General features: G+C 65.2%; 57 protein-coding genes (2 of these 57 running past the window's edge). 33 read left to right on the top strand and 24 right to left on the bottom strand.

Features of this window, described 5'->3' with window-relative positions:
• Positions 1–173: the final stretch of a BMP family ABC transporter substrate-binding protein gene (locus VGN93_RS06335; protein WP_327506789.1), read on the top strand. The gene continues 820 nt to the left of window position 1, outside the view; the window shows 173 of its 993 coding nt (coding positions 821–993); its start codon lies off the left edge, out of view; it ends in the stop codon at positions 171–173.
• Between the two features lie 60 nt (positions 174–233).
• Here the strand turns inward: VGN93_RS06335 and VGN93_RS06340 are convergent, their stop codons facing one another.
• Entirely contained in the window at positions 234–467 is a 234-nt protein-coding gene (locus VGN93_RS06340; protein WP_327506790.1) for a SlyX family protein, read from the bottom strand.
• A 154-nt stretch (positions 468–621) separates the two neighbouring features.
• Between VGN93_RS06340 and VGN93_RS06345 the strand changes: the two genes are divergently transcribed.
• Genes VGN93_RS06345 through deoA form a run of 7 tightly spaced genes read left to right on the top strand, consistent with a single transcriptional unit; the run spans position 622 to position 7,551 of the window.
• Positions 622–2,157 carry an ABC transporter ATP-binding protein gene (locus tag VGN93_RS06345; protein ID WP_327506791.1) on the top strand — a complete coding sequence of 512 codons (1,536 nt, stop codon included), beginning with the start codon at positions 622–624 and terminating at the stop codon, positions 2,155–2,157.
• On the top strand, positions 2,154–3,287 hold the full coding sequence (locus tag VGN93_RS06350) for an ABC transporter permease (protein ID WP_319321926.1): 1,134 nt from the start codon (positions 2,154–2,156) through the stop codon (positions 3,285–3,287). Before VGN93_RS06345 ends, VGN93_RS06350 begins: the two co-directional genes overlap by 4 nt.
• A gap of 5 nt (positions 3,288–3,292) precedes the next feature.
• Positions 3,293–4,264, top strand: coding sequence for an ABC transporter permease (locus VGN93_RS06355; RefSeq protein ID WP_256118299.1), 972 nt, complete (start codon positions 3,293–3,295; stop codon positions 4,262–4,264).
• A gap of 3 nt (positions 4,265–4,267) precedes the next feature.
• The gene (locus VGN93_RS06360; protein WP_319321918.1) at positions 4,268–4,660 is read left to right on the top strand and encodes a cytidine deaminase; all 393 of its coding nucleotides are present in this window, start codon (positions 4,268–4,270) and stop codon (positions 4,658–4,660) included.
• On the top strand, positions 4,657–5,469 hold the full coding sequence (locus tag VGN93_RS06365; protein WP_327506792.1) for a purine-nucleoside phosphorylase: 813 nt from the start codon (positions 4,657–4,659) through the stop codon (positions 5,467–5,469). The genes VGN93_RS06360 and VGN93_RS06365 overlap by 4 nt, the downstream gene beginning before the upstream one ends.
• Positions 5,462–6,235, top strand: a complete 774-nt coding sequence (gene deoC, locus VGN93_RS06370) for a deoxyribose-phosphate aldolase (protein WP_327506793.1) — start codon at positions 5,462–5,464, stop codon at positions 6,233–6,235. Before VGN93_RS06365 ends, deoC begins: the two co-directional genes overlap by 8 nt.
• Positions 6,236–6,237: 2 nt before the next feature.
• Positions 6,238–7,551: a thymidine phosphorylase gene (deoA, locus tag VGN93_RS06375; RefSeq protein ID WP_327506794.1), complete on the top strand. Its 1,314-nt coding sequence runs from the start codon at positions 6,238–6,240 to the stop codon at positions 7,549–7,551.
• Here deoA and VGN93_RS06380 read toward each other — a convergent pair.
• The 7 genes from VGN93_RS06380 to VGN93_RS06410 form a co-directional block, all read right to left on the bottom strand.
• On the bottom strand, positions 7,541–8,077 hold the full coding sequence (locus VGN93_RS06380) for a TIGR02281 family clan AA aspartic protease (RefSeq protein WP_319321910.1): 537 nt from the start codon (positions 8,075–8,077) through the stop codon (positions 7,541–7,543). The two genes, deoA and VGN93_RS06380, sit on opposite strands and share 11 nt — an antisense overlap.
• A gap of 218 nt (positions 8,078–8,295) precedes the next feature.
• A complete protein-coding gene (upp, locus tag VGN93_RS06385; protein ID WP_319322850.1) occupies positions 8,296–8,925 on the bottom strand; it encodes a uracil phosphoribosyltransferase in 630 nt (209 codons plus the stop codon).
• Between the two features lie 75 nt (positions 8,926–9,000).
• Positions 9,001–9,957: an adenosine deaminase gene (locus VGN93_RS06390; RefSeq protein WP_414714051.1), complete on the bottom strand. Its 957-nt coding sequence runs from the start codon at positions 9,955–9,957 to the stop codon at positions 9,001–9,003.
• Between the two features lie 8 nt (positions 9,958–9,965).
• On the bottom strand, positions 9,966–11,195 hold the full coding sequence (locus VGN93_RS06395; protein ID WP_327506796.1) for a phosphopentomutase: 1,230 nt from the start codon (positions 11,193–11,195) through the stop codon (positions 9,966–9,968).
• Between the two features lie 135 nt (positions 11,196–11,330).
• Positions 11,331–11,948, bottom strand: coding sequence for a TadE/TadG family type IV pilus assembly protein (locus tag VGN93_RS06400; RefSeq protein WP_327506797.1), 618 nt, complete (start codon positions 11,946–11,948; stop codon positions 11,331–11,333).
• Positions 11,945–12,553, bottom strand: coding sequence for a TadE/TadG family type IV pilus assembly protein (locus tag VGN93_RS06405; protein ID WP_327506798.1), 609 nt, complete (start codon positions 12,551–12,553; stop codon positions 11,945–11,947). The genes VGN93_RS06400 and VGN93_RS06405 overlap by 4 nt, the downstream gene beginning before the upstream one ends.
• 123 nt (positions 12,554–12,676) lie before the next feature.
• Positions 12,677–13,090, bottom strand: a complete 414-nt coding sequence (locus VGN93_RS06410; RefSeq protein ID WP_327506799.1) for a pilus assembly protein N-terminal domain-containing protein — start codon at positions 13,088–13,090, stop codon at positions 12,677–12,679.
• A gap of 322 nt (positions 13,091–13,412) precedes the next feature.
• On the opposite strand from VGN93_RS06410, the gene VGN93_RS06415 reads away from it, so the two are divergent.
• From VGN93_RS06415 to VGN93_RS06455, 9 genes are all read left to right on the top strand, one after another.
• Complete coding sequence (locus VGN93_RS06415) at positions 13,413–13,601, top strand: Flp family type IVb pilin (protein ID WP_319322862.1); 189 nt, start codon at positions 13,413–13,415, stop codon at positions 13,599–13,601.
• A 188-nt stretch (positions 13,602–13,789) separates the two neighbouring features.
• The gene (locus VGN93_RS06420) at positions 13,790–14,302 is read left to right on the top strand and encodes a prepilin peptidase (protein WP_319322864.1); all 513 of its coding nucleotides are present in this window, start codon (positions 13,790–13,792) and stop codon (positions 14,300–14,302) included.
• A 181-nt stretch (positions 14,303–14,483) separates the two neighbouring features.
• Entirely contained in the window at positions 14,484–15,290 is an 807-nt protein-coding gene (cpaB, locus tag VGN93_RS06425; RefSeq protein ID WP_319322866.1) for a Flp pilus assembly protein CpaB, read from the top strand.
• Positions 15,262–16,851: a type II and III secretion system protein family protein gene (locus VGN93_RS06430; RefSeq protein ID WP_414714036.1), complete on the top strand. Its 1,590-nt coding sequence runs from the start codon at positions 15,262–15,264 to the stop codon at positions 16,849–16,851. Before cpaB ends, VGN93_RS06430 begins: the two co-directional genes overlap by 29 nt.
• A gap of 59 nt (positions 16,852–16,910) precedes the next feature.
• Positions 16,911–17,579, top strand: coding sequence for a CpaD family pilus assembly protein (locus VGN93_RS06435; RefSeq protein WP_327506801.1), 669 nt, complete (start codon positions 16,911–16,913; stop codon positions 17,577–17,579).
• A gap of 72 nt (positions 17,580–17,651) precedes the next feature.
• Positions 17,652–18,935 carry a CpaE family protein gene (locus VGN93_RS06440; protein ID WP_319323128.1) on the top strand — a complete coding sequence of 428 codons (1,284 nt, stop codon included), beginning with the start codon at positions 17,652–17,654 and terminating at the stop codon, positions 18,933–18,935.
• Between the two features lie 47 nt (positions 18,936–18,982).
• A complete protein-coding gene (locus VGN93_RS06445; protein WP_319322872.1) occupies positions 18,983–20,458 on the top strand; it encodes a CpaF family protein in 1,476 nt (491 codons plus the stop codon).
• Between the two features lie 9 nt (positions 20,459–20,467).
• On the top strand, positions 20,468–21,478 hold the full coding sequence (locus VGN93_RS06450; protein ID WP_327506802.1) for a type II secretion system F family protein: 1,011 nt from the start codon (positions 20,468–20,470) through the stop codon (positions 21,476–21,478).
• 11 nt (positions 21,479–21,489) lie between these two features.
• Positions 21,490–22,473 (top strand): type II secretion system F family protein, encoded by a 984-nt coding sequence (locus tag VGN93_RS06455; RefSeq protein ID WP_327506803.1) that lies wholly within the window; start codon positions 21,490–21,492, stop codon positions 22,471–22,473.
• An 80-nt stretch (positions 22,474–22,553) separates the two neighbouring features.
• On the opposite strand, the gene VGN93_RS06460 is transcribed toward VGN93_RS06455, so the two are convergent.
• Positions 22,554–23,369, bottom strand: coding sequence for a tetratricopeptide repeat protein (locus VGN93_RS06460; protein WP_327506804.1), 816 nt, complete (start codon positions 23,367–23,369; stop codon positions 22,554–22,556).
• 136 nt (positions 23,370–23,505) lie between these two features.
• Between VGN93_RS06460 and VGN93_RS06465 the strand changes: the two genes are divergently transcribed.
• The 3 genes from VGN93_RS06465 to VGN93_RS06475 all read left to right on the top strand — a co-directional run bounded on the left by VGN93_RS06465 (position 23,506) and on the right by VGN93_RS06475 (position 26,234).
• Positions 23,506–24,897, top strand: coding sequence for a M17 family metallopeptidase (locus VGN93_RS06465; RefSeq protein WP_327506805.1), 1,392 nt, complete (start codon positions 23,506–23,508; stop codon positions 24,895–24,897).
• A gap of 124 nt (positions 24,898–25,021) precedes the next feature.
• Positions 25,022–25,372, top strand: a complete 351-nt coding sequence (locus VGN93_RS06470) for a MarR family winged helix-turn-helix transcriptional regulator (protein ID WP_319322882.1) — start codon at positions 25,022–25,024, stop codon at positions 25,370–25,372.
• 7 nt (positions 25,373–25,379) lie between these two features.
• Positions 25,380–26,234, top strand: a complete 855-nt coding sequence (locus VGN93_RS06475; protein ID WP_327506806.1) for an NlpC/P60 family protein — start codon at positions 25,380–25,382, stop codon at positions 26,232–26,234.
• 2 nt (positions 26,235–26,236) lie between these two features.
• Here the strand turns inward: VGN93_RS06475 and VGN93_RS06480 are convergent, their stop codons facing one another.
• The 5 genes from VGN93_RS06480 to VGN93_RS06500 all read right to left on the bottom strand — a co-directional run bounded on the left by VGN93_RS06480 (position 26,237) and on the right by VGN93_RS06500 (position 33,058).
• Positions 26,237–27,196 carry a glyoxylate/hydroxypyruvate reductase A gene (locus tag VGN93_RS06480; protein WP_327506852.1) on the bottom strand — a complete coding sequence of 320 codons (960 nt, stop codon included), beginning with the start codon at positions 27,194–27,196 and terminating at the stop codon, positions 26,237–26,239.
• 11 nt (positions 27,197–27,207) lie between these two features.
• Positions 27,208–28,842, bottom strand: coding sequence for an ABC transporter ATP-binding protein (locus VGN93_RS06485; RefSeq protein WP_327506807.1), 1,635 nt, complete (start codon positions 28,840–28,842; stop codon positions 27,208–27,210).
• The gene (locus VGN93_RS06490) at positions 28,839–29,978 is read right to left on the bottom strand and encodes an ABC transporter permease (RefSeq protein WP_327506808.1); all 1,140 of its coding nucleotides are present in this window, start codon (positions 29,976–29,978) and stop codon (positions 28,839–28,841) included. Before VGN93_RS06490 ends, VGN93_RS06485 begins: the two co-directional genes overlap by 4 nt.
• Positions 29,978–31,054: a microcin C ABC transporter permease YejB gene (locus VGN93_RS06495; RefSeq protein ID WP_327506809.1), complete on the bottom strand. Its 1,077-nt coding sequence runs from the start codon at positions 31,052–31,054 to the stop codon at positions 29,978–29,980. The genes VGN93_RS06490 and VGN93_RS06495 overlap by 1 nt, the downstream gene beginning before the upstream one ends.
• 153 nt (positions 31,055–31,207) lie before the next feature.
• Complete coding sequence (locus VGN93_RS06500; protein WP_414714038.1) at positions 31,208–33,058, bottom strand: extracellular solute-binding protein; 1,851 nt, start codon at positions 33,056–33,058, stop codon at positions 31,208–31,210.
• Positions 33,059–33,239: 181 nt separating this feature from the next.
• On the opposite strand from VGN93_RS06500, the gene mepA reads away from it, so the two are divergent.
• The 6 genes from mepA to VGN93_RS06530 all read left to right on the top strand — a co-directional run bounded on the left by mepA (position 33,240) and on the right by VGN93_RS06530 (position 39,275).
• Positions 33,240–34,307 carry a penicillin-insensitive murein endopeptidase gene (mepA, locus tag VGN93_RS06505; RefSeq protein ID WP_327506810.1) on the top strand — a complete coding sequence of 356 codons (1,068 nt, stop codon included), beginning with the start codon at positions 33,240–33,242 and terminating at the stop codon, positions 34,305–34,307.
• Between the two features lie 83 nt (positions 34,308–34,390).
• Positions 34,391–34,771 (top strand): methylglyoxal synthase, encoded by a 381-nt coding sequence (locus tag VGN93_RS06510; RefSeq protein WP_327506811.1) that lies wholly within the window; start codon positions 34,391–34,393, stop codon positions 34,769–34,771.
• Between the two features lie 66 nt (positions 34,772–34,837).
• A complete protein-coding gene (locus VGN93_RS06515) occupies positions 34,838–35,863 on the top strand; it encodes a glucokinase (protein WP_327506812.1) in 1,026 nt (341 codons plus the stop codon).
• A 118-nt stretch (positions 35,864–35,981) separates the two neighbouring features.
• Positions 35,982–37,799, top strand: coding sequence for an ABC transporter ATP-binding protein (locus tag VGN93_RS06520; RefSeq protein ID WP_327506813.1), 1,818 nt, complete (start codon positions 35,982–35,984; stop codon positions 37,797–37,799).
• The gene (gene dapB, locus VGN93_RS06525; RefSeq protein ID WP_327506814.1) at positions 37,796–38,614 is read left to right on the top strand and encodes a 4-hydroxy-tetrahydrodipicolinate reductase; all 819 of its coding nucleotides are present in this window, start codon (positions 37,796–37,798) and stop codon (positions 38,612–38,614) included. The genes VGN93_RS06520 and dapB overlap by 4 nt, the downstream gene beginning before the upstream one ends.
• 25 nt (positions 38,615–38,639) lie before the next feature.
• Entirely contained in the window at positions 38,640–39,275 is a 636-nt protein-coding gene (locus VGN93_RS06530; protein WP_327506815.1) for a 2,3-bisphosphoglycerate-dependent phosphoglycerate mutase, read from the top strand.
• A gap of 171 nt (positions 39,276–39,446) precedes the next feature.
• Here the strand turns inward: VGN93_RS06530 and VGN93_RS06535 are convergent, their stop codons facing one another.
• Together VGN93_RS06535 and VGN93_RS06540 are read right to left on the bottom strand one after the other, a co-directional pair.
• Complete coding sequence (locus VGN93_RS06535; RefSeq protein WP_256118331.1) at positions 39,447–40,319, bottom strand: bifunctional helix-turn-helix domain-containing protein/methylated-DNA--[protein]-cysteine S-methyltransferase; 873 nt, start codon at positions 40,317–40,319, stop codon at positions 39,447–39,449.
• 69 nt (positions 40,320–40,388) lie between these two features.
• Positions 40,389–40,889, bottom strand: a complete 501-nt coding sequence (locus VGN93_RS06540) for a DUF2244 domain-containing protein (RefSeq protein WP_327506816.1) — start codon at positions 40,887–40,889, stop codon at positions 40,389–40,391.
• Between VGN93_RS06540 and nth the strand changes: the two genes are divergently transcribed.
• Complete coding sequence (gene nth / locus VGN93_RS06545; RefSeq protein ID WP_414714040.1) at positions 40,888–41,676, top strand: endonuclease III; 789 nt, start codon at positions 40,888–40,890, stop codon at positions 41,674–41,676. The two genes, VGN93_RS06540 and nth, sit on opposite strands and share 2 nt — an antisense overlap.
• On the opposite strand, the gene VGN93_RS06550 is transcribed toward nth, so the two are convergent.
• Positions 41,666–42,241 carry a TetR/AcrR family transcriptional regulator gene (locus VGN93_RS06550; protein ID WP_327506818.1) on the bottom strand — a complete coding sequence of 192 codons (576 nt, stop codon included), beginning with the start codon at positions 42,239–42,241 and terminating at the stop codon, positions 41,666–41,668. The two genes, nth and VGN93_RS06550, sit on opposite strands and share 11 nt — an antisense overlap.
• 84 nt (positions 42,242–42,325) lie before the next feature.
• Between VGN93_RS06550 and VGN93_RS06555 the strand changes: the two genes are divergently transcribed.
• Positions 42,326–42,751: a VOC family protein gene (locus VGN93_RS06555; protein WP_327506819.1), complete on the top strand. Its 426-nt coding sequence runs from the start codon at positions 42,326–42,328 to the stop codon at positions 42,749–42,751.
• On the opposite strand, the gene VGN93_RS06560 is transcribed toward VGN93_RS06555, so the two are convergent.
• Positions 42,734–43,459 (bottom strand): sulfate transporter family protein, encoded by a 726-nt coding sequence (locus VGN93_RS06560; RefSeq protein ID WP_327506820.1) that lies wholly within the window; start codon positions 43,457–43,459, stop codon positions 42,734–42,736. The genes VGN93_RS06555 and VGN93_RS06560 overlap by 18 nt on opposite strands.
• A gap of 155 nt (positions 43,460–43,614) precedes the next feature.
• Here VGN93_RS06560 and VGN93_RS06565 point away from each other — a divergent pair, with 155 nt between their 5' ends.
• Positions 43,615–45,636 carry a HAMP domain-containing methyl-accepting chemotaxis protein gene (locus VGN93_RS06565; protein ID WP_327506821.1) on the top strand — a complete coding sequence of 674 codons (2,022 nt, stop codon included), beginning with the start codon at positions 43,615–43,617 and terminating at the stop codon, positions 45,634–45,636.
• Between the two features lie 162 nt (positions 45,637–45,798).
• On the opposite strand, the gene VGN93_RS06570 is transcribed toward VGN93_RS06565, so the two are convergent.
• Positions 45,799–46,860: a lysine-2,3-aminomutase-like protein gene (locus VGN93_RS06570; RefSeq protein ID WP_327506822.1), complete on the bottom strand. Its 1,062-nt coding sequence runs from the start codon at positions 46,858–46,860 to the stop codon at positions 45,799–45,801.
• Positions 46,857–47,921, bottom strand: a complete 1,065-nt coding sequence (gene epmA, locus VGN93_RS06575; RefSeq protein ID WP_327506823.1) for an EF-P lysine aminoacylase EpmA — start codon at positions 47,919–47,921, stop codon at positions 46,857–46,859. The genes VGN93_RS06570 and epmA overlap by 4 nt, the downstream gene beginning before the upstream one ends.
• A gap of 150 nt (positions 47,922–48,071) precedes the next feature.
• Here epmA and efp point away from each other — a divergent pair, with 150 nt between their 5' ends.
• Both efp and VGN93_RS06585 read left to right on the top strand, forming a co-directional pair.
• Positions 48,072–48,641 (top strand): elongation factor P, encoded by a 570-nt coding sequence (gene efp, locus VGN93_RS06580; RefSeq protein ID WP_319322921.1) that lies wholly within the window; start codon positions 48,072–48,074, stop codon positions 48,639–48,641.
• Between the two features lie 121 nt (positions 48,642–48,762).
• Positions 48,763–49,755: an adenosine kinase gene (locus tag VGN93_RS06585; protein WP_319322923.1), complete on the top strand. Its 993-nt coding sequence runs from the start codon at positions 48,763–48,765 to the stop codon at positions 49,753–49,755.
• Here the strand turns inward: VGN93_RS06585 and VGN93_RS06590 are convergent.
• Positions 49,748–50,287: an SH3 domain-containing protein gene (locus tag VGN93_RS06590; protein WP_256118341.1), complete on the bottom strand. Its 540-nt coding sequence runs from the start codon at positions 50,285–50,287 to the stop codon at positions 49,748–49,750. The two genes, VGN93_RS06585 and VGN93_RS06590, sit on opposite strands and share 8 nt — an antisense overlap.
• 181 nt (positions 50,288–50,468) lie before the next feature.
• Between VGN93_RS06590 and VGN93_RS06595 the strand changes: the two genes are divergently transcribed.
• Complete coding sequence (locus VGN93_RS06595; protein WP_327506824.1) at positions 50,469–51,473, top strand: D-glycerate dehydrogenase; 1,005 nt, start codon at positions 50,469–50,471, stop codon at positions 51,471–51,473.
• Between the two features lie 176 nt (positions 51,474–51,649).
• On the opposite strand, the gene moeB is transcribed toward VGN93_RS06595, so the two are convergent.
• Positions 51,650–52,411: a molybdopterin-synthase adenylyltransferase MoeB gene (gene moeB, locus VGN93_RS06600; protein WP_327506825.1), complete on the bottom strand. Its 762-nt coding sequence runs from the start codon at positions 52,409–52,411 to the stop codon at positions 51,650–51,652.
• On the bottom strand, positions 52,408–53,532 hold the full coding sequence (gene recF / locus VGN93_RS06605; RefSeq protein ID WP_327506826.1) for a DNA replication/repair protein RecF: 1,125 nt from the start codon (positions 53,530–53,532) through the stop codon (positions 52,408–52,410). Before recF ends, moeB begins: the two co-directional genes overlap by 4 nt.
• Positions 53,533–53,774: 242 nt before the next feature.
• On the opposite strand from recF, the gene VGN93_RS06610 reads away from it, so the two are divergent.
• A complete protein-coding gene (locus VGN93_RS06610) occupies positions 53,775–54,452 on the top strand; it encodes an HAD-IA family hydrolase (RefSeq protein ID WP_327506827.1) in 678 nt (225 codons plus the stop codon).
• Positions 54,453–54,459: 7 nt separating this feature from the next.
• On the opposite strand, the gene VGN93_RS06615 is transcribed toward VGN93_RS06610, so the two are convergent.
• A protein-coding gene (locus VGN93_RS06615) for a TetR/AcrR family transcriptional regulator (protein ID WP_327506828.1) crosses the window boundary here: on the bottom strand, positions 54,460–54,900 show its 3' portion. Its footprint extends 171 nt past the window's final position; 441 of the gene's 612 nt are visible here — the last part of the coding sequence; the start codon falls outside the window, past its right edge; it ends in the stop codon at positions 54,460–54,462.

Here is a 54,900-nt window from a genome sequence, read left to right on the forward strand (position 1 = left end):
GCGTCAACGTGCTCGGCCTCAAGGAAAACGGCGTCGACGTCGCGATGGACGACAACAACGCGCCGCTCATCACCCCGGAAATGAAGGCCGCCGTCGACAAGGCGCGCGCCGACATCATCGCCGGTACGGTGAAGGTGCACGACTACATGTCGGATGAAACCTGCCCCTACTAAGCGGCATTGACGGCCCGTTTGCGTGAAAGCAGACGGGCCGATTCCGTTTCCCCTTACGCCTTAATAATGCGGCGGGCGGGTGATGGCCGGGGCTTTCAGAGACCCCTCTTCCAGCGTGAGGAAACGTTCCGTCAACCGGTCGAGCTTCGAGCGGACCTGTTCGATCACGCGCCATTGTTCGGCGAGCTGGTCCGACATTTCCTCGATCGTTTTCGCCTGGTGGGCAATGTGCTCCTCCAGGCGGGCGATGCGGTCGTCTTCGGGAAGATCGGGCGTGGTCTTAGACGGTGTCATGGGCTGGTCCTCGTCGCTCGCTGCCGGCGGCCGAGCTATAGCGAGCGCGGCATCAACCCGCAATCAGGCTGGACAAGCACGGCGGAAGCAACAAGACTAAGACCGATCGGCCGGGAGGCCTGTCGGCCCTAAATCCCCGTAAGAGTGGATCGTCATGAGCGAATTGGCAATCGAACTGAAGGGCATCGACAAGAGCTTCGGCCTCGTCCACGCCAACCGGAACATCAACCTGAAGGTCCGCAAGGGCACCATTCACGGCATCATCGGCGAAAACGGCGCCGGCAAATCCACCCTCATGTCGATCCTCTACGGCTTCTACCAAGCCGACCACGGCGACATCGTGATCGACGGCAAGACGGTCAATATCCGCGACCCGAATGCCGCCATCGCCGCCGGCATCGGCATGGTGCACCAGCATTTCATGCTGGTCGAGAATTTCACCGTGCTGGAAAACATCATGCTCGGCGCGGAGGAGAGCCAGATCCTCAATGCCGGCATCACCAAGGCACGCGCCGAATTGAAGCGGCTCGAAAAGGAATATGCGCTGGAGGTCGATCCCGACGCGGTCATTGAGGAACTGCCGGTCGGCATCCAGCAGCGCGTGGAAATCCTGAAAGCGCTCTACCGCCGGGCCGATATCCTCATTCTCGACGAGCCGACGGGCGTGCTGACGCCGCCCGAGGCCGACCACCTGTTCCGCATCCTCGGCCAGTTGAAGGACGAGGGCAAAACGGTCCTGCTCATCACCCACAAGCTGCGCGAGATCATGGCGATCACCGACGAGGTCTCCGTCATGCGGCGCGGCGAGATGGTGGCGACGCGTACGACGAAGGAAACCTCGGTCGAGGAGCTGGCCGAGCTGATGGTCGGCCGCCGCGTGCTGCTGCGCGTGGAAAAGGGCGAGGCGAAACCGGCGGACGTCAAATTCTCCGTCAAGAATCTGACGGTGCGCGACAGCCGCGGCGTGACCATGGTCGACGACGTCTCCTTCGATATCCGTGCCGGCGAGATCGTCGGCATTGCGGGCGTTGCCGGCAACGGCCAGTCGGAGCTGCTGGAGGCGATCTCCGGCATCCGCCGCGCGAAATCCGGCACGGTGCTGCTCAACGGCAGCCCGATCGACGTCACCGGCCATGCCGACCCGGCGGCACTGCGCAAGCGCCGCCTCGCGCATGTGCCGGAGGACCGCCACCATGTCGGGCTCGTCCTGAAATTCGAGGAAAGCGAAAACGCCATCCTCGGTTATCACGACGATCCGAAATATCGCAAAGGCCTGCTGCTCGATGTCGATGCCATCCGCGCCGATGCGGAGGAGAAGATCGCCGCCTACGACATCCGCCCGCCGAACCCGCGGTTGAAAACCGCCAATTTCTCCGGCGGCAACCAGCAGAAGATCGTGCTGGCGCGCGAGATGGAGCGCAATCCCGACGTGCTGATCATCGGCCAGCCGACGCGCGGCGTGGATGTCGGTGCGATCGAATTCATTCACAAGCGCATCATCGAGATGCGCGACCAGGGCAAGGCGGTGCTGCTCGTCTCGGTGGAGCTGGACGAGATCCGCGCGCTTTCCGACCGTATCCTGGTGATGTTCGCCGGCCGGGTCGTCGGCGAGCGCCTGCCGGATGCCACCGAAGGAGAGCTCGGCCTGTTGATGGCCGGCGTGGAAGGCCGGAAGGAGGCTGCGGAATGAGTGTCCCCTACGCGAAACTGCCGGCCTGGGCCGAATATGGCCTGATCCCGCTCGTCAACCTCGCCGTCGCCTTCCTGATTTCCGGCCTTGTCGTGCTGATCGTCGGCGAGAGCCCGCTGGAAGCCGCCTATCACATGATCAACGGCGCCTTCGGGCGCGGCGAATATATCGGCTTCACGCTCTATTACACGACCACCTTCATCTTCACCGGCCTTGCCGTCGCGGTCGCCTTCCATTGCGGCCTGTTCAACATCGGCGGCGAAGGCCAGGCCTATATCGGCGGCATCGGCGTGGCGCTCGCCTGCCTCTCCTTCGACCGCGTGCTGCCCTGGTATCTCCTCTTCCCGATAGCCATTCTCGGCGCAGCGCTGTTCGGCGCACTCTGGGCGATGATCCCCGGCTGGCTGCAGGCCAAGCGCGGCAGCCATATCGTCATCACGACGATCATGTTCAACTTCATCGCCGCCAGCCTGATGAACTACCTGCTCAACCGCGTGTTCAAACCGCTCGGCTCCATGTCGCTCGAAACCCGCACCTTCGAGGCGGGCGGCCAGCTGCCGAAACTCGACTGGCTGATGTCGATCTTCGGCCTGTCCGTCGGCTCGGCGCCGTTCAACATTTCCTTCCTGCTGGCGCTGGTTGCCGCCTTCGGCGTCTGGGTGCTGATCTGGCGCACAAGGCTCGGCTACGAGATGCGCACTATGGGCCACAGCCCTGCGGCCGCGCGTTATGCCGGCATCAAGGAAGCCAGGATCATCGTCATCGCCATGATGATTTCCGGCGGGCTCGCCGGCATGATGGCGCTGAACCCGATCATGGGCGAGCAGTTCCGCATGCAGCTCGATTTCGTGCAGGGCGCCGGCTTCGTCGGCATCGCGGTGGCGCTGATGGGGCGCTCGCATCCGGCGGGCATCATTCCGGCAGCACTGCTCTTCGGCATGCTCTATCAGGGCGGGGCGGAAATCTCCTTCGAGATGCCCTCCATCTCGCGCGACATGATCGTCATCATCCAGGGTCTCGTCATCCTGTTTGCCGGCGCGCTGGAGCACATGTTCCGCCCGGCCATCACGCGGGCCGTGCTGGCGCTTTCGCCGAAAACCCGCGACGTCGCCGCCACCAAGGGAGCCTGAGCGCCATGGAATTCTTCCAGACCTTCATCGAGCTCGCCCAGTCGACGGTGCGCGTCTCGACGCCGCTGATCCTCGCCGCTCTTGCCGGCCTCTTCACCGAACGCGCCGGCGTCTTCGACATCGGCCTTGAGGGCAAGATGCTCGGCGCCGCCTTCGCCGCCGGCACCGTCGCCTATCTCACGCAATCCGTGACCATGGGCCTGCTTGCCGCCGTGCTCGTCTCCGTGCTGCTCTCGCTGGTGCACGGCTATGCCTCGATCACCCAGCGCGGCAGCCAGATCGTTTCCGGCGTCGCGATCAACTTCGTCGTCGCGGGCTCCACCGTCATCCTCGGCGAGGCCTGGTTCCGCCAGGGCGGACGCACGCCGGCGCTCACCGAAGACGGCCGCTTCGGGCGGATCACCCTGCCCTTCGCCGATGCCGTGCGCGAGGTGCCGATCCTCGGGCCGCTCTATTCCGGCCTGCTCTCCGGCCACTCGCCGCTGACCTATCTCGCCTTCCTGATGGTGCCGGCGAGCTGGTGGATTCTCTACCGCACGCGCTTCGGCCTGCGCCTGCGCGCCGTCGGCGAGAACCCCGGTGCGGTTGATACCGCCGGCATTTCGGTGATCTGGCTGCGCTACCGCGCCGTCATCTGCTGCGGCATCCTTTGCGGCATTGCGGGCGCCTATCTCTCGCTCTCGGCCAATGCCGGCTTCACAAAGGGCATGACGGCGGGCAAGGGCTATATCGCGCTCGCCGCGCTCATCTTCGCCAAGTGGCGGCCGAAGAACATCCTCTTCGCCTGCCTGCTCTTCGGCTTCCTCGATGCCTTCGCCATCCGCTACCAGGGTTACGCCTTCCCGCTGATCGGCAAGGTGCCGGTACAGTTCATGCAGGCGCTGCCCTATATCCTGACCGTGATCCTGCTTGCAGGCTTCATCGGCAAGGCCATTCCGCCGAAGGCCGGCGGCGTGCCCTATGTCAAGGAGCGATAAAACATGTCCCACGACCTCTTCGAGGCGGCGCGCGCTGCGATGGCCTTCGCGCATGCGCCCTATTCCAAATTCCCCGTGGGCGCGGCCATCCGCGCCGAGGACGGCAGGATCTATGCCGGCGCCAATATCGAAAACCTGTCGTTTCCGCAGGGCTGGTGCGCCGAGCCGACCGCGATCAGCCACATGATCATGGCCGGCAACAAGAAAATCGTCGAGATGGCGGTCATCGCGGAAAAACTGCCGCTTTGCCCGCCCTGCGGCGGCTGCCGCCAGAAGATCGCGGAATTCGCGACGGCCAAGACGCCGATCTATCTCTGCGACGAGACCGGCGTGAAGAAGACCATGACCATGGAAGAGCTCCTGCCGCATGGTTTTGCCACGGACGTGATCGGATGAGCGCGCACACGACAGAACTGCTGCGCGCCCGCCTCGGCGGCGTGCTGCCACGCTACGGCATCGTGCTCGGCTCGGGGCTCGGCTCGCTGGTGGAAGCCGTTCAGAACCCGCTGCATATTCCCTATTCCGACCTGCCGAGTTTTCCCGTCAGCTCCGTCTCGGGTCATGCCGGCGAGATGGTCATCGGCTATCTCGGCGAGGTCCCGGTCATCATGCTGTCCGGCCGCGTGCACTATTATGAGCGCGGCGATGCCAATGCCATGCGCACGCCCATCGAGGTTCTGAAGGGTTTGGGCGTCACCTCGCTGATCCTTACCAATTCGGCAGGGTCGCTCCGCGAAGACATGCCGCCCGGCTCGGTCATGCGAATTTCCGACCACATCAATTTTTCGGGCAGCAATCCGCTGATCGGCATCGAGAGCGACGACCGTTTCGTCGGCATGACCAATGCCTATGATGCCGGGCTTGCCGCCCGCATGGAGGCGGCGGCGCAGAAGCTCGGCATCCCGCTGTCGAGCGGCGTCTATATGTGGTTCTCCGGCCCGAATTTCGAAACGCCGGCGGAAATCCGCATGGCCCGGGTTTTCGGCGCCGATGCCGTCGGCATGTCGACCGTGCCGGAAGTGCTGATCGCGCGGCATCTCGGCCTCGATGTCGCCGCCGCCTCGGTCATCACCAATTTCGGCGCCGGCATGACGGGCGGCGAACTCAGCCATCACGAAACCAAGGACATGGCCCCGATCGGCGGAAAACGGCTTGCCGCGATTCTTACCGAGATAATCGCGGGCGGAGGCAATGAAAATGCATGAGGACGACACCAAGGCGATCGCGCGACAAGCGCTCTCCCTGCTCGACCTGACGGACCTCAACGACGACAGCAATGCCGCGGCCATCGAGAAACTCTGCGCCCAGGCGCAGACGCCCTTCGGCAACACGGCCGCCATCTGCATCTGGCCACGTTTCGTGGCTCAGGCGCGGGGCATTCTCGGCAAAGGCCATGCGGTGAAGATCGCGACCGTGGTCAACTTTCCTTCCGGGGATCTGACGGTTGCCAGGGTGATCGCCGAGACGAAACGGGCGATTGCCGACGGCGCCGACGAGATCGACATCGTCATCCCCTATCGCGACTTCATCATCGGCGACGAAGCGGCAGTGGTGGAGATGGTGGAAGCCGTGAAAGCGGCCTGCGCGCCGCCGATCCTTCTCAAGACCATTCTGGAAACCGGCGCGCTGAAGGACCCGGCGCTGATCCGCGAGGCTTCCGATCTCGCGATTGCCGCAGGCGCGGATTTCATCAAGACCTCGACCGGCAAGTTTGCCGTCAACGCCACCCTGCAAGCCGCCGAGATCATGCTGAATGCCATCAAGGCCAGCGGCAGGCCGGTCGGTTTCAAGCCGGCGGGCGGCGTGCGCACCGTCGCCGATGCCGGCGACTATCTGGCACTTGCTGCCACGATCCTCGGCGAAGGCTGGGCGACGCCCAAAACCTTCCGGTTCGGCGCGTCCGGCCTGCTCGGCGATATCCTGTCCACGCTCGGCGGTCAGCCCGCGCCCGCCGCGCCCGCGAGCTACTGAAGATGCTGCCGCAGGAGACGATCCGTCGCAAGCGCAACGGCGAGCCGCTCGCGCCGGAAGACATCGCCCGCTTCATCGCCGGCGTGACGGATGGCAGCGTCTCCGAGGGGCAGGTGGCGGCCTTCGCCATGGCGATCTGGTTCAACGGCATGACGCGCGAGGAGACCGTGGCGCTGACGCTCGCCATGCGCGATTCCGGCGACGTGCTCGACTGGTCGGACATAGACCGGCCGATCGCCGACAAACATTCGACCGGCGGCGTCGGCGACAATGTCTCGCTGATGCTGGCCCCGATCGCGGCCGCCTGCGGGCTTGCCGTGCCGATGATCTCCGGCCGCGGCCTCGGCCATACCGGCGGCACGCTCGACAAGCTGGAATCGATCCCCGGCTACACGATCATGCCCTCCGCCGATCTCTTCCGCCGCACGGTGAAGCACGTCGGCTGCGCGATCATCGGCCAGACCGCCGACCTCGCGCCCGCCGACAAGCGCATCTACGCGATCCGCGATGTGACGGCGACGGTCGATTCCGTGCCGCTGATCACCGCCTCCATCCTCTCGAAAAAGCTCGCGGCAGGCCTGCAATCGCTGGTGCTCGACGTGAAGGTCGGCAACGGCGCCTTCATGGCGGACGCCACTGAAGCCGAGACGCTCGCCCGCTCGCTGGTCGCGGTGGCGAATGGCGCGGGTGTCAAAACCTCCGCGCTCATCACCGACATGAACCAGCCGCTGGCGGACGCCGCCGGCAATGCCGTCGAGATCGCCAATTGCATCGCCTTCCTGAAGGGTGAGAAGGCGGGGACGCGGCTGAAGCGCATCGTGCTCGCTTTCGCCGCGGAAATGCTGGTGCTTTCCGGGGTGGAACGGGACCTGGCCGCGGCCGAAACGAAGGCCGCCCAGGCACTCGCCAGCGGCGCGGCCGCAGAGATTTTCGGGCGCATGGTGCATGCGCTCGGCGGCCCCACCGACCTGCTGGAGAAGCCCGCGGCTTACCTTTCGGCCGCACCGATTATCCGTCCGGTCCTGGCATCGGAAGCCGGCTATCTGGTTTCCTGCGATACGCGCGGCGTGGGGATGGCAGTCATCGAGCTTGGTGGCGGGCGCAGCCGGCCGGACGATACGATCGACCACCGCGTCGGCTTCGATCGCCTTGTGCCGCTCGGTACGAGGGTCGAAAAGGGCGACGAGATCGGCCGTGTGCACGCCGTAAACGAGACGGATGCCGCGCGCGGCGCCGAGCGGCTTGCCGGGCTTTACCGGATCGCACCGCAAGCGCCTGCGGCATCTCCCGACATCCTGACGCGCATCAGCGCGTGAGGTGCAGCCTGCCGTCTTCGACGCGGTAGGAGGACAGGCCCTTCAGGAAGCTCATGCCGATCAGCGTGCCGGAGAGCGCCTTGTCCTCCAGCACCATGGCGCCGATGTTTTCCATGCGCACCGGGCCGATCTCGATCCTGTCGAGGCGGATATAGGCGGCGCGCGCCTTGCCGTTCGCGGTATCGACGGCATAGCGGAAATCGAGGTCGGCCCTGTCGATGCCGATACGCTGGGCCGTCGAGACATTGATGGCGACCATGCTGGCGCCGGTATCGACCATGCCCTCTTCCTTGCGGCCATTGATGGCGAAGCGGCCGGTGAAATGGCCGTTCGGATCCGCATCGATCACCGCGCTGCGGTTGCCGGTATAACGCGCCGCGCCCTGCCCCGTCTGCACGGCCGCCGTCTCGACTTTGGCGGCCGGTTTGTCGCCGGTCGATTCGAGATAACGGGTCGCGACGTCGGGCACGAAGGCCGCGGTGACGATCACGGCGCCGGTGACAAAAGCGAGGCTGCGGACGGACATGGACGGGTCTCCGGAAGATCTGTCCCGAAATAACACGCATCCGGCTAACGGACGGCAAAAGGGACGCCCGACGGCGCCCCTCTCCACGATCTTCGTTCGGCTTGGTAAACGGTAGGTTAAATGCTTTTGCACCGCCCTCGCCACACCCGCTGCGTGGATGGTCGGGTCAAGCCCGACCATGACGGAGGAGAGGGTAGAGGCCCTGTTCGGTCAGTCGATCACTTCGTGCCGTACATGCGGTCGCCCGCATCACCGAGGCCCGGCACGATATAGCCCTTCTCATTCAGCTGGCGGTCGATCGAGGCGGTGTAGACCGGCACGTCCGGGTGGTGCGCGCGAAAACTCTTGATCCCTTCGGGGGCCGCCAGCAGGCAGAGGAAGCGGATGTTCGTTGCACCGCGGCTCTTCAGCGTGTCGATGGCGGCGATGGCCGAATTGCCGGTCGCCAGCATGGGATCGACGACGATGACGAGGCGTTCGTCGATGCTGTCCGGCGCCTTGAAGAAATACTCGACCGCTTCCAGCGTCTCATGGTCGCGATAGACGCCGATATGGGAGACGCGGGCGGACGGCACCAGTTCCAGCATGCCTTCCAGGAGGCCGTTGCCGGCGCGCAGGATGGAAGCGAAGACGAGCTTCTTGCCTTCCAGCACCGGCGCGTCGATGATCTCCAGCGGCGTCTCGATGCGCTGGGTGGTGAGTTCCAGGTCGCGCGTGACTTCGTAGCAGAGCAGCGTGGAGATCTCGCGCAGCAGGCGGCGGAAGCTGCCGGTCGAGGTTTCCTTCTTGCGCATGATGGTCAGCTTGTGCTGCACGAGCGGGTGATCGATGACTGTGACGCCGTCCATGGCCAACCTTCCCAAATTGAGTAAACGCCTCTTTTTCCACGGAACGGCGGAGGGCCGCAAGAGCCGGCTTGCGCCTCAAAGCAATGAAAGCAGCCTTTGCCGCGTCGGTTCGTCGACGAATGCGGCCTCGATGGCGGTGCGCGTCATGCCGAGGATTTCCGCGTCGGTGAAGCCCATGATCGTCGCGGCAACCTCGTATTCGCGGGAAAGCGATGTGTGGAAGAAGGGCGGATCGTCGGAATTGAGCGTGACGCGCACGCCGGCCTCATGAAGTGCCCGCAAAGGATGGCTCTCGAAATCGGGAAAAACCTCCAGCGCGACATTCGAGCCCGGGCAAACTTCCAGCACGACCCCCTCATCCGCCAGCCGCCTGACGAGATCCGCATCCTCGATGGCGCGCACGCCGTGGCTGATGCGGGCGGGGCGGACGTGATCGAGCGCATCGCGCACGCTGAAGGCGCCGGAGAGTTCACCGGCATGGATGGTGATGCCGAGACCGGCGTCGCGGGCGATGTCGAAGGCGCGGGTGAAATCGGCAACGCTGTGCATGCGCTCCTCGCCGGCCAGATTGAAGCCCGTGATCAACGGGTGCGGCCGGCGCGCGGCGTATTCGGCCGCCTTCGTCACTCGTTCCGGCCCGAAATGACGGATGCCGACGATGAGGAGGCGCGTCTCGATGCCGGTCTTCGCCTTGGCGCGTTCGGCGCCCTCGGCGAGGCCGCGCACATAGGCATCGGCACCGATGCCGACGGCGTCGCCCTGGTCGGGCGAGACGATCAGTTCGCTGTAGATGGCGCCCGCTTCGGCGATCTCGGTGAGGTAGGTTTCCGCAAGCAGCGCATAATCCTCCTCGTCACGGAACAGGTTGGCGGTCGCGTCATAGCTCTCGACGAAGCTGGTGAAATCCTGCCAGGCGTAGGCGCCGTCGCGGATGAAGGCGGAGGTGTCGATGCCGTAGCGTTCGGCCTGGGCAAGTGCCAGGGCCGGCGGGGTCGCACCTTCGATATGGCAGTGCAGCTCCGCCTTGGGCATGGATTTCGTCACAAAAAGCTCCTTCCGTGCGGACCCGGCGCAATGCCGAGGTGACGGGCAATGCTTTCGCCGATATCGGCGAAGGTCGTGCGGGTTTCAAGCAGGCGCGAGCGGATGCCCGGACCAAAGCTCATGATCGGCACGCGCTCACGCGTGTGATCCGTGCCGCGCCAGGTGGGGTCGCAGCCGTGATCGGCGGTGAGGATGACGATGTCGCCGGGTTTCAGCTTGCGGTCGACTTCCGGCAGGCGCCGATCGAAGGCTTCCAGCGCCGCCGCATAACCGGCGACGTCGCGGCGGTGGCCGTAGAGCATGTCGAAATCGACGAAATTGGTGAAGACGAGGTCGCCGTCCGCCGCCTCGTCCATCACGCCGAGCGTAGCATCGAGCAGCGCCATGTTGCCGTTCGCCTTGGTAAGCTTGCCGATACCCTGGTGGGCAAAGATGTCGCCGATCTTGCCGACGGCGTGCACGGTGCGGCCGGCCTCGCTCAGCCGGTCGAGCAGGGTCGGCTCCGGCGGCAGGACGGAATAGTCGCGGCGGTTGCCGGTGCGCTCGAAGGTCTCCGGCGTCTCGCCGACGAACGGCCGCGCGATGACCCGGCCGATGCGCCCGCCGGGTCGCTCGTCGAGGATTTTCCGCACGGTCTCGCAGAAGGCGAGCAGGCGATCGAGGCCGAAATAGCGCTCGTGGGCCGCGACCTGGAAGACGGAATCGGAGGACGTGTAGCAGATCGGCCGGCCGGTGCTGGCGTGCTCCCAGCCGTGGCGGGCGATGATATCCGTGCCCGAGGCGTGGCAGTTGCCGAGAATGCCCGGCACATCGCCTGCCGCGCAGATCGCTTTCACCAGTTCGGGCTCGAAGGCATCGCCTTCCGTCGGGAAATAAGCCCAGTCGAAGGTCACCGGCGTGCCGGCGATCTCCCAATGGCCCGACGGCGTGTCCTTGCCGTTCGAGACCTCGCTTGCCGCGCCATGGAAGCCGAAGACGCGCGGCGGCACGTCCATGCCCTGCGGAAAACGGCCGGTCGCGGCGCGGGCGGCATGCAGGAGGCCGAGTGCCGACATATTGGGAAGCTTCAGCGGCCCCTGCCGGAGCCCCGGACGGTCGGCGACGCCCGCCGCGCAGAATTCGGCGATATGGCCGAGCGTATCGGCGCCGAGATCGCCGAAGGCCGCCGCATCCGGGCCACCGCCGATGCCGAAGGAATCGAGAACGAAGAGGAAGGCTCGCGCCATGGGTTCACCTGTCGTCTGTCCGTGTCCGCCTTCTGAAGAGCGGATGAACCGCCTTCTAAAGAGCGGATGAACTGACTGACATGACACGGGCGTCATGGGGGGTTCAAGCGAAATCGGCAGGGCGGGCGGCCGCGCTCAGCAGTCGGGGCAGGCGATCGCGGAGCCCTGGCGCAGGCCGAAATAACTCGTCTTTGCGAGCGTGATATCGTTGAGCTTCGATGAGAGGTTCGGCGCCACGAGGAGGATCTTGTGCGGCACGGCCAGTTCGGTGCGCACGAAGAACAGGTTCTTGGCGCCTTCGATGCTGCTTGGCAACGCGACGGCGGTTCCCTTGGTATAGGGCTGCCCCTTGTCCTGGTCCCGCGACCAGGCAACCGTCGCCTTGCCATCCGCATCGATGGCGACGCCGGTGATCTTCAGCGTGAACCCTACGGGCTGCGGGAAAGGAGCGATGACGCTTTTCGTGACGTCCTTCATCGTGTCCAACACTGCGGCGTTGGTCGAGGCGTTCTGCGTCAACAGGTCGGAAACCGTGCTGGCCGCACGGCTGACCTTGCGTGACAAGGTGTAGCCGATGGTGAGCTCGAAGGCGCTGATATAGGCCATCATCAGCAAAGGGGCGACGATCGCGAATTCGATGGCACCGACGCCGCGCCGATCCTCGACGAAGCGACGCAGCCTGAGAAGAACGCCGCTCTTCACGCCCTGCCGGCCTTGCCCGGCATCGCTTGTCCCAGGGACGCCGCGCATCATGGAAAGTCCTCGTTCTGGACAACGGCCGTGGCGACCATCAGGTAGTTCTGGCGGGAGCCATCGGATGCCCGGATGTTGGAAACATAGGGGCGAACGACATCCGTCACGATATCCCAGCGATAATAGGCGCGTATGATATTGATCGACCGCTTGCCGCCGGGTGCGAACTTGAAGGCAGAAGTGTCGAGATCGGTGCCGATCATCGGAACGGCTTTCGGGATGTCCGCGTAGGTCGCGAAACTCCGTACGTCGAGATATAGCTTGTCCGGTTTTGCGAGCTCCGTCGTCGAGCAGGGCATCAGGATGGCGATTTCATCGCAGAAGGCCTTGCGGAACACCGCCTCTGCGTTCTTTTCTCCATCCTTCGTCGTCGAGCGGATATCGCCCATCCGGATCTTGCGGGCCATCGTGTCGGTGGCGTTGGCAAGCATCTGCTCGGCGGAAAAGGCGACGAAGGTCTCGAGCGAGGCGAAGACGATCATGAAAAAGGGCAGGCTGAGAAGGGCGAATTCCATTGCCGTCGCCCCGTCGCGACGGGCGAAGAGGCGGCCGAGCAGGCCCTTCATCGGCCTCCGGCGGGTAGGTGCATCATGATCGAGCGACATCGCGATCCGTTCCCAGAATGTGGACACGGCGAGAGTAGGCGACAGACCGTTTATATTTCGTGTGCGCTGAGCCGAAGAATTGAACGGTTTCCCGCATTCGGACGCCCGAAGCTGGACGCGCCATCAGCCGCCAGAGTTGTTCCTGGCGACATGTTCCTCGCAATTCGGCGTGCAGGAGAGCACGGACCGCTCGGTCTGGCGGAAGACGCGCACGGTATTGCCTTCGTCGATCGAGACGAGGATGCGCTCGTCGACGATGGCATTGCCATCCGCATCGAGCAGGACGAGGTTGGTGGTTCCGAAGTTGCGACCGGTGAGCACGATCGTCTGCGAATCTGCCACGGTCGCGTCGGCGACATCCGCATTGCCGATGATGACCTTGCTGACCGGGCGATCGAGCTTGAGCACGCGGGCATGATCCATGTAGACGCGCATCAGCGGCTCTTCGGCAAACGCGGAAGCGGCCGTCGATACGATGACAAAGGCGGCTGTCGCAAGCTTTGCGGCTGCTACGGCGAAAGTCCGGTCGCGTCCCATAAACAATCATCCCGGTAAGAAGTAAGGGACAGCATCGCCGTGAATGGTGAACGAAGGTTTAAGCCGGTCGCTAGGCTTGTCGATTTATGCGTTCGCCCCCTGCACCGCCTCATGCTTCCAAGCGACGGAACGGAGTAGGGAATCCGCGCGCGTAAGGGGACTAACCGATTTCTAACCCTATATCCTGCAGGCCCACGCTAATCTCCTGTTAACCCATTTCTTTAAGCCGATGGAAATGGCCGGCCTGTAGGTTGCAAGCATCCGAACAACGGAAACAGTTGGCGGACGTGCTGAACCAACATCGTGGAGCTAGGAGAATACCATGACCAAGATTTTCGCTCGCCTTATCAAGGACGAATCGGGCGCTACCGCCATCGAATACGGCCTCATCGCCGCCCTGATTTCCGTTGCACTCATCACGGGTGCCACCGCGCTGGGCAACTCGCTGAACACGACCTTCGCCGGCCTGGGCACCAAGCTGACGACCGCCGTCAACAAGACCGCACCGTAAGCCACACAGGCTGACCGGTACCGCCAGCATCCGGAAAGCCGCCTAGAAGGCGGCTTTTCTTTTTCCACATTAGCCTTTCCTCAACGGATCGTGCGCATCATGCGCCGGCGAGATACCAGCAAAATGCAAAGCGGTTTTGCGTCCGGAATTGCGCAAGCCGGAATTGCGCAAGAAAGAGGTGGAGCATCATGACCCAAGCCATCATCTTCGTGGTATTTCCGCTTTGCCTGGCGGTTGCGGCCTGTTCCGATTTCCTGACGATGCTGATTCCCAACAGGGTTTCAGCGATCCTGCTCGCCTCCTTTGTCATTGTAGCACCTTTGGCAGGCCTTGGCCTGACCGACATTGCGATGCATCTCGCCGCCGGCCTCATCGTCTTCTCCGTCTGCTTCGCGCTCTTCGCCCTCAATGTCATGGGCGGCGGCGATGCGAAGCTTCTGACCGCGAGTGCCGTCTGGTTCGGGCTGAACTTTTCGCTTGTCGAATTCCTGATCTACGTTTCCGTCTTCGGCGGCCTGCTGACCCTCGTAATCCTGTCGCTGCGGTCGAGCACGAACCTGATCCTCGCCACCGGCCTGCCCGTTCCCGACCATCTCCTGAAGGCGAAGAAGGTGCCCTATGGCATCGCGATCGGGATTGGCGCCTTTGCCGCCTACCCGACCTCCCCGCTCATGCTTGCCGCGCTCGGCAGCGCCGGCTGACAACGATCTTCCCACAAGGAACACGCGCCACCCCGGGTTGAAACGTCCGGGGCAAAGCCGTGCCGGCGAAAGGCAGCGTCAACCGCTCGTTAACCATAGCCGTAAGGCGACTATTAACCATAATTACACCATTGCCGGTCAATGTGGCGGATAGAACTGTCCGCAGCCCCAGGGAAACCACATGAGACCGGCGCGAATCATCATTCTGGCAGTGGCCGTCGTTTCGGCGGGCGTCGCAGGCCTTCTGGCCTTGCGGCTCGCCGGCGGCGACACGCCCGCCCTGCCCGAGACCGTCGTCGAGCGTGAGCCGACGATCAATGTGCTTGTGGCCAGGGAAAGCCTGCCGGTCGGCGCGCGCCTCAACCCGGAAACACTTGCCTGGATGGCCTGGCCGGAAGGCTCGGTCGTCGAAGGCTTCATCACCGACCAGAACCGGCCCGACGCGATGGAGACCCTCAACGGCGCGGTCGTACGCATGCCGGTCTTCAATGGCGAGCCGATCCGCCAGGAAAAGATCGCCGATTCGAGCAACCGCATCATGTCGTCGCTGCTGCCCTCCGGCAAACGGGCGGTCGCGACGGAAATCTCGGTGGCGACGGGCGCCGGCGGCTTCATCCTGCCGAACGACCGCGTCGACGTGATCATGGTGCGCAAGAGCCCCGAGGGCTCCTACATTACCGAGACCGTGCTGGCGAATGTGCGCGTGCTCGCCATCGACCAGCAGATCCAGGAAAACGAGGACGGCTCGAAGGCCGCCGTCGGCACCACCGCCACGCTCGAACTCACCCCCGACCAGACCAAGGTGATCGCCGTTGCCCAGCAGATGGCCGAGCGCCTGTCGCTGGCGTTGCGCAGCGTGGCGGATGCCCAGGAGCCCGATACGGGCGCGGCCGACTACCTGCTCAGCGGCGGCGACGGCATGCCGATCATCCAGGTGATCAAGACCGGTGAAATCGTCAATGGCGGCTCACCCGCAACACAGAAGTGACCAGGAGCTGACCGTGTTTGGAATCGCAAGGACTTTACGGGCTTCTGTCGCCGGCGGACTGAGTGTCTGCCTGGCGCTTTCCGGCCTGCCGGGCGTCGTGCTCGAGGGCGCGGCCGTCGCGACCGCGCAAGCGGCAACCGCTTCGGTCATCCGCATCAGCAATGCCGGCCCCGGCGCCCGCAAGGCGGTCAAGCTCGGCCTCAACAAGGCGATCGTCGTCGACCTGCCGACCGACGCGCATGACATCCTCGTCGCCGATCCGGGCAAGGCGGATGCCGTTACGCGCACCTCGCGCCGCATCTATCTCTTCGGCAAGGAAGTCGGCCAGACCAACATCTTCATCTTCGGGCCGGGCGGCGAAGAGATCGTCAGCATCGACCTGACCGTGGAGCGCGACATCGATGGCCTGCAGGCCAACCTGCGCCGCTTCATCCCCGATTCCGAAATCGAAGTCGAAATCATCTCCGACAATATCGTGCTGAACGGCACGGTGCGCACGCCGCAGGACGCCGCGCAGGCGACACGTCTCGCCGAAATCTTCCTGCGAGGCGGCGAGGCCACGACCCGCACGGTCGTCTCCCAGGGCAATAACGGCGATTCCGCCATCTTCGGTGAAACCCGTCAGCGCTCCCAGGTCGTCAACATGCTGAAGATCGATGGCGAGGACCAGGTCACGCTGAAGATCACCGTGGCCGAAGTCAGCCGCCAGGTGCTGAAGCAACTCGGCTTCAACGGGTCCGTCCAGGGATCGAACGGCGGCATCTCGTTCCGCAATCCGACCAATCTCGGCGGCGCGGCGGACTGGGTCTCCAATGGCGTTGCCACCGGCAGCATCGGCGGCCTGTCGCTTGCCAGCAGCATGAGCGCCATGGAACAGGCCGGCGTCATGCGCACGCTCGCCGAACCGAGCCTCACGGCCATTTCGGGCGAAGAAGCACGGTTCTATGTCGGCGGCGAATTCCGCCTGCCGACCGAACAATCGATTTCAGAAGGCGAAGAGGGGAGGCCCCCGACGATCGGTCGCACGATCAGCGCGGTCGAATACGGCATCCGCCTGAATTTCCGCCCGGTCGTTCTGTCCCCCGGCCGCATCAGCCTCAGGATCGAGACCGAAGTGTCGGAACCGACCTTCGAAGGGTCGGCGACGTCCATCGCCAACTCCAACATTCCCGGCCTGACCGTGCTCGGCATCCGCCGCCGCGAGGCCACAACCAGCGTCGAACTGCCGTCGGGCGGCTCCATCGTGATCGCCGGCCTCGTCAAGGACGATATCCGCCAGGCGGTGTCGGGCCTGCCGGGCCTCTCGAAGATCCCGATCTTCGGCACGCTGTTCCGCTCCAAGGATTTCGTGCGCAACGAGACGGAAATGGTCATCATCGCGACGCCCTATCTCGTGCGACCCGTCGCGCGCACCGCGCTCCAGCGTCCGGATGACAATTTCAACGCGACCAACGACGCCGCGAGCTTCTTCCTCGGCAAGGTGAACAAGATCTACGGCCGCAAGGAGGACGCGATGCCCTCGGGCAGTTACCACGGCTCCATCGGCTTCATCTACAAGTGACGGGACGGGACATGCGCGACACGAACACTCAGCCCCGCTTCCCTGCAAGGAACCGCACCATGCACACGCCCCTGCCGATGCGCGCTGCGCTAGCAGTGACCCTTATTCTCTCCGCAGCCGCACTTTCCAGCTGCGGCGCGCGGCCGGACCGGTCCACGACGGGGGCGGTCCCGGACGATTACCGCACGCGCCATCCGATCGTGCTCTCCGAGAGCGCGCAGACCATGGACATTCCGATCGCCACCGGCGACCGGGCGCTGACCGTTGCCATGCGTGACAATATCCGCGGTTTTGCCGCCGACCATGCCGCCAAGTCGCGCAGCGCCATCCAGATCATGCTGCCGGCCGGATCGGCCAATGCCGCAACGGCCGACCACATGCGCAAGGACATCCGCGCGACCCTGGTGGGCGCGGGGCTGAAACGCGACCAGCTGATCGAGACGCGCTACGATGCAAGCGGCTACGGCTCGTCCGCACCGATCCGCCTCGCCTTCTTCGCCATCACGGCCAAGGCGGGCCCCTGCGGTGAGTGGCCGGAAGACCTTGTCGTCAACACGATGGAAAACCGCAACTACCAGAATTTCGGCTGTGCCTCGCAAGCCAACCTTGCTGCCCAGATCGCGAACCCGATGGATCTTCTCCAGCCGCGCGGCATGACCCCGATCGACGCCGAGCAGCGCTACGTCGTCATCCAGGACTATCGCACCGGAGAAAGCAGCGCGGACTAACGACGGCGGAACGGCCGCCGACGAGAACCAATCATTCATCCGGTCAACCGGACACCAGGAACGGGCATGACGATGAACCCAGTCGATTACACCATTGAGCACGGCGCAGGCGCCGAGGCGGAAGAAACGGTCCGGCCCGCCGAACTCGAGGCCGTGCGGTCGCTGCCGCGCATCTCGGTGCACGCCTTCTGCGAAAGCGAGGCGATGCTGCGCACCATGGAGCGCTGCGCCCAGGACCGGCGCCTCTCCAAGGTGAGCCTCAGGATCTCCAGCGCCAGCATCGCGGCCGCCGCCAACATGTTCGGCTCCGCGCCGACGCCGAACCTGCTGATCCTCGAGACCTCGACCGAACCGCGCGGCATCATGGAAGAGCTCGCGCCGCTCGCCGAGGTCTGCGACCCGAGCACCAAGGTCATCATCGTCGGCAACTACAACGACATCCCGCTCTATCGCGACCTCATCCGCAACGGCATTTCCGAATATATGGTCGGCCCCGTCGGCATGGCCGATATCCTCAATGCCATGTCGGCGATCTTCGTCGATCCCGATTCCGAGCCGCTCGGCCGCACGATCGCCTTCATCGGCGCCAAGGGCGGCTCCGGCTCGTCGACGATCGCCCACAATTGCGCCTTCGACATTTCCAGCCTGTTCCAGACGGAAGTCATCCTCGCGGATCTCGATTTGCCCTATGGCACCGCCAATATCGACTTCGACCAGGATCCGCCGCAGGGCATTTCCGAGGCGATCTACGCGCCGGACCGGCTCGACGAGGTGTTCCTCGACCGCCTGCTGACGAAATGCTCCGAACGCCTGTCGCTGCTCGCGGCCCCCTCCATGCTCGACCGTGCCTACGATCTCGAGCGCACCTCCTTCCAGCCGATCGTCGAAGTGTTGCAGCGCAGCGCCCCGGTAACCGTTCTCGACGTGCCGCACGCCTGGTCGGAATGGACCCGCGCACTGCTGTCGGAGGTCGACGAGCTGGTCATCACCGCCGTTCCGGACCTTGCGAACCTGCGCAACGCGAAGAACATGCTCGACGCCCTGAAGAAGCTCCGGCCGAACGACAAGCCGCCCCACCTGATCCTCAACCAGGTCGGCCTGCCGAAACGTCCGGAAATCGCGCCAAGTGATTTTTGCGAGCCGCTCGACATGCAGCCGATCGCGATCATCCCCTTCGATGCGCAGCTCTTCGGCACGGCCTCCAACAGCGGCCGCATGATCGCCGAGATGGATCGCAAGTCGCCGACGGCGGAAACCTTCTCGCAGATCGCCCATATCGTGACGGGCCGCGCGACGGTCAAGAAACCCAAGAAGGCCGGCCTCGGCAAGATGCTGGGCCTGCTCGGCCGCAAGTGAGCCAAGGTCGGCCCCGAGGGGCGGCGCAACAGACTGGATGAAGTGGCATGTTCGGCAGACGCGGCAATGAAGGTACAGGCAAGAGCGGCACGGCGGGCCAGGCGACCCATGCCGTCCCGGCTTCCGCCACGACCATGACGGCGGAGCGTCCGGTCACGGCGGCAACCCAGCCCGTCTTCGAACCGGCCCCGCCGCCGGTCATGGCACCCGCGCAGGCCGCGGCGGGCCGCCGCCGCACGCCGCGCACGGAAGATTATTACGACACGAAAAGCCAGGTCTTCTCCGCGCTCATCGATACGATCGACCTGTCGCAGCTCGCCAAGCTCGATACCGAGAGCGCGCGCGAGGAAATCCGCGACATCGTCAACGACATCATCACGATCAAGAACTTCGCGATGTCGATCTCCGAGCAGGAGGAACTGCTCGACGACATCTGCAACGACGTTCTCGGCTACGGCCCGCTGGAACCGCTGCTGGCACGCGACGACATCGCCGACATCATGGTCAACGGCGCGGGCAAGACCTATATCGAAGTCGCCGGCAAGGTGCAGGAATCGGAAATCCGTTTCCGCGACAATGCCCAGCTTCTGTCGATCTGCCAGCGCATCGTCAGCCAGGTCGGCCGCCGCGTCGACGAATCGAGCCCGATCTGCGACGCGCGCCTGCCCGACGGCTCGCGCGTCAACGTCATCGCCCCGCCGCTCGCCATCGACGGCACCGCGCTCACCATCCGTAAGTTCAAGAAGGACAAGCTGACGCTCGACCAGCTGGTCAAGTTCGGCTCGATCACGCCCGAAGGCGCGGCCCTGCTCCAGATCATCGGCCGCGTGCGCTGCAACATCGTCATTTCCGGCGGCACCGGCTCGGGCAAGACGACGCTGCTCAACTGCCTGACGAACTATATCGACCGGGACGAGCGCGTCATCACCTGCGAGGATTCGGCCGAACTCCAGCTGCAGCAGCCGCATGTCGTGCGTCTCGAAACCCGCCCGCCGAACATCGAGGGCGAAGGCGAGATCACCATGCGCGATCTCATCAAGAACTGCCTGCGCATGCGTCCCGAACGCATCATCGTCGGCGAAGTGCGCGGACCTGAAGTCTTCGACCTGCTTCAGGCGATGAACACCGGTCACGACGGCTCGATGGGCACGATCCACGCCAACACGCCGCGCGAATGCCTGAGCCGCATGGAATCGATGATCGCCATGGGCGGCTTTACGCTGCCCGCCAAAACCGTGCGCGAAATCATCTCCGGCTCGATCGACGTCGTCATCCAGGCCTCGCGCCTGCGCGACGGTTCGCGCCGCATTACCCACATCACCGAAGTGGTCGGCATGGAAGGCGACGTCATCGTCACGCAGGACCTGATGCGCTTCGAGATGCAGGGTGAGGACGCCAACGGCCGCATCATCGGCAAACATACGGGCACCGGCATCGGCAAGCCGCATTTCTGGGACCGCGCCCGCTATTTCAACGAAGACAAGCGCCTTGCGGCAACGCTCGACGCGATGGAAAAGCCGTAAGGGGCGCCGATGTTCGGACTGGATATCACCATCGTGGCGATCTTCGCGCTGGCGGCGCTCTCCACCGCCGGCCTCGCCTATGGCCTGCTCTTCTCGCGCATCGAAACCGCGAAGAAGACGGAAAGCCGCGTGCGCCGGGTGCAGGCCGCCGAGACCGACCAGTCCCGCGCCAAGGCCTCGCGCGACCGCTTGCAGGAATTGTCCAAGCGCCGCAAATCGGTGCAGGATTCGTTGAAGGACCTGGAAAAGAAGCAGCAGGAACAGACCAAGCGCGTCGCGACCACGCTGAAGGCGAAGCTGGTCCAGGCCGGGCTTTCGATCACCATTTCGCAATTCTACATGATGAGCGCCGCCTTCGGCCTGTTCGTCTTCGTGCTGGTGCTGCTCGCCGGTTCCGGCCTCCTCGTCAGCTTCGGCGCCGCCTTCATCGCCGCAGCCGGCCTGCCGCGCTGGATCGTCGGTTTCCTCGTCAAGCGGCGCCTCAACAAGTTCCTCGAGGAGTTTCCGAACTCGCTCGACGTGATGACGCGCTCGATCAAATCCGGCCTGCCGCTGACGGATGCGCTACGCCTGATCGCCTCCGAGGGCCAGGAGCCGGTGCGCACCGAGTTCCGCCGCCTCGTCGAGGCCCAGCAGGTCGGCCTCAGCATTCCGGAAGCCTGCGCGCGCATGTTCACCAACATCCCGCTGCAGGAAGTCAACTTCTTCGCCATCGTCATCGCGATCCAGAGCCAGGCCGGCGGCAACCTCTCCGAAGCGCTCGGCAACCTGTCGCGCGTGCTGCGCGAGCGGCGCAAGATGAAGGCCAAGGTCAATGCCCTTTCGATGGAAGCGAAGGCGTCGGCAGCCATCATCGGCGCCCTGCCGTTCATCGTCGCCTTCCTCGTCTACCTGACCTCGCCCGACTACATCATGATCCTGTTCCAGGATTCGCGCGGCCACCTCATTCTCGGCATCTCCGGAGTGTGGATGTCGATCGGCATCCTCGTCATGCGCAACATGATCAACTTCGACATCTAGGAGCAGAGGTCATGTCCGGGCTCGTTTCCACTCTTACCGATCCTGCCATCCTGCTGCCGGCCTTCGTGATGATCGCGGTGCTTGCGACCTTCTACACGCTGGCTGCGCCCTATCTCGACCGCGGCGACCTCAACAAGCGCATGAAATCGGTGGCGGTGGAGCGCGAGCAGATGCGCGCACGCGAACGCGCCCGCATGAACGCGGACTCCACGCAGAACAAGGCATCGCTGCGCGCGCAGCACAATACCTCCGTGCGCAACGTCGTCGACCGGCTGAACCTTCGCGAGGCGCTGGTCGACGCCAACACGATGAACCGCCTGCGCCAGGCCGGCTATCGTTCGCAGAATGCGCTCAACATCTTCCTCTTCGCCCGCTTCGTGCTGCCGTTCGTCTTCGGCGCGCTCGGCATCTTCTACATTTTCTACCTCGGCTATCTCGGCGAGAAGCCGCTGCCGATGCGCATCCTGGCGACGATCGTCATTGCCTATATCGGCTTCTACATGCCGAACATCGTCATTTCCAACAAGGTGACGAAGCGGCAGAAATCGATCCGGCGCGCCTGGCCGGACGCGCTGGATCTCATGCTGATCTGCGTTGAATCCGGTATTTCCATCGAGGTCGCCTTCAAGCGCGTGGCCGACGAAATCGCCATGGCCTCGCCGGAACTCGCGGAAGAGCTGGTGCTGACCACGGCGGAACTCTCCTTCCTCCAGGAGCGCCGCGCGGCCTACGAAAACCTGGGCATGCGCACGGGCCTCGACACGGTGAAAGCCGTGACGCAGGCACTCATCCAGGCCGAGCGCTACGGCACGCCGCTTGCCCAGGCGCTGCGCGTGCTCGCCCAGGAATGCCGCGACCAGCGCATGAACGAGGCGGAGAAGAAGGCGGCCGCCCTTCCGCCGAAACTGACCGTGCCGATGATCCTGTTCTTCCTGCCGGTGCTGATCGCCGTCATCCTCGGCCCCGCCGGCATCCAGGTCGCCGACCGCTTCTAAGCACAAACCCGGACACGACAAAAAACGCCCCGGTCGAAAATTCGGCCGGGGCGGAGTCGTCCTTGGGAGGGAATTTTTATTTAATTCGTATTGCCGCTGTCGTCGGAGGCAAGCTTCTTCCAGGCATTCTGCTGGGTCAGCATCGAGCGCAGATAGGCGACGTTCGCCTCGGCCTGCTCGGAGGTCAGCTCGCGCCGCGCGATGTTTTCCGCCTCCTGGAAGCGGCCCTGGAGGCCGACGGCGAGCGCCAGATTCTGGCGCACGCTGCTGTCGGCGCCGGGCTGTGCGGCGGCGGAATGCAGATAGGTCTCGGCGGTCTTCAGGTCCTTTGCCAAGAGGTAGGACATGCCGAGATTGGACAGCACCGACGGCTCGTTCGGATTGAGATCGAGCGCCTCGCGGTAACGCTGGCGGGCATCGCCGGCGCGGCCGAGCTGATCGAGGATCGCGCCCTCCGCCGATTTCAGCTTCCAGTCCGGCCGGTCCGGTGTCTGGGCGCGCATGATGGTGTTCAGCGCCTGTTCGAGCTGGCCGGCCGCGGCCTGCGCCTTGCCGTAGGCAGCGAGCACTTCGCGATCGTTCGGATTGCTGATGGCGACCTGCTGCATGACGGCGAGCGCCTGGTCGTTGCGCCCGTTCATGCGCAGCACGTTGGCATAGTTCATGCCGACGGTGCGGTCCTTCGGGTTCTTCTCGTAGGCCCGGCCGTAGCTGTCGGCGGCGCCGCGCAGTTCCGACGTGTTCATCTCGGAAACCGGCTTCGACATTTTCGGAATGGAGCCGGTGGTGAGGTTGCTCTTGCCCGCGCAGCCGGCCACCGCGATGGCGATCGTCAGAAGTGCTGCACCCTTGAGAAGCCCCGAATGGAATGAAGAGCGCGTGAGGCAGGCGGCCATGATTAAGTCCCCGAAGCGATTTCCGCATGTCGCGGCGGTTAGGAATCACGCCGCAATCTTCGCTCCAGCAATAATCTGTTAACCCTAACAGAGTGTTAATTGCCCGATTCTCCCGGCTCTCTTCAAAGGTTCCGCCATGGCCCCCTTCCAGTTCATCGATCGGCCCTCTCCCTTCAACACGAAGAACGGAAAGACCCTGCCGATCTTTGCGATCACCCCGGCCCATATCGAGACCGGAACGATCGACCCGATCGCGCTCGACTGGGCGAAGAAGGCCGGTTTCAAGGCGGAAGCGGGCGCGCTGCTGATGGTGCCGACCGCCGACGGGCATCTGGGCGGCGCCCTGTTCGGCCTCGGCCGCAACCCTTCCGACGCGCCGTTCCTGACGGGCAAGCTCGCCCGCGCGCTGCCCGCCGGCGACTGGCATATCGAGACCGCGCCGCTGACGGCCAATCGCCTGGCGCTCGGCTACGGCCTCGGCAGCTACCGCTTCGAGCGCTACAAGGCCTCCGCCTCAGAGGCACCGACCCTGCTCATCCCCAGCGACGCCGACGCCACCGACATCAAGCGCCAACTCGCCGGCGTCTTCCTTGCCCGCGACCTCATCAACACCCCCACCAACGACATGGGGCCGGACGCGATGGAAGACGTCTTCCGGGCGCTCAGCGCGCATTACAAGGCGAAGGTCTCGGTCATCACGGGCGAGGACCTGCTGAAGGAAAACTTCCCGCTCATCCACACCGTCGGCCGCGCCTCCGCGCAGGCGCCGCGGCTCCTCGAACTGCGCTGGGGCAAGAAGGGCCACAAGCGCGTGACGCTCGTCGGCAAGGGCGTGTGCTTCGATACCGGCGGCCTCGACATCAAACCGGCCTCCTCGATGCTCCTGATGAAGAAGGACATGGGCGGTGCGGCCAATGTCATGGGCCTCGCGCTCATGATCATGGACGCCAAGCTGAAGGTGGATCTGCGCGTGCTGCTGCCGGTCGTGGAGAATTCGATCTCGGCCAATGCCTTCCGCCCCGGCGACATCTACAGGAGCCGCAAGGGCCTGACGGTGCAGATCGACAATACCGACGCCGAGGGCCGCCTCATCCTCGCCGACGCGCTTGCCTATGCGGACGAGGAGGAGGCCGACCTCGTCATCGACATGGCGACGCTGACGGGGGCCGCCCGCGTGGCGCTCGGACCGGACCTGCCGCCCTTCTTCACCGACGACGACGACCTCGCCGACGATCTCACGGAGGCGAGCCTGACGGTCGACGACCCGATGTGGCGCATGCCGCTCTACATGGGCTACGACAAGGACGTTTCCGCCCGCATCGCCGACCTCACCAATGCCCCTTCGGGCGGCATGGCGGGCGCGATCACCGCGGCGCTCTTCCTGAAGCGCTTCGTCACCCGCAACAAGTGCTGGGCGCATTTCGACATCTACGGCTGGGCGCAGGCCGAGCGGCCGCATTCGCCCATCGGCGGCGAGGCGCAGGCGATCCGCGCGCTCTACCACCACCTGCGCAAGGCGACCGCCTGACGCTAGATCATTTCCGCATTATCCGACGCCGAAGCGATGCCGCTTCGGCTGGAAATGCTCTAGGCTTTCCTTCGGGGGAACGATACGGTAGCGTAACGAAAATCCGCTCGCATCCGGAGGAGCCGTGCCGGTAGATCTGACCCCCACGCAGGCGCTCGGCCTCTGGCACGAGGTGACGCTGCAACAGGTGCATCAGGACGGGCGCGACCTGACGCTGCGCCAGCTGGCGATCCTCCTGGAGATCTACCTCGTGCCGCCGCCGCATACGGTGCGGGGGCTGGCGGCGAAACTCGGCGTGACCAAGCCGGTGATCACCCGCGCGCTCGACACGATGGGGGAACTCGGCCTCGTCACCCGCATGCGCGACGACCGCGACCGCCGCAACGTCGTCATCAAGCGCACCGTGGATGGCGCGCTCTATCTCGAACGCCTGGGTGACCTGATCATCGCCCGCGGCCGCGCGCAAACCCTGTGAGACGACCATGACCGCCCTTCCCGACCGCCGCGTGAATGCCTACCGTCCCGACCTCGCCGAGGAGGCGCTGCGCGGCATCGTCGCGGCGGAGCGTTACGTGGCGGGCACGCCGGCGCGCATCGCCGATCCGGTCGCCGCACTCCGTCCCCGGCCGGACCTCGCTGCCGGCATCGATACGCAGTTGCTGTTCGGCGAGGACGTTCGCGTGCTCGACCGGGCGGACGGCTGGGCCTGGGTGAAGTCTGATTTCGACGGTTATGTGGGCTATCTGACGGAAACAGCACTTGCCGAGGATGAACAGGCCGCCACCCATATCGTCGCCGTGCCACGCAGCTTCGCCTATTCCGGCCCCGACCTGAAGACGCCGGCCGCCTTTGCGCTGTCGATCGGAAGCCGGCTAACGGTCGTCGGTGAAAGCGAGACGCGGGGCACGCGCTACCTGACGCTCGCCGGCGGCCAGTCCGTCGTTGCCGGCCATTGCTTGGCCCTGGGCAAGACGGCGGGCGACGACTATGTGTCCATCGCCGCCCGCTTCCTCGAAACGCCCTATCTCTGGGGCGGCCGTTCCGGCTTCGGCCTCGACTGCTCGGCCCTCGTGCAGCTTGCGATGATGATGACCGGCCGCACGGCGCCGCGCGATTCCGACATGCAGGCCGCCGGCCTCGGCACGCCGATCGAACGCGGCGACCTTGCCCGCGGCGACCTTGTCTTCTGGAAGGGCCATGTGGCGATCATGGAAGACGACAAGACCGTCCTGCACGCCAACGGCCACACGATGACCGTGGCGCGCGAGGGGCTGGACGCGGCAATCGAGCGCATCGGCTGGCTCTACCAGCAGCCGACCGGCTACCGCCGACCCTAAGCTCAGTATCCCGCGCTACGATCGACGAGATGCTCCAGCGGCTTGCCGCTTTCGAGACGCTCGATCTGCCCGGCCACATGGCGGAAGAGGGCGGCGACGTCGGAGGCGGCTGCTGCGTGCGGCGTGATGACCACCTTGTCCATCGACCAGAGCGGGCTTTCGAGCGGCAGCGGCTCCGTCTCGAACACATCGAGCGAGGCGCCGCGCAGCGTGCCGTCATTGATGCTGGCGACGATGTCCGCCTCCACCTGGCTGCCGCCGCGGCCGGCATTGATGAAGACCGGCGCCCCGAGCGGCCCGTTGCGGTTGAGGCGCGTGAAGAGGCCGGTGTTGAAGATGCCCTTGGTGTCCGGTGTCAGCGGCAGCAGGCCGACGAGGATATCGGTCTTGGCGAGGAAGGCATTGAGGCCATCCGCATCGAAGGTCTCGAAACCATCCACCCGCTTGCGGCTGCGCGACCAGCCGATGACGTTGAAGCCGAGCGCCTTCAGCTTTGCCGCCGCATCCTGCCCGAGCACGCCAAAACCCATGATGCCGACGGTCAGTTCCTTGGCTTCCGGCTGGACGAGCTCGCGCCAGACGCGTTTCTGGCGCTGCGCCTCATAGGTCTGGTGCTGGCGCAGGTGCAGCAGGCACTGCAGCACCACCCATTCGCTCATGCGCGTCGTCAGCGTGTCGTCGACGAAGCGGACCAGCGGCACGTCCGGCAGGCCGGGCAAGGTCAGCACATGGTCGACGCCGGCGCCACCGGAGAAGACGACCTTGAGCTCCTTGGCGCGCGAAAAGAGATCGGCGCCCGGCTTCCAGACCACCGCATAATCGATGCCGGAAAGGTCGCGCTTACGGCTACCGGGATGGGAGAGGTTGACCACGTCGCGATCGGGAAAGGCGCCCTTGAGCGCGGCCGCAACCTGCTCCTGGTCGAATTTCAGATCGATGATGATCGGGCTTTTCATTGCAATTCTCTTCTTTGCTACTGGCGGATGCTGTCGGCGCGGATGGCTTCGAGGTTGAAGGCGGCGGCCATCAGCGCCTTGGTATAGGCCTCGCCCGGCCGTTCGATGATGTCCTTCGCCGGCCCTTTTTCCACCACGCGCCCGGCCCGCATGACGATGATGTCGTTGGCGAGCGCCCGCACGACCTTGAGATCGTGGCTGATGAAGAGGTAGGCCAGATTGTGCTTCACCTGAAGGTCACGCAGCAGTTCCACCACCTGCGCCTGCACGCTCATGTCGAGCGCCGACGTCGGCTCGTCGAGCATGACGAATTCCGGCTTCAGCACCATGGCGCGCGCAATCGCGATTCGCTGGCGCTGGCCGCCGGAGAATTCATGCGGATAGCGCCAGCGGGTCGTCGGGTCGAGGCCGGTCTCCTCGAGGGCGGCGGCGACACGATGGTCGCGCTCGGCTTCGGAGAGCGACGGCTCGTGGATCTTCAAGCCTTCCGCGACGATATCGGACACCGACATGCGCGGCGACAGCGAGCCGAAGGGGTCCTGGAAGACGATCTGCATGCGGCGGCGCAACGGCCGCATCTCGCCGAAGGAATGGCCGGCAATATCCTGCCCGACGAAGGCGATGCGGCCCTTCGAGGAGATCAGCCGCGTCAGCGCAAGCCCCAGCGTTGTCTTTCCCGAGCCGGATTCACCGACGACACCGAGTGTGTGGCCCGCGCGCAGTTTCAGGTCGATGCCATCGACCGCCTTCACATGATCGACGATCCGACGCAGGAAGCCGGCCTTGATCGGGAACCAGACCTTGACGTCCTCGGCTTCCATGACGATCGGCTGGGCGTCATCCGCCGGCCGCGGCTGGCCCTTCGGCTCGGAGGCGAGCAGATGGCGCGTATAGGCGTGCTGCGGGTTGGAGAAGATTTCCTCCACCGGCCCGGTCTCGACGATCTTGCCCTTGGTCATCACGCAGACCCGGTCGGCGAATTTCCTGACGATGCCTAGGTCGTGGGTGATGAAGAGCATGGACATGCCGTGCTCTTCCTTGAGGTTCTTCAGCAGTTCGAGGATCTGCGCCTGTACCGTCACGTCGAGCGCGGTCGTCGGCTCGTCGGCGATCAGGAGTTCCGGCCGATTGGCGAGCGCCATGGCGATCATGACACGCTGGCGCTGGCCGCCGGACAATTCGTGCGGATAGGCGGCGAGCCGTTTTTCAGGCTCGCGGATGCCGACCTGGTTCAGCAGTTCGAGGATTTTTGCGCGCGCGGGCGCGCCCTCGATACCCTGGTGCAGTTCCAGGATCTCGCCGATCTGCCGCTCGATCGAATGCAGCGGATTGAGCGAGGTCATCGGCTCCTGGAAGATCATGGTGATGTCGTTGCCGCGCACGTCGCGCAACGCGGCATCGGAGGCCTTCAGCAGGTCCTTGCCGTTGAAGAAAATCTCGCCGGAGGGATGGCTCGCCGCCGGATAGGGCAAGAGCCGAAGGATCGAATTCGCGGTCACTGACTTCCCGGAGCCGGATTCGCCGACCAGCGCCACGACCTCGCCGCGCTGGATATCGAACGAAACCCGGTCGACGGCAAGCGACGTGTTGCCGCCCTGGTGGAAGGCGACCGAGAGATCGCGGACGGACAGGATGGTTTCGGGAGTACTCACCGGAAAGTCTTCCTCGGATCGAAGGCATCGCGCGTCGCTTCGCCGACGAAGATCAGCAGCGACAGCATGATGGACATGACGGCGAAAGCGGTGAAGCCAAGCCACGGTGCCTGGAGATTGTTCTTGCCCTGCGCGATCAGCTCACCCAGCGACGGCGCGCCCGGCGGCATGCCGAGGCCCAGGAAGTCGAGCGAGGTGAGCGTGGTGATCGAACCGGAGAGGATGAAGGGCAGGAAGGTGAGGGTCGCGACCATCGCGTTCGGCAGCAGGTGCCGGTACATGATCGTCGCGTTGCCGACGCCGAGCGCGCGCGCGGCGCGCACATATTCGAAATTGCGGGCGCGCAGGAATTCCGCGCGCACGACTCCAACGAAGCCGGTCCAGGAAAACAGCAGCATGATGGCGAGCAGGATCCAGAAGCCGGGCGGCAGGATCGAGGCGATGATCAGCAGGATATAAAGCACGGGCATCGACGACCAGATTTCGATGATGCGCTGCATCAGAAGGTCGGTCCAGCCGCCGAAATAACCCTGGATGGCACCCGCCGTGACCCCGACGATGGCCGACGCGATGGTCAGCGCCAGGCCGAACAGCACGGAGATGCGGAACCCGTAGATGACGCGGGCGAGCACGTCGCGCGCCTGGTCGTCGGTGCCGAGCCAGTTGAGGTTGTTCCAGTTGCAGTTCGGATCGGCGGCACCGCCCGGATAACCGGCGCAGCGCTCCGCCTCCGACATCAGCCAGAACGGCTTGGTCGGCGCGGAATGCGGAATGTTCGAATTCGTCGTGTTGTAGGAATAGCGGATTGGCGGCCAGATCATCCAGCCATTGGCGTTGATCTCCTCCGCGATGAAGTCCGAGCGGTAGTCGGTCTCGGCGAGGAAGCCGCCGAATTTCTCCTCCGGATAGTCGATGACGACCGGGAAGAGGATCTCGCCCTTGTAGGAGGCGATGATCGGCCGGTCGTTGGCGATGCCCTCGGCAAGCAGGCTCAGGACGAAGATGACGAGGAAGATCCAGAGCGACCAGTAGCCGCGGCGGTTCGCCTTGAAATTCTCCCAGCGGCGCAGGTTGGTCGGGTTGAGCAGGCCCTTGCGCGGCGGCGCGATCGGTTTTGCCTCGGCGACGGCGCTCATCAGACGTCCCTCCGCTCGAAATCGATGCGCGGGTCGACCCAGGTATAGATGAGGTCGGAGATGAGGCTGACGACGAGGCCCATCAGCGAGAAGATGAAGAGCGTTGCAAAGACGATCGGATAGTCGCGCCGCACGATGGAATCGTAGCCGAGGCGGCCGAGGCCATCGAGCGAGAAGATATATTCGATGAGCAGCGAGCCGGTGAAGAAGGCGGAGATGAAGGCGCCCGGAAAGCCCGCGATGATGATGAGCATGGCATTGCGGAAGACGTGGCCGTAGAGCACCTGGCGCTCGGTGAGCCCCTTGGCGCGCGCCGTCGTGACATATTGTTTCTTGATCTCGTCGATGAACGAGTTTTTCGTCAGCAGCGTCGTCGTCGCAAAGGCCGAGAGCAGCAATGTGATCAGCGGCAGCGTCATGTGCCAGAGATAATCGAGCGGCTTCTGCCACCAGGCGAGCGTATCGAAATTATCGGACACGATGCCGCGCAGCGGGAACCAGTCGAGGAAGGAGCCGCCGGCGAAGAGCACGATCAGCAGGATGCCGAACAGGAAGCTCGGCACCGCGTAGCCGACGATGATGATGCCGGAGGTCCAGACGTCGAAGGCCGAGCCGTCCTTGATCGCCTTGTGGATGCCGAGCGGGATGGAGATCGCGTAGGAGAAGATGAGGATCCAGACGCCGAGCGACACCGAGACCGGCATCTTCTGGGCGATGAGGTCGACCACCGACGTGTTGCGGAAGAAGCTCTCGCCGAAATCGAAACGGATATAATCCCACATCATCGTGAAGAAGCGTTCGAGCGGCGGCTTGTCGAAGCCGAACTGCTTTTCGAGCTTGGCGATGAATTCCGGATCGAGGCCGCGCGCGCCGCGATAGGTGCTCTCCTGCGAGACCTCCTGCGACATGGCGCCGCCACCGGAAAGGCGGTCGCCGGAACTCTGGTTGGTGAGGTCCGAGATGACCTGCTCGATCGGGCCGCCCGGCGCGAACTGCACGATGGCGAAGGAGATCGCCATGATGCCGAAGATCGTCGGGATCATCAGCAGGATTCGGCGAAGGATATAGGCGCCCATCAGCGACTACCCGCCACAGCCTGTTGCCGGTCTTCTTGTTTTGCCGCAGTCCCGTCGGTCAAGCCCAACCCTTCCGTTCTGCCGCCGCTCGATGCGGCGGTGATTCGTCCTCGCTATATGGAGCCGAGGATGCCGCATGGCGCAAGCCCCGGCTCATTTCGCAGCATTTTTCGACCACCAGACATCCGGAAAGCCCAGGCCGTAATAGGGCAGCTCCGCCGGGCGTGCGAGATGGTTCCAGTAGGCGACGCGCTGGGCCTTGGAATAGAACAGCGGCACGACATAGTGATGGGCCAGAAGCACCCGGTCGAGCGCGCGCGTGGTCGCCACCAGCTCCTCACGGGTCGGCGCGAAGATGATCTTGCGGATCAGTTCGTCGATCGCCGGATCGGAAATGCCCGCATAGTTCTTCGAGCCCTGCTGCTCGACCGCGGCGGAGCCCCAATAGTCGCTCTGCTCGTTGCCGGGCACCAGCGTCTGCGCCCAGATGCCGTAGATCATGTCGTAGTCGAAGCTTCTGACGCGGTTGGTATATTGCGAGGCGTCGACGGTGCGCATGCGGGCGTCGATGCCGATCTTCTTCAGGCTCGCGACGAAGGGCGAGACCGTGCGCTCGAAGGACGGGCTGGACAGGAGGATCTCGAAGGCGAAGGGTTCGCCGGTCTTGGCGTTGACCAGCTTGTTGCTCTTCAGCTCGTAACCGGCCTCCCTGAAAAGGGCGACCGCCTTGCGCAGGTTGTCGCGAACCTTCTGCGGGTCACCGTTCACGGGGTTGGTGTAGGGCGTGGTGAAGACCGCGGCGGGAACCTTGTCCTTCAGCTCTTCCAATATCTCCTTCTCACGGCCTTCGGGCAGGCCGGAGGAGGCAAGCTCGGTGTTCCAGAAATAGCTGTCGACACGTTGGTAGGCGTTATAGGCGAGGGTTCGGTTCAGGTCCTCGAAATCGAAGGCGTAGTTCATCGCCTCACGCACTTTCTGGTCCTTGAATTTTTCGCGGCGCAGGTTCGGCACGAAGGCTTGCATGATGCCCACGGCGCGCAGCGGGTTCTCGATCTCCTCACGCACCACGCGGCCATCCTTCACCGCCGGAAAATCGTAGCGGGTCGCCCAACTGCTGGCGCTGCCGTCACGGAAGTAGTCGACATTGCCGCCGCGGAAGGCTTCGAACTCGACGCTGCTGTCGCCGAAGAACGTGTAGATGATTGTGCCGAAATTGTTCTGGCCGACATTGACGTTGATGTCCTTGCCCCAATAGTCGTCGCGCAGCTCAAAGCGGATCGAGCCGCCGGCCTGGAACGAGGCGATCTTGTAGGGCCCCGAGCCCATCACCGGTTCCAGTGTGCTCTTGCTGATATCGCGCTTGTTGCCCTTCGCGTCCTGGCCCTCCCACCAATGCTTCGGCACGATGGGGAACTGGCCGAGAATGTTCGGCAGTTCACGGTTGTTCTTCTCGTCGAAGCGGAAGGTGACGTCGCGCTCGCCGGTCTTTTCGGCCGAGATCACATGGCGGTAATAGTTGGAGAGAAGCGGGTTGTGCTCCTTCGACTTCTCGAAGGAGAAGATGACGTCTTCCGCCGTGACCGGCTGGCCGTCCGCCCATTTCGCTTCGGGACGCAGCCGGAACGTCGCGGAGGAATAGTCGTCGGGATAGGAGACGCCTTCGGCGAGCAGGCCGTAGGAGGCGGTGATCTCGTCCTCGGCGGATTTCAGGAGCGTGTCGAAGACGAGCGACGTGACGCCGGTCGCGGCCTCGCCCTTGGAAAGGATCGGGTTGAACGTGTCGTAGGTGCCGGTTTCGGACAGTTTCAGCTCGCCGCCCTTCGGCGCGTTCACATTGACATAGTCGAAGTGTTCGAAGCCCTTCGGGCGTTTCAGCTCGCCGATCGTGGAGATGCCGTTGCGCCAGACCGGTTCCTTCGTTTCCTGCGCCTTCGCACCGGTCGCGACCACCAGCGACAAAGCCAGCGCCGTGCTGAACACCATTTTCCCGAAGGCTGCATGCATGCCAATTCCCTTTCCGTCATTTTCTCGGAGCTTGCACGAGAGAATAGGCAAAATCCGGGCAAATGACAGGCCCGCCATCAAAGCGGCGGTTTTTGCCGCCCCAATCCCGGCCAGTGATTCACTTCCGCGAAAGGATGATCCTTTAACCTTTCGCAACGATTGCGATTTTTAAGACCGGATTATGCCCGTGCATCCCCTGATTTCCCGACTGACGACCTGCCTCATCGCCGCCGGGCTTGCGCTGACCGCGCTGGCCGGACCGCTCGCCGCCGAAGAACGGCCGGCGAAGGAACTGTTCGGCGCCAAGCGCCTGCCGGCGAAGATGGCGGCCAGCCCCTATGGCTCCTATGCCAAGGGCTGCATTGCCGGCGCCGTGGCGATCCCGACGGACGGGCCGGCCTGGCAGGCGATGCGCCTGTCGCGCAACCGTCGCTGGGGCCATCCGCAGATGATCGCGCTCATCGAACAATTTTCGGTCGACGCCCAGAAGCTCGGCTGGCCGGGCCTGCTGCTCGGCGATATTTCGCAGCCGCGCGGCGGGCCGATGCTGTCCGGCCATGCCTCGCATCAGGTCGGCCTCGATGCCGATATCTGGTTCACGCCGATGCCCGACCACAGGCTTTCCGCCGCCGAGCGCGACGCGCTGCCCTTCACCTCCATGCTCGACAAGAGCAAGTTCCTGACGGTCGATTCGCGCCGCTGGACCTCCACCCATGCCCGGCTCGTCATGAAGGCCGCGAGCTATCCGCAGGTCGAGCGGGTCTTCGTCAATCCGGCGATCAAGAAGAAGCTCTGCGAGACCTGGCAGGGCGACCGGTCGCTGCTCGGCAAGGTGCGGCCGATCTACGGCCATGACGAGCACTTCCACATCCGCATCAAGTGCCCGGAAGGGGCGGCAGGTTGCAAGCCGCAGGCCGGCGTTCCGGCCGGCGACGGCTGCGATGCGTCGCTCGCGTGGTGGTTCACCAAGGAGCCCTGGGCGAAGCCGAAACCCAAGAAGGACGCCAAGCCCGTCAAACCCTGGTACGTCAAGATGTCGGACCTGCCTAAGGCCTGCCGCACGGTGCTCGCCGGCCCTTCGCCGGAATCCGAGCAGGAAGTGACCTACCAGGGCAATGGCGGCACCTCGACGGCACTCGCCTTCTCCGGTGCAGGCGAAAGCGCCGGCCGCTCGATCGAGTCGGTCATCGCCGCCGATACGGCGCTCCCGGCCATCGTGCCGATCCCGCTGCCGCGGCCGTTCCAGTAGCCGATCCCGCGGCGGGGCTTTTCAAGGCTCCGCCGCTTTTGTATAAGGCGTTCAAATCGATTTAAAACCGCCAGGGAACGCCCATGTCGCGCCAGAAATGCATTGCGCTCATCGCGCATGACGAGAAGAAGGACGACATGGCGGCCTTCGCACGGCAGAACGAGGCGGTGCTGTCTCAGGCGAAGATCGTGGCGACCGGCACGACGGGCGGCCGGGTGCTGGAGGCCTGTCCCGGCCTCGACGTCACGCGGCTGAAGAGCGGGCCGCTCGGCGGCGACCAGCAGATCGGCGCCCTGATCGCCACCGGCGAGGTCGATCTCCTGATCTTTTTCGTCGATCCGCTCACCCCCATGCCGCATGACGTGGACGTCAAGGCGCTGATGCGGCTTGCCATCGTCTACGACATTCCGATGGCGCTGAACCGCGCGACGGCCGAAAACCTGCTCGACTTCGCGGCCGATTGACGGCAGCCTCTGCCGTCGGTAGGCAAAATGCCGGACCATCCACGCGAAAGAGAACGGGACAGCTTGATGGCAAGGCCGAGCGACAACGAGACGAACCTCCCCTTCCCCATCCTGGTCGGCGATATCGGCGGTACCAATGCGCGTTTCGCGCTGCTGCTGGATGCCTTTGCCGAGCCGAAGCAGTTCCCGTTCGTGCGCACCGCCGATTTTGCCAATATCGACGACGCGCTCCAGCAATGCATTCTCGATAAAAGCTCCGTCCAGCCGCGCTCGGCGATCCTGGCGCTCGCCGGGCCGATCGAAGGCGACGAAGTGCCGCTGACCAACTGCCCCTGGGTGGTGCGCCCGCGCGACATGATCGCCAATCTCGGCTTCGAGGACGTGCTGCTCGTCAACGATTTCGAGGCGCAGGCGCTCGCCGTCGCCTCGCTCGAGGATGGCGAGCGTGAGAAAATCGGCCCCGGCATCGAGCGCGCCGCGGCGTCGCGCGCCGTGCTCGGCCCCGGCACGGGTCTTGGCGTCGCCGGCCTCGTGCATGCGCGCCACACCTGGTTTCCGGTTCCCGGCGAAGGCGGCCATGTGGATGTCGGCCCGCGCAGCGAGCGCGACTACCAGATCTGGCCCTTCCTGGAGCCGATCGAGGGCCGCATTTCCGCCGAGCAGCTGCTTTGCGGCCGCGGCATCATGAACATCTACCACTCGGTCTGCGCCGCCGACGGCATCGACGCGCCGCTGGAAACGCCGGCCGACGTGACGGCAAAGGCGCTGGCGTTGGCGGACCGCGCGGCGATCGAGACCGTCTCGCTGTTTTCGACCTATCTCGGGCGGGTCGCCGGCGACATGGCGATGATCTTCATGGCCAAGGGCGGCGTGTTCCTTGCCGGCGGCATCTCGCAAAAAATCCTGCCGGCGTTGCGCGGGCCGGAATTCCGCGCGGCCTTCGAGGACAAGGCGCCGCACAGCGAACTCCTGAAGTCGATGCCGACCTATGTGGTCACCCACCCGGTCGCAGCCCTTGCCGGCCTTGCCGCTTTCGCGCGCATGCCCGACCGTTTTGGTGTTGCAACCGAGGGACGCCGCTGGAAAAGGTGAGGCCACGCCTGGCGCTTGCGCGCAGCGCGGACTCGCCAAAGGCAGGCCGACACCCTATAGAGCGGCCAGTGCAGCGCCTCCTCCCGGCGCCGCGGGACCGTGCAGGAAAGTCAGTGTATTGGCCGATAAGAGTCGCACCGAGCGCCAGCCCATAAGCTCCGACACCGTCACCACCGTGCTCAAGCGCATCATCGCCGAGAATGGCCGCGAGCACGTCCGGGGCTATGTGATCGCCATCGCCTGCCTCGCGATCGTCGCCGGCACGACGGGCTTTACCGCCTGGATCATGGAATCGGTCGTCAACGAGGCTTTTGCCAACAAGCGCGCCGATCTCGTCGCCCTCATCTGCGGCTCGATCTTCATCGCCTTCGTGCTGCGCGGCTTTGCCACCTATTACCAGGCCGTCATCCTGTCGAAGATCGGCAACAACATCGTCGCGCGCTACCAGCGGCGGCTGTTTTCGCACCTGATGGCGCTCAGCGTCGGCTATTTCACCGAGTCGCGCTCGGCCTATCTCGCCGCCCAGATCAGCCAGAACGTCACCGGCATCCGCGACGTGCTCAACATGACGGTGACGTCGGTGGCGCGCGATTTCCTGACGCTCGTCGCCCTCATCGGCGTGATGATCTCGAAGGACTGGGTGCTGACGCTGATCGTCTTCGTCGTTGCCCCGCCGCTCCTCATCGGCCTGCGCTACGTCTCCCGGCGCCTGCGCAGCGCGACACGCGAATCCGTGGAACTGAACAGCCACGTTCTCGGCGCCATGCAGGAGACGGTGCAGGGCATCGCCATCGTCAAGGCCTTCACCATGGAGGCGCAGCTCAAGACCAAGGTCGAGGGCATCATCCAGCGCGCCGAAAGCCGCTCCAACCGTATCGCGCGGCTGAGCGAGCGCACTGCGCCGATGACCGAAACCTTTGCGGGCTTCGCCATTTCCGGCGTGCTCGCCTATGCCGCCTACCGCTCGATCTATGGCGGCGTGCTGCCGGGCGCCTTCTTCTCCTTCGTCACCGCGCTGCTGATGGCCTACGACCCGGCCAAGCGCCTCGCCCGTTTGCAGGTCTCGCTGGAGCGCGCGGTCGTCAATGCCCGCATGATCTACGAGATCCTCGACCTGAAGCCGCGCCAGGCCGACCTGGCGGATGCCACGCCGCTTGCCGTCTCCGATGCCACCATCAGCTTCAATGGCGTGCATTTCGGCTATTCGGAGACCGAGACGATCCTGAAGGGCGTCAGCTTCACCGCCGAGGGCGGCAGGACGACGGCGCTCGTCGGCCCGTCCGGTGCCGGCAAGTCGACCGTCATCAACCTCATCCCACGCTTCTACGACCCGGGCGAGGGCGAAATCCTGATCGACGGGCAGGATATCGCCCATGTCACCAAGCAGTCGCTCAGGAACGCCATCGCCTATGTCTCGCAGCAGCCCTACCTTTTCGAGGGCACGATCCGCGACAATATCCGCTATGGCCGGCCGGACGCGACGGACAGCGAGATCGAGGAGGCCGCGCGCCACGCCTATGCGCATGACTTCATCCTCGCCCAGCCGCTCGGCTACGACACGCCCGTCGGCGAAAACGGCGTGACGCTCTCCGGCGGCCAGCGCCAGCGGCTGTCGATCGCCCGTGCGCTGGTGCGCAACGCGCCGATCCTGCTGCTCGACGAGGCGACCTCCGCACTCGATACCGAGTCGGAACAGGCCGTGCAGAAGGCGCTCGACGAGGCGATGAGCGGGCGCACCGTCGTCGTCATCGCGCACCGGCTGTCGACCATCGTGCGCGCCGACAAGATCATCGTGATGCAGGACGGCAAGGTTGCCGAGGAAGGCACGCACGAGGCGCTTGCAGGCCGGGAAAACGGCCTTTACGCTCGCCTCAACAGCCTTCAGGCGCCTGCCGCCAGCGCAGGCAAAGAGAGAATGGACGGGAGCGGCATATGAGCGGCAACGCAATGAAGCTGGTGGTCGTGGGCGCGGCTGGCCGCATGGGCCAGACGCTGATCCGCACGATCCACGCCATCGAGGGCGCGGACGTCTTTGCCGCCATCGAACGCGAGGGCTCGCCCTTCGTCGGCCGTGACGCAGGCGAACTCGCCGGCCTCGGCCCGATCGGCGTCCCGATCACCGACAAGCCGCTCGAGGCCTTCGTCGCGGCGGAAGGCGTGCTCGACTTCACCGCACCCGCCGCAACGATCGAATTCGCCGGTCTCGCGGCGCAGGCGCGCATCGTGCATGTGATCGGCACGACCGGCTGCCAGCCGGCGGACGACGAAAAGATCAAGGCCGCGGCGCGCCATGCCCGCATCGTCAAGTCCGGCAATATGAGCCTCGGCGTCAACCTGCTCGGCGTGCTGACGGAAACCGCGGCGCGGGCACTTTCAGCCGACGACTGGGACATCGAGGTGCTGGAAATGCACCACAAGCACAAGGTCGATGCCCCCTCCGGCACCGCGTTGCTGCTCGGCGATGCCGCCGCCAGGGGCCGCGGCATCGAGCTTGCGGACAATTCCGTGCGCGTGCGCGACGGCCATACCGGCCCGCGCCCCGCCGGCACGATCGGCTTTGCGACGCTGCGCGGCGGCTCGGTCATTGGCGAACATTCGGTGATGCTGGCCGGCGAAGGCGAGCTGGTGACGCTGTCGCACAGCGCCACCGACCGCTCGATCTTCGCGCGCGGCGCGGTCAAGGCGGCGCTCTGGGCGCGCGACAAGAAGCCGGGCCTCTATTCCATGCTCGACGTGCTCGGGCTCAACTGACAGAACCTCTCGGGAGACAGATGATATGAGCGGAACCCTCGTCCTCGTTCGCCACGGCCAGAGCGAATGGAACCTGAAAAACCTCTTCACCGGCTGGCGCGACCCGGACCTGACGGAACTCGGCGTCGAGGAAGCCAAGACCGGCGGCAAGGCGATCGCCGAGGCCGGCATCAAGTTCGACATCGCGTTCACCTCCGATCTCTCCCGCGCCCAGAAGACGCTGACCCTCATCCTCGACGAGATCGGTCAGCAGGGTCTTGAGACGATCCGCGATCAGGCGTTGAACGAGCGCGACTACGGCGACCTCTCCGGCCTCAACAAGGACGACGCCCGCGCCAAGTGGGGCGAGGAACAGGTCCATATCTGGCGCCGCTCCTACGACATCCCCCCGCCGGGCGGCGAAAGCCTGCGCGACACCGGCGCCCGCGTCTGGCCCTACTACCTCACGGAAATCCTGCCCCGCGTGCTGCGCGGCGAAAAGGTCCTCGTCGCCGCCCACGGCAACTCGCTGCGCTCGCTGGTGATGGTGCTCGACAAGCTGACGAAGGAAGAGATCCTGAAGCTCAACCTCGCGACCGGCGTGCCGATGGTCTACGTGCTGAACGCGGATTCGACGGTCAAGTCGAAGGACGTGCTTGGGGATATGTCGGGCGCGCATTGAGCGCTTCGCCCTCGGCGACAGCCGCTGCCCTCTCCTCCGTCATGGTCGGGCCTGACCCGACCATCCACGCCGCGGATGCAGGTGGATCCTCGGGTCAAGCCCGAGGATGACGGGATGAGAGGTAAGTGCCCTCCAAAGACAAAGGCCGGCTTTCGCCGGCCTTTTTTGCTCTCAAGCCTTGCCCGATTCCCACCCCAGCATCGCGCGCTTGCGCGTCAGGCCCCAATGGTAGCCCGTCAGCGCGCCGCTCTTGCCGAGGGCGCGGTGGCAGGGGACGACGAAGGAGATGGGGTTGCGGCCGACGGCGGCGCCGACGGCGCGGGATGCGGTCGGCTGGCCGAGTTTTTCGGCGATCGAGGAATAGGTGACGGCGCAGCCCATGGGGATGCGCAACAGCGCCTCCCAGACACGGACCTGGAAATCCGAGCCGATCAGCACGACGCGCAGCGGCTCCTTCGGGTCCCAGCGCTTCGGGTCGAAGATGCGCTCCGCATAAGGCGTTGTCGCCGCGCTGTCCTCGACATAATGGGCATTCGGCCAGCGTGACGACATGTCCTCGAAGGCGTCCATGCCGCCGGGCTCGTCGGTGAAAGCGAGGCCCGCGAGGCCGCGGTCGGTGATCATCACGAGCGCCTGGCCGAAGGGCGAGGGATGCAGGCCGTAGCGGATGGTCAGGCCGGCGCCGCGCGCTTTCCATTCGCCGGGCGACATGGCCTCGTGCGTGACGAAGAGATCGTGCAGGCGGCTCGGGCCGGAGAGGCCGACTTCGAAACTCGTCTCCAGCAGCGGCAGCGCCTCCTGGCGCAGCAGGCGCTTGGCGTGGTCGAGCGTCACGGCCTGCAAAAACGCCTTCGGCGAGAGGCCGGCCCAGCGGGTAAAGGTCTTCTGCAGCTGCGTCGGCGACTGGCCGAGCTGGCCGGCAATATCCTCCAGACCCGGCTGCGCGCGATAATCCTCGGTGATCAGCTCGATGACCCGGCGCACGGTGGTGTAATCATCGCCCTCGGGCGTGATGTCGGATTGCAAGGTGGCGGCAATGTTCATCAGTCTTCTCCTGTGCCGCCAGAAAAGCACGCCCCTGACGTACCCGCCACCCGAATCCTGCGGGATGGGTCAGTAACCGCGTTTCACCCGCGCCAACGCCCCGGAAAAGGCGGTGGCGAAGCGCTCGCGATCGTCGGGCGGCAGGAAGGTGCCGACGTCGGTTTCGCGGCCGTTGCCGCGCACATGCATGGCGGTGATGCCGATCTTCGCCTTGCGCGAGACGAGGAAACGCGCCCAGAACGGGTTGAAGACATGTTCGGTCTCGCGGCCCGACGGGCTGATCTTGCGGATCGAGATGTTGGTGCGCGACAGCGAGACGACCTCGCGGGCCTTCGCCGCCCGGTTGTTCAGCCAGAAGGCGCCGAACAGGATCACGAAATCCAGGCCGAAGAACAGGACGACCGGCCAGGCGCCCGAGATCAGGAAGACGGCCATATGGGCGAGGCACATCGCGCCGGCGATGATAAAAAAGATCCTATGCCCATTGCGCCCGAGCGAGCGGTAGGGGTGGAGCTCCGCGGAGAAGACCGGGCGCTCGTTCATCGTCATGTCGGCGTTGCCTTGCGTCATGGCGCATGACTATAGAAGCATCATGGAAAACGTGAAGACAAAAAAGAGTGCCGGAAACGCTCCGCAACGTCGCAAGGCGGCAGCGCGGCCGAAGAGCGTGTATTCGCACGATGAACTGAGCGAAATCTTCCGCCGCTTCTCCATCCAGCGGCCGGAGCCGAAGGGCGAGCTTGAGCACGTCAATCCCTTCACGCTCGTCGTCGCCGTCGCCCTTTCCGCGCAGGCGACCGACGCCGGCGTCAACAAGGCGACGCGCGCGCTCTTCCAGGTGGCCGACACGCCGGAAAAGATGCTCGATCTCGGCGAGGAGAAAGTGCGCGACTACATCCGCACCATCGGGCTCTACCGCAACAAGGCGAAGAACGTCATTGCGCTCAGCCAGATGCTCGTGGAGCGCTTCGGCAGCGAGGTGCCGCGCACGAGGGAAGAGCTGATCCTGCTGCCGGGCGTCGGGCGCAAGACGGCGAATGTCGTGCTCTCCATGGCCTTCGGGCAGGCGACGATGGCGGTCGACACCCACATCTTCCGCATCGCCAACCGGCTGCTGCTGGCGCCAGGCAAGACGCCGGACGAGGTGGAGGACCGGCTGATCCGCATCATCCCGGACGAATATCTCTACCACGCCCACCATTGGCTGATCCTGCACGGGCGGTACTGTTGCAAGGCGCGCAAGCCGGAATGCGAGCGCTGCGTCATCGCCGATCTCTGCAAGTCGCCGGAAAAGACCTGCGACGTGCCGGCGCCGCTGGTGGAGCTGCCGCCGCAGCTTTTCGGCCCTACTCCCTGACGAGCCCGTCGATGAGATCGGCGATCGCACCTTCGTAGGTCTTGCGGTCCGCGCCGGTCTCGATGGCGATCGCCGCGCGGTCGAAGGCGGCGGAGAGCATTTCCGTCAGCGCTTCAAGCGTTGCCGCATTCGCGCCCGCGCCGAGGAAATCCGCAAGCCCGGCCCTCAGCGTGCCCTCGGCATTCTCCCGGTCGATCGCCACGACGCTTTCGAGGCCCAGCACGGCCGGCGCTTCCAAGAGGAGAAGCCGCGTGCGGCCGGGTGTCGCCATAGCATCGAAATAGGCGGATGCGCCGAGGAGCAGCGCCGCGCGGGGCGATGCCCCCTCCAGCGCGACGCTCTCGATATGGGCGGCCACCGCCTCGCCTTCCCGCTCCAGCACGGCGCGGAACAGCGCCTTCTTGTCCTCGAAATGGTGGTAGAGCGCGCCGCGCGTCACGCCGGCCTCCGCCACGATGTCCGGCGTCGCCGTCTCCGCATAGCCCTTCTCCACGAAAAGCCGCCGCGCGGCCTCGATCAGAGCGAGGCGCGTGGCCTCCGTGCGTTCCTTGTTGCTGCGTGCCATTTTTTGCCTTTACATACAAACTGTCTGTATGTTAATTGATAGAAACATGCAGACTGTATGTTTATTTTCACGAAAGGGAAAGAGATGAAAACGACCAGCTACTATCCCGTGATAATGACCGACGACGTCGCCGGCACCGCCGCCTTCTATGAAAAGCATTTCCGCTTCGAGGCGCTGTTCGACAGCGGCTGGTACATCCATCTCCAGTCGCGCGAGGACGAGAAGGTGACGCTTGCCGTGCTCGACGGCAGCCACGCGACGATCCCCGCCGCGGGCCGCGGCAAGGTCTCGGGCCTGCTCCTGAACTTCGAGGTGGAGGATGTCGACGCGGTCTATGATGCCCTGCGCGCCGCCGACCTTCCGATCCTGCTCGACATCCGCGACGAGGATTTCGGCCAGCGCCATTTCATCACCGCCGATCCGAACGGCGTGCTGATCGACGTCATCAAGCCGATCCCGCCGAAGGGCGAATATATCGCGCTCTACGACGCGTCAGTTCTGCCGCAGTGAGAAGCCGGGGTCCTTGCGGCTCAGCGCCTTGTGCAGATGCACCATGAGGCCGGCGGCAAACAGCGGCGTCAGCAGGTTGACGATGGGGATGGCCAGGAAGGCCGCGACGAGCAGGCCGGCGAGCAGCACCGTGGAGGCGTGTTTGGCCCGAAACAGCCGCGCCTCCGCGGGCGTGCGGTAGCGCATCGCCGCGAACTCGAAGAATTCCCGGCCGAGCAGGTAGCCGTTGACCAGGAAGAAGGCGACAAGGTTGACGCCCGGAATGAACAGCAGGAACAGCGCGATCAGGTTGCCGAGGATGACGATGCCCAGAAACTTGATCGAGCCCGAGATCGCCTGGCCGAGCGGCAGCGCCGTGCCCGGCGGTTCTGCCGGATAATCGCGCTTCTCGATGACCTCGGCGACGTCGTCGAGGAAGAAGCCGGCGATGATGGCCGTGACGGGTGCGAGCAGCAGCGCAAGACCCAGCGCCAGGCCGAGGCTCGCGATGATGCCGAAGACGAAGGTGAGCCAGCCCGCCCATTCCGGCAGGTCCGGCATGACGGCGCCCTGCAGCCAGGGCCAGGCGAAAGCGACGAAGGTTTCGCGCAGGCCGAACCAGAGGACGACGAGGGCAAGGACGGTGAGCCCGATGACCTTCCAGAACACGCCGCGCGTCTCCGGGGCGAAGAGATTGGCGAGCGAGAGCCGGGCAGCGTGAAGGATCATCGAAAAACTCCTGTTCGTCTCGCATGTAGGGTGTGGAAAAGCGGGCGGCAAGGCAGGAGATCAGGGCGGCCCATTAAGCCCACGTTAAACGACCGCTCCTAGACTCTCGCCCACACGCACGCAGCCGTGCGCCTCAAGAAAATCAGGGAACCGTCATGCGCAACGTCCGGATCAGCAGGCTCCTGCCCGCGCTCTTCGTCCTCATGGTCGTGCTGGGCGCGCTGCAAGGCGCCGTCGCCTTCCGCTCGCTCTCGACGATGACCGGCCATATCGAGCGCATCGGCACGGACCGCATGCCGCAGATGAGCAGCATCCTGCAATTGAGCCACGCCTTCTCGGAGCTCAACGCCACTTATTCCGAGCATCTCCTGTCGATGGACCCGGACGAGATCGTCCGCATCGAGGCGCGCATCAAGGAGCGGGCCGACGCGTTCTCCGGCATGGTCGACAGCTACGGCGCCGCCAACAGCGCGGACCCGGCTGCGACGGCCGAAATCGACGGCATCAAGGCGACGCTGAAGACCTATATCGACGATTCCGCCAAACTCATCCAGTTCTCCGCCATCGCGGCCAAGGGGCCGGCGCTGGAGGTCTACAAGGGGCCGATGCAGGCGAGTGCCGACGCGATCACCGCCGCCCTCAACGACCTCGTCGCCAGCACCCAGAAGGTGACGGAAGAGACGATCCTTTCGGCGCGCGGCGAAGAGGGGTCCGCCTTCGCGCTCACCTGGGCGTCGCTTGCCATTTCCATGGGCCTTGCGATCGCCGCGATCTTCCTGGTCAACCGCCGCGTGGTCAAACCGCTGAACGGCCTCGGCGCCGCGATGAAGCGGCTGGCCGGCGGCGACACGGCCGTCACCATACCGCACGCCGACCGCACCGACGAGATCGGCGAGATGGCCGGCACCGTCGCGATCTTCCGCGACAATGCCGCCGAGCGCCAGCGCCTGGAGCGCCAGGGCGAGGACGACCGCCGCCGCGCCGATGGCGAGCGCCAGGCCCGCGACGCCGAGCGCACCCGCGACAGCGGCCGCGTGCAGGAAGCAGTCGCGAGCCTTGCCGACGCGCTCGGCAGGCTTGCCGGCGGCGACATGACCTGCCGCATCGAAAAACCCTTCGACGGCGACCTGGAGCGGTTGCGCGAGGATTTCAACGCCTCCGTCTCCCACCTCAGCGAGGCGTTGCGCGAGGTCGGCGAGAATGCAAGGGCGATCGATGCCGGCGCCAGCCAGATCCGCGCCGCCGCCGACGATCTCTCGCGCCGCACCGAGCAGCAGGCGGCCTCCGTCGAGGAGACGGCGGCAGCACTCGAAGAAATTACCACCACGGTCAAGGATTCGACCCGGCGGGCGGAAGAGGCCGGCCAGCTCGTTGCCCGCACGCGCTCCGGCGCCGAAAAATCCGGCGAGATCGTGCGCCGCGCGGTTTCGGCCATGCAGGAGATCGAAAAGTCGTCGAGCGAGATCACCAACATCATCGGCGTGATCGACGACATCGCCTTCCAGACCAATCTTCTGGCGCTCAACGCCGGCGTGGAAGCGGCGCGGGCGGGCGAGGCCGGCAAGGGCTTTGCGGTCGTGGCGCAGGAGGTGCGGGAGCTCGCCCAGCGCTCGGCCAAGGCCGCCAAGGAGATCAAGGCGCTGATCACCACGTCCGGCGAGCAGGTGCGCACCGGCGTGTCGCTGGTCGGCGATACCGGACGCTCGCTCCAGACGATCGTCACCGAGGTGCAGGAGATCAACAGCCACGTCGCAGCCATCGTCGAGGCCGCGCGCGAGCAGTCGACCGGGCTTCAGGAAATCAACACCGCCGTCAACACCATGGACCAGGGCACGCAGAAGAATGCCGCGATGGTCGAGGAGACGACGGCGGCAAGCCACGGCCTCGCCTCCGAAGTGCAGGCGCTGAACGCGCTGATCGGCCGCTTCAATGTCGGCGGCAGCGCCGCCGCCAGCCGCACCGTGCACGCCCCGCATCTCCACATCGTGCCCTCCGCGCCCGCCCCTGCCCCGGCCCCAACGGTCGCCCGCAAGTCGCCCGGCCAATGGAACGTCAAGCCGGCCAACACGGCCTCGCGCCCGGTCGGCTCGCCGGCGCTCGCGCTCAGCGAAAAGCTGGCCGGCGCGCTCGGCGTCCGGCAGGAAAAGGGCAGTGACGGGGACTGGGAAGAGTTTTGAGACGCGGCTGACGCTGGATCGGCAGCGCGCCTAACCTCCCCTCCGTCATGGTCGGGCCTGACCCGACCATCCACGCCACGGGTGCCACTTGGATCCTCGGGTCAAGCCCGAGGATGACGTTGAAAGTGGAGAAGCGTCCGCGCAAAAAGCTCCGCGACGAGCTTACGCCCCGCCGTCTTCCGGCGGATAGAGATGTGTCTCGCCACGGAAATCGCGCACGCGAAAACAGCCGTCGTCCGCCTCTTCGACGGCGCGCGAATCCGCCCGGACCTTGCCGTGTCCGCCCGGAATATCGAGGATGTAGCTCGGCTGGCAGAGGCCGGAGACGCGGCCGCGCAGGCTTTCGACCAGCGCCCTGCCCTCGGCGAGCGTCAGGCGGAAATGCGAGGTGCCCGGCGCCAGGTCGGGATGATGCAGGTAATAGGGTTTTATGCGGTTCTCGACGAAGGTCCGCATCAGCTCCGCCAGCACCCCCGCATCGTCGTTGACACCCTTCAGCAGCACCGTCTGGCTGATCATCACCAAGCCGGCATCGACGATGCGGGCGATGGCGGCGCGGGCTTCAGTGGTGAATTCGCGGGGATGGTTGGCGTGGAGCGCCACATAGGTCGTCTTGCCGGAGGCCTTCAGCGCCGCGACGAGGGCGGCATCCACCCGGGCCGGATCGACCGCCGGCACGCGGGTGTGGAAGCGCACGATCTTCACATGCGGGATTGTCGCCAGCCGCTCCATGATGGCGGTGAGGCGGCGCGGCGAGAGCACGAGCGGATCGCCACCCGTCAGGATGACCTCCCAGATCCCCGGCCGTTCGGCGATATAGGCGATCGCCGCATCGAGCGCGGCGGGCGACAGCGTGCCGAGGCCCTCCGGCCCGACCATTTCGCGGCGGAAGCAGAAGCGGCAATAGACCGGGCAGACATGCACGGCCTTGAGCAGCACGCGGTCGGGATAGCGGTGCACGATGCCCTCGACGGGACTGTGCGCGAGATCGCCGATCGGGTCGGCGCGCTCCTCCGGCAGGGTTACGAGTTCGGCCGCATCGGGCACGAACTGCCGGGCGATCGGATCGAGCGGGTCGTCGCGATCGATCAGCGCGGCGAGCGACGGGGTAATCGCGACGGTGTAGCGTTCGGCGACGGCACGCGCTTCCGCGCGCTTCTCCTCCGCAACAAGTCCGGCCTCGAAAAATTCGGCGACCGTCGTCAGGCTTCGTGCTGCCGTCATGGCGCCGTCTCCGCGACGGGCGCCCAGATGACCTGGTCGATGCGCGACGCCCCCGTTGCCAGCATGACCAGCCGGTCGAAGCCGAGCGCAATGCCGCTTGCTTCCGGCATGAGGGCAAGGGCGGCGAGAAAATCCTCGTCGAGCGGATAGGTCTCGCCGTAGACACGCGCCTTTTCCGCCATTTCCAGCTCGAAGCGCCGGCGCTGTTCGGCGGCATCCGTCAGTTCGCCGAAGGCATTGGCGAGTTCCACGCCGCAGGCATAGAGCTCGAACCGCTCGGCGACGCGCCGGTCGTGCGGCGCGGGGCGGGCAAGGGCTGCTTCGGCGACCGGATATTCGCACAGGATGGTAGCGCGGCCGAAGCCGAGTTCGGGTTCCACCTTCTCCACCAGCACGCGGCTGAAAAGATCGGCCCAGGTGTCGTCCTCCGCCACGCGCAGGCCGGCGGCACGCATGGCAGCGGCAAGGCGCTCCCGGTCGGTCGAGCCGTCCGGATCGATCGAGGCGAGCAGGTCGATGCCCGCATGGCGCCGGAAAGCATCCGCCACCGTCAACCGTTCCGGTGCAAGCGCCGGATCGCAGGTGGCGCCGCGATAGACGAGCGCCGATGCGCCGGTGACCTCGGCGGCAAGCGCGAGCATCTCCGCGCAATCCGCCATCAACACGTCATAGGCTTCGCCCGTCCGATACCATTCCAACATGGTGAATTCCGGATGGTGCAGCGGCCCGCGCTCGCGGTTGCGATAGACATGGGCAAAGCAGGCGATGCGCGTTTCACCGGCGGCCAGCAGCTTCTTGCAGGCGAATTCCGGCGAGGTGTGCAGGTAGAGCGGCGTCTTCGTGCCCGAATGGCCGATCGCGGCGGTCTCGAAGGCGTGCAGATGCGCCTCGTTGCCGGGCGAGACCTGCAGCGTCGCCGTATCCACCTCGACGAAATCACGCGCGGCAAACCAGCCGCGCAGCGCCGCCTGGATGCGACCCCGCGCCATCAGGAACGGCCGGCGGTCGGCGTGCACGTCGGGCGTCCACCAGGGCGAGGGTTTTTGGCTTGCTACACTCATGTGACAGGTTTCTTCGGCCATGCCGGCGGACAGACTGGTCTTTTGCCGGAATATAGGATAGTTGCGGCCCGAATACGCTTTTCAGCGCGCGGGGAAGACGTCTCAAGGCGGTCCTCTACGACGCGCTCCATCCAGTTACAAGGAAGACTTATGGTAAAGATCATCGCCTCTTCCGTCCGCAAGGGCAATGTCCTCGACGTCGACGGCAAGCTCTATGTCGTGCTGACGGCGCAGAACTTCCACCCGGGCAAGGGCACGCCGGTCACCCAGGTCGACATGCGCCGCATCTCCGACGGCGTGAAGGTCTCCGAGCGCTACCGCACGACCGAGCAGGTCGAACGCGCCTTCGTCGAGGATCGCGAGCACAATTTCCTCTATGAGGACGGCGACGGCTACCACTTCATGAATCCGGAGAGCTACGACCAGCTCACCATGTCCCACGAGGACATCGGCGACCTGAAGGCCTATCTCCAGGAAGGCATGACGGTCATCCTTTCGGTGCATGAAGGCGTGGCTATTGCCATCGACCTGCCGCGCCACGTCACGCTCGAGATCATGGAGACCGAACCGGTCGTCAAGGGCCAGACCGCGTCGTCCTCCTACAAGCCGGCGATCCTGTCGAACGGCATCCGCACGCTGGTTCCGCCGCATATTTCCGCCGGCACGCGCGTCGTCATCGCCACGGAAGACGGCTCCTACGTGGAACGCGCCAAGGATTGATCCGCGCTTGCGGACATCAAAGCCGCCCGCCGGAAACGGCCGGGCGGCTTTTTTCTTTCAAACTCCGCAAAAACCGTTAAGACCAAATCCCGGCTCTTACCAATTTATACGGGAATCCCGAATGACCAAATTCGACGTGCTGACGGTCGGCAATGCCATCGTCGACATCATCGCGCGCTGCGATGAGGACTTCATCACGGACAACGGCATCATCAAGGGGGCGATGAACCTGATCGACACCGATCGGGCGGAACTGCTCTATTCCCGCATGGGGCCTGCGCTCGAAGCCTCCGGCGGCAGCGCCGGCAACACCGCCTCCGGTGTCGCGAGCTTCGGCGGACGCGCCGCCTATTTCGGCAAGGTCGCCGATGACCAGCTCGGCGAGATCTTCATCCACGACATCCGCGCCCAGGGCGTGCATTTCGAGACGAAACCGCTCGAAGGCACCCCGCCGACCGCCCGCTCGATGATTTTCGTCACACCCGACGGCGAGCGCTCGATGAACACCTATCTCGGCGCCTGCGTCGAGCTCGGGCCGGAAGACGTGGAAGAGCATGTCGTCGCCGAGGCCAAGGTCACCTATTTCGAGGGCTATCTCTGGGACCCGCCGCGCGCCAAGGATGCGATCCGCGAATGCGCCCGCATCGCGCATGCCCATGGTCGCGACGTGTCGATGACGCTGTCCGACAGTTTCTGCGTCCACCGCTACCGCGGCGAATTCCTCGATCTCATGCGCTCCGGCACCGTCGACATCGTCTTTGCCAACAAGGCGGAAGCGCTGGCGCTCTACGAGACGGAGGATTTCGAGGAAGCCCTGACGCGCATCGCGCAGGATTGCCGGCTGGCGGCGGTGACGATGAGCGAAGAAGGCTCGATCGTGCTGACCAAGGGCGAGCGCACCAGGGTGGAGGCGATCAGCATTCCTGCCGTCGTCGACACGACGGGTGCCGGCGATCTCTACGCCGCCGGCTTCCTCTATGGTTATACGGCGGGGCGCTCGCTTGCCGATTGCGGCAAGCTCGGCAGCCTTGCCGCCGGCCTCGTCATCCAGCAGGTCGGCCCCCGGCCGCTGCTTTCACTGGAAGAGGAAGCCCGCAAGGCCGGCCTTATTTGAAGGCTTCGCCGGGATAGGCGCCCCAGATCTCGTTTTGCGAGACCCAGCCTGCCGTGCCGTCGACTTCGGCGCGGCACCAGTCGCCGTTGCATTCGCCGACCTTGACGACGACGCCCGGCTGGATCTTGGCGACGAGCGAGCTGTTGGCCAAAGCCTCGCGGCGCATGTTGACATAGATGTCCTCGCCCTTGCCGCGCATCCAGGGTGCCGTCACGGCGGTGCGCTCGCCCGACAGCAGCGCCTGGTTGACCCAGCCTTCCGTGCCGTCGGCATCGCGCACGCGGCGCCAGTTGTCGTATTCCTGGATGATTTCGACCGGCACGCCGGACTTGAGATAACGCCAGGCGACGGCATAATCGACGCTCGGGCCGACGCGGAGATTGACGCTCTTGGCCTTGAGGCTGACGAAGCGCGGCAGCGGCAGGCCGCTCGGGCCCTTGGCCGCCTGGGCATGGGCAAGCGAGAGGCCGGCGACCGACACGATGACGCCGGCAAGGGCAGCAAGGCTGAGACGGACGACGAGGTTACGCATGGAAAATCCGTTCGAAACTGTAGAGGGCATCAGGCTGCCTTGCCGGCGCGACGTGGCAAATCGCGGGGACCGCCAAGAGGGCGGATTGTCTTCGCGACCGGGTCTGGTAGAAAATGCCCCTGATGAAGCAATCCTTGCCCAACTTGGTTAAGGACCCGTCAACAGGACGCCGGAACAGCCCATGACCCAGAAGAAAAAACCGAAGGTCTACATCACCCGCCGCCTGCCCGAGGTCGTCGAGACCCGAATGCGCGAACTGTTCGACGCGGAACTCAACGTAGACGATACGCCGCGCACCCAGCCCGAACTGGTCGCCGCCGTGAAATCGGCCGACGTTCTCGTGCCGACGCTGACCGACCGGATCGACGCGGCGCTCATCGAACAGGCGGGGCCGCAGCTCAAGCTGATCGCCTGCTTCTCCAACGGCGTCGACAATGTCGACGTCGAGGCCGCCGCCAAGCGCGGCATCACCATCACCAACACGCCGAACGTCCTGACCGAGGACACGGCCGACATGACGATGGCGCTGATCCTCGCCGCCCCTCGAAGGCTTGCCGAAGGTGCGCGCATCCTGACGGACCGCAAGGGCGAATGGGCAGGCTGGTCGCCGACCTGGATGCTTGGCCGCCGCATCTGGGGAAAACGCCTCGGCATCGTCGGCATGGGCCGCATCGGCACGGCCGTCGCACGGCGCGCCAAGGCCTTCGGCCTCTCCATCCACTACCACAACCGCCATCGCGTGCGCCCGGATACGGAAGACGCGTTGGAAGCGACCTATTGGGACAGCCTCGACCAGATGCTCGCCCGCGTCGACATCGTCTCGGTCAACTGCCCCTCGACGCCCGCGACCTTCCATCTGCTTTCGGCCCGCAGGCTGGAGCTGATGCAGCCGACGAGCTATATCGTCAACACCGCGCGCGGCGGCATCATCGACGAGACGGCGCTGATCAAATGCCTGCGCGAAGGCAAGATCGCCGGCGCCGGCCTCGACGTGTTCGAAAACGAACCGGCAGTCAATCCGAAGCTCCTGAAGCTCGCCAGCGAAGGCAAGGTCGTGCTTTTGCCGCATATGAGTTCGGCGACGCTCGAAGGCCGCATCGACATGGGCGAGAAGGTCGTGATCAACATCCGCACCTTCTTCGACGGCCACCGCCCGCCGGATCGGGTGCTGCCGGGGCGGGTTTAAGTCGGACACCCCCCTCTGCCCTGCCGGGCATCTCCCCCTCAAGGGGGGAGATCGGATGGAGCGACGTCTCGCCCTTTACAGAGGCTACTGCTTGAGGAGTGTCTCCGCCGCTTGCTGATCTCCCCCCTTGAGGGGGAGATGGCCGGCAGGCCAGAGGGGGGAGCGGCGTTCTCCGACTATGATGCCTTCCGGCGCTTGTATTTCAGCGTCTCGAACCGTGCAGCAAGCCCGTCATAGAGCATCAGGCGGCCGACCAGGGGCTCTCCGGCGCCGGTGACGAGCTTGATCACCTCCATCGCCATCAGCGTGCCGACGACGCCTGTCAGCGCGCCGACGATGCCGGCCTCGGCGCAGGCGGGCACGACGCCCGGGGGCGGGGCCGAGGGGAAGAGGTCGCGGTAGCCGGGGTTGAGGGTGCCGTCCGGGCCGGCCTCATAGGGTTTCAATACGGTCAGCGAGCCATCGAACCGGCCGACAGCGCCGGTGACGAGGGGGATGCGCGCGGCCTCCGCGGCGTCCGCCGCAGCGTAACGCGTGTCGAAATTATCCGAGCCGTCGACGAGCATATCGTAACCGGCGAGCAACGAAGCGGCATTGTCCGCGCTCAGGCGCTGCGCGATGCCGGAGAAGCGCACATGCGGGTTGAGGCGGGCGACGGCGGCTTCGGCGCTGGCGATCTTCGGCGTGCCGAGGCCGGCCGTGTCGTGGATCACCTGGCGCTGGAGATTGGAGAGCGAGACCGTGTCGTCGTCCAGCACGCCGATATGGCCGATGCCGGCGGCGGAGAGGTACTGGATGACCGGCGCGCCGAGGCCGCCGGCGCCGATGATCAGCACACTGGCCTGCTTGAGCTTCTGCTGACCCGCGCCGCCGACTTCGGCCAGCACGATGTGGCGGCGGTAGCGGTCGATCTCTTCAGGGCTGAGTGGATCGGTCATGTCACGATGCCTCCGTTCGAGACGGTGAGAAACTGGGCGCGGTCGCCGAGCGCGTCGAACATCGCACGGTCGGTGCCGGTCATGAAAGACTGGCCGCCGAGCGCATCGACGCGGTCGAAGAGGGCTGCGCGGCGGCCCTCGTCGAGATGGGCGGCGATTTCATCCAGCAGCAGCACCGGTGCATGGCCGGTCATGCTGGCGACGAGGCCGGCATGGGCGAGGATGAGGCCGACGAGCAGCGCCTTCTGCTCGCCCGTCGAGCAGCGCTCGGCTTCCATGTCCTTCTCGCGGTGGCGGATCAAAAGATCGGCGCGGTGCGGGCCGTCCAGCGTGCGGCCGGCGGCGGCGTCGCGGTAGCGGCCGTCCCGCAGCATGCCGAGATAGATGTCTTCGATCTCGTAGGCAGGGCGCTGCCATTCCTCATCGAGGAAGCCGGAAAGCCGCATGGTGGCGGACGGGAACGGACCATCATCGCGCGCGGCCTCGACGAGGCCGGAAATCAGGCCGACGAGCTCGTGGCGGGCATGGGCCATGGCGATACCGAGTTCGGCCATCTGCTTTTCCAGCGCCGTCAGCCAGGCGGAATCCTGCCGCGGCTCGGAGAGCAGCCGGTTGCGGCCGCGCATGGCCTTTTCGAAATCCGCCGCGCGGCGGCCATGTTCGGGGTCGAGCGACAGCACCAGCCGGTCGAGGAAGCGGCGGCGATCGGCGGAGGGGCCGGTGAAGAGACCGTCCATAGCGGGCGCCAGCCAGAGCACGCGCAGGTGATCGAGCAACTCGTCGACGGTTCGGGCCGGCGTGCCGTTCAGCCGCAGCTTTCGCGCCTGGCCTTCGTCGCCGCCTTCCGTGCCGGTGCCGATATCCACCTCGTCCAGCATGCCGTCGAGCGTCGCGAAGACGGAGAAGCCGCCCTCCGCCCCCGCGCGCACGACATCGCCATAGGCGGCCCGACGCAGGCCCCGGCCTGGGGAGAGGAAGGAGACCGCCTCCATGAGGTTGGTCTTGCCCGCCCCATTCTGGCCCGTCAGCACGACATGCCGGCCGTCGAGCGCCAGCGACAGGCCCGCATAGTTGCGGAAGTCCGTGAGCTTGAGGCGGGAGAGGGAAACCTTGTGCGGCATGGGGTGAGAGCTAGAGCATTTTTTGCGCGAGTGGAATCACTTGGAGCCGCATAAATGCGGCAACAACAGAAAGATCGAGCGTCGATCATCGGCTCGCCCCCTAGATAGGGTTTTGCCGGACCGATGCAAAGGACTGCGCACACGATGGCGTGAGGGCGGTTGCCTGCGCGGGCGCAAGGGGGTAATCGAAAAGCCCGCCCATGCGTTGCATCCTCCCCTCCCAGCCCCCGCAGGTTTTCGCCTTGTCCTCTTCCGCACGTCCCGTCTTCGATCGCCGGTTTTCCGCCTTCCTCTTCGACATGGATGGCACGATCATCAATTCCATTCCGGCGACAGAACGGGTGTGGACCCGGTGGGCGCTGAAACATGGCCTCGACGTCGCCACCTTCCTGCCGACCATGCACGGCGTGCGCGGCATCGACACGATCACCCGCCTCGGCCTGCCCGGCGTCGATCCCTTCGCAGAAGCCAAGGAGGTCGAGCGCGAGGAGATGGAGGACGTCGAGGGCGTCATCCCGATCCCCGGCGCGATCGCCTTCCTGACCTCGCTGCCGGCCGGTCGCTGGGGTATCGTCACCTCCGCACCCGTGGCGCTCGCCCGCCGCCGTCTTGCGGCCGCAGGTATCCCGCTGCCCGAGGTGATCGTGACGGCGGACGACGTGACGAAGGGCAAGCCTGCACCGGATGGCTACCGGCTGGGCGCCGAGCGCCTCGGCGTCGACCCGGCCGATTGCCTGGTCTTCGAAGACGTGCCCGCGGGCATTCTTGCCGGTGAGAGCGCCGGCGCCAGTGTCGCGGTCATCACCGCGACGCACCATCACCCGATCGAAACGAGCCATCCTTTGCTGAACAGCTATGAGGGCGTCGCCGCCCGGCAGGATGGCGACGGCAAGCTGATGCTGGTCCGCACCGCGGACTGACGGCTTCTCAGGCCGCCGGTTTCGCCAGGATGCCGCCAAGCACCGTATCGACGACGGTCTCGACCTCCGCTTCGGAGACATCCAGCCGCTCGGTCAAGAGCCGGCCCCAGGCGAAGCTCGACAGGATTTCCGTGACGAGTTCGGCTTTGACGTCCGGGCGGACCTCGCCCCGCTTCTGCGCCGCCTCGACGATCCTGCCGCTCTGGCAGCGGCGGTCCGCCATATAGGCGGAGAGGGCGGCAAGCGCTGCCGGCTCCTCCTGCGCTCTTGCCACCACGCAGCGGAAGACTTCGCCGCTCGTGCCGTCCCGCCAGGTCTTCAGAATGCCGGAGAGATAGGCGCGCAGGTCGTCGCGGATATTGCCCCGGTCGGGGAAGATGAAGTTGATCCGCTTGTGGCTGTGGTAGACGTCGAGCAGCAGGGCCGCCTGCGACGGCCACCAGCGATA

It is taken from the genome of Shinella sp., assembly GCF_035998705.1.
In the GTDB taxonomy this organism is placed as follows: Bacteria; Pseudomonadota; Alphaproteobacteria; order Rhizobiales; family Rhizobiaceae; genus Shinella.

What these genes read in the sequence shown, in the direction of transcription:
- epmA (WP_327506823.1), bottom strand. Translation starts at nt 47,921, where the DNA reads ATGAGTGTAGCAAGCCAAAAACCCTCGCCCTGGTGGACGCCCGACGTG.
- VGN93_RS06350 (WP_319321926.1), top strand. Translation starts at nt 2,154, where the DNA reads ATGAGTGTCCCCTACGCGAAACTGCCGGCCTGGGCCGAATATGGCCTG.
- VGN93_RS06440 (WP_319323128.1), top strand. Translation starts at nt 17,652, where the DNA reads ATGAACCCAGTCGATTACACCATTGAGCACGGCGCAGGCGCCGAGGCG.
- VGN93_RS06585 (WP_319322923.1), top strand. Translation starts at nt 48,763, where the DNA reads ATGACCAAATTCGACGTGCTGACGGTCGGCAATGCCATCGTCGACATC.
- VGN93_RS06460 (WP_327506804.1), bottom strand. Translation starts at nt 23,369, where the DNA reads ATGGCCGCCTGCCTCACGCGCTCTTCATTCCATTCGGGGCTTCTCAAG.
- cpaB (WP_319322866.1), top strand. Translation starts at nt 14,484, where the DNA reads ATGAGACCGGCGCGAATCATCATTCTGGCAGTGGCCGTCGTTTCGGCG.
- VGN93_RS06445 (WP_319322872.1), top strand. Translation starts at nt 18,983, where the DNA reads ATGTTCGGCAGACGCGGCAATGAAGGTACAGGCAAGAGCGGCACGGCG.
- VGN93_RS06515 (WP_327506812.1), top strand. Translation starts at nt 34,838, where the DNA reads ATGGCAAGGCCGAGCGACAACGAGACGAACCTCCCCTTCCCCATCCTG.
- VGN93_RS06360 (WP_319321918.1), top strand. Translation starts at nt 4,268, where the DNA reads ATGTCCCACGACCTCTTCGAGGCGGCGCGCGCTGCGATGGCCTTCGCG.
- VGN93_RS06450 (WP_327506802.1), top strand. Translation starts at nt 20,468, where the DNA reads ATGTTCGGACTGGATATCACCATCGTGGCGATCTTCGCGCTGGCGGCG.
- mepA (WP_327506810.1), top strand. Translation starts at nt 33,240, where the DNA reads ATGCCCGTGCATCCCCTGATTTCCCGACTGACGACCTGCCTCATCGCC.
- VGN93_RS06380 (WP_319321910.1), bottom strand. Translation starts at nt 8,077, where the DNA reads ATGTCCGTCCGCAGCCTCGCTTTTGTCACCGGCGCCGTGATCGTCACC.
- VGN93_RS06550 (WP_327506818.1), bottom strand. Translation starts at nt 42,241, where the DNA reads ATGGCACGCAGCAACAAGGAACGCACGGAGGCCACGCGCCTCGCTCTG.
- VGN93_RS06500 (WP_414714038.1), bottom strand. Translation starts at nt 33,058, where the DNA reads ATGCATGCAGCCTTCGGGAAAATGGTGTTCAGCACGGCGCTGGCTTTG.
- VGN93_RS06395 (WP_327506796.1), bottom strand. Translation starts at nt 11,195, where the DNA reads ATGGCGCGAGCCTTCCTCTTCGTTCTCGATTCCTTCGGCATCGGCGGT.
- VGN93_RS06455 (WP_327506803.1), top strand. Translation starts at nt 21,490, where the DNA reads ATGTCCGGGCTCGTTTCCACTCTTACCGATCCTGCCATCCTGCTGCCG.
- VGN93_RS06570 (WP_327506822.1), bottom strand. Translation starts at nt 46,860, where the DNA reads ATGACGGCAGCACGAAGCCTGACGACGGTCGCCGAATTTTTCGAGGCC.
- VGN93_RS06565 (WP_327506821.1), top strand. Translation starts at nt 43,615, where the DNA reads ATGCGCAACGTCCGGATCAGCAGGCTCCTGCCCGCGCTCTTCGTCCTC.
- nth (WP_414714040.1), top strand. Translation starts at nt 40,888, where the DNA reads ATGGCGCATGACTATAGAAGCATCATGGAAAACGTGAAGACAAAAAAG.
- recF (WP_327506826.1), bottom strand. Translation starts at nt 53,532, where the DNA reads ATGCCGCACAAGGTTTCCCTCTCCCGCCTCAAGCTCACGGACTTCCGC.
- VGN93_RS06415 (WP_319322862.1), top strand. Translation starts at nt 13,413, where the DNA reads ATGACCAAGATTTTCGCTCGCCTTATCAAGGACGAATCGGGCGCTACC.
- VGN93_RS06490 (WP_327506808.1), bottom strand. Translation starts at nt 29,978, where the DNA reads ATGAGCGCCGTCGCCGAGGCAAAACCGATCGCGCCGCCGCGCAAGGGC.
- VGN93_RS06420 (WP_319322864.1), top strand. Translation starts at nt 13,790, where the DNA reads ATGACCCAAGCCATCATCTTCGTGGTATTTCCGCTTTGCCTGGCGGTT.
- VGN93_RS06595 (WP_327506824.1), top strand. Translation starts at nt 50,469, where the DNA reads ATGACCCAGAAGAAAAAACCGAAGGTCTACATCACCCGCCGCCTGCCC.
- VGN93_RS06410 (WP_327506799.1), bottom strand. Translation starts at nt 13,090, where the DNA reads ATGGGACGCGACCGGACTTTCGCCGTAGCAGCCGCAAAGCTTGCGACA.
- VGN93_RS06540 (WP_327506816.1), bottom strand. Translation starts at nt 40,889, where the DNA reads ATGACGCAAGGCAACGCCGACATGACGATGAACGAGCGCCCGGTCTTC.
- upp (WP_319322850.1), bottom strand. Translation starts at nt 8,925, where the DNA reads ATGGACGGCGTCACAGTCATCGATCACCCGCTCGTGCAGCACAAGCTG.
- VGN93_RS06340 (WP_327506790.1), bottom strand. Translation starts at nt 467, where the DNA reads ATGACACCGTCTAAGACCACGCCCGATCTTCCCGAAGACGACCGCATC.
- VGN93_RS06430 (WP_414714036.1), top strand. Translation starts at nt 15,262, where the DNA reads ATGGCGGCTCACCCGCAACACAGAAGTGACCAGGAGCTGACCGTGTTT.
- VGN93_RS06355 (WP_256118299.1), top strand. Translation starts at nt 3,293, where the DNA reads ATGGAATTCTTCCAGACCTTCATCGAGCTCGCCCAGTCGACGGTGCGC.
- VGN93_RS06510 (WP_327506811.1), top strand. Translation starts at nt 34,391, where the DNA reads ATGTCGCGCCAGAAATGCATTGCGCTCATCGCGCATGACGAGAAGAAG.
- efp (WP_319322921.1), top strand. Translation starts at nt 48,072, where the DNA reads ATGGTAAAGATCATCGCCTCTTCCGTCCGCAAGGGCAATGTCCTCGAC.
- moeB (WP_327506825.1), bottom strand. Translation starts at nt 52,411, where the DNA reads ATGACCGATCCACTCAGCCCTGAAGAGATCGACCGCTACCGCCGCCAC.
- VGN93_RS06475 (WP_327506806.1), top strand. Translation starts at nt 25,380, where the DNA reads ATGACCGCCCTTCCCGACCGCCGCGTGAATGCCTACCGTCCCGACCTC.
- VGN93_RS06590 (WP_256118341.1), bottom strand. Translation starts at nt 50,287, where the DNA reads ATGCGTAACCTCGTCGTCCGTCTCAGCCTTGCTGCCCTTGCCGGCGTC.
- VGN93_RS06465 (WP_327506805.1), top strand. Translation starts at nt 23,506, where the DNA reads ATGGCCCCCTTCCAGTTCATCGATCGGCCCTCTCCCTTCAACACGAAG.
- deoA (WP_327506794.1), top strand. Translation starts at nt 6,238, where the DNA reads ATGCTGCCGCAGGAGACGATCCGTCGCAAGCGCAACGGCGAGCCGCTC.
- VGN93_RS06345 (WP_327506791.1), top strand. Translation starts at nt 622, where the DNA reads ATGAGCGAATTGGCAATCGAACTGAAGGGCATCGACAAGAGCTTCGGC.
- VGN93_RS06390 (WP_414714051.1), bottom strand. Translation starts at nt 9,957, where the DNA reads ATGCCCAAGGCGGAGCTGCACTGCCATATCGAAGGTGCGACCCCGCCG.
- VGN93_RS06405 (WP_327506798.1), bottom strand. Translation starts at nt 12,553, where the DNA reads ATGTCGCTCGATCATGATGCACCTACCCGCCGGAGGCCGATGAAGGGC.
- VGN93_RS06495 (WP_327506809.1), bottom strand. Translation starts at nt 31,054, where the DNA reads ATGGGCGCCTATATCCTTCGCCGAATCCTGCTGATGATCCCGACGATC.
- VGN93_RS06435 (WP_327506801.1), top strand. Translation starts at nt 16,911, where the DNA reads ATGCACACGCCCCTGCCGATGCGCGCTGCGCTAGCAGTGACCCTTATT.
- VGN93_RS06530 (WP_327506815.1), top strand. Translation starts at nt 38,640, where the DNA reads ATGAGCGGAACCCTCGTCCTCGTTCGCCACGGCCAGAGCGAATGGAAC.
- VGN93_RS06535 (WP_256118331.1), bottom strand. Translation starts at nt 40,319, where the DNA reads ATGAACATTGCCGCCACCTTGCAATCCGACATCACGCCCGAGGGCGAT.
- VGN93_RS06555 (WP_327506819.1), top strand. Translation starts at nt 42,326, where the DNA reads ATGAAAACGACCAGCTACTATCCCGTGATAATGACCGACGACGTCGCC.
- VGN93_RS06560 (WP_327506820.1), bottom strand. Translation starts at nt 43,459, where the DNA reads ATGATCCTTCACGCTGCCCGGCTCTCGCTCGCCAATCTCTTCGCCCCG.
- dapB (WP_327506814.1), top strand. Translation starts at nt 37,796, where the DNA reads ATGAGCGGCAACGCAATGAAGCTGGTGGTCGTGGGCGCGGCTGGCCGC.
- deoC (WP_327506793.1), top strand. Translation starts at nt 5,462, where the DNA reads ATGCATGAGGACGACACCAAGGCGATCGCGCGACAAGCGCTCTCCCTG.
- VGN93_RS06365 (WP_327506792.1), top strand. Translation starts at nt 4,657, where the DNA reads ATGAGCGCGCACACGACAGAACTGCTGCGCGCCCGCCTCGGCGGCGTG.
- VGN93_RS06400 (WP_327506797.1), bottom strand. Translation starts at nt 11,948, where the DNA reads ATGATGCGCGGCGTCCCTGGGACAAGCGATGCCGGGCAAGGCCGGCAG.